At 61.6% G+C, this 56,127-nt stretch carries 52 protein-coding genes, 1 tRNA gene and 5 pseudogenes (2 of these 58 cut by a window edge); 23 read left to right on the plus strand and 35 right to left on the minus strand.

The genetic code is table 11. The features are described from left to right. From AYK65_RS09760 to AYK65_RS09795, 6 genes and pseudogenes are all read right to left on the minus strand, one after another. Nucleotides 1-69, minus strand: partial view of a hypothetical protein gene (locus tag AYK65_RS09760; RefSeq protein WP_046120781.1) — the start only. 183 nt of this gene lie to the left of the window's left edge; 69 of the gene's 252 nt are visible here — the first part of the coding sequence; the start codon lies at nt 67-69; its stop codon lies beyond the left edge, outside the window. 120 nt (nt 70-189) lie between these two features. Beyond that, nucleotides 190-1,140: pseudogene (locus AYK65_RS09770) on the minus strand (SU10 major capsid protein). A gap of 146 nt (nt 1,141-1,286) precedes the next feature. Beyond that, on the minus strand, nt 1,287-2,090 hold the full coding sequence (locus tag AYK65_RS09775; RefSeq protein WP_338031378.1) for a hypothetical protein: 804 nt from the start codon (nt 2,088-2,090) through the stop codon (nt 1,287-1,289). 332 nt (nt 2,091-2,422) lie between these two features. After that, complete coding sequence (locus AYK65_RS09780; protein WP_081158240.1) at nt 2,423-2,659, minus strand: hypothetical protein; 237 nt, start codon at nt 2,657-2,659, stop codon at nt 2,423-2,425. A 574-nt stretch (nt 2,660-3,233) separates the two neighbouring features. Continuing rightward, nucleotides 3,234-3,578, minus strand: a complete 345-nt coding sequence (locus tag AYK65_RS09785) for a hypothetical protein (RefSeq protein WP_081158241.1) — start codon at nt 3,576-3,578, stop codon at nt 3,234-3,236. Between the two features lie 600 nt (nt 3,579-4,178). Beyond that, nucleotides 4,179-5,014: pseudogene (locus tag AYK65_RS09795) on the minus strand (terminase large subunit domain-containing protein); the annotation flags it as partial. Nucleotides 5,015-5,157: 143 nt separating this feature from the next. Between AYK65_RS09795 and AYK65_RS09800 the strand changes: the two are divergent. Both AYK65_RS09800 and AYK65_RS09805 read left to right on the plus strand, forming a co-directional pair. Then, nucleotides 5,158-5,499 carry a GFA family protein gene (locus AYK65_RS09800; RefSeq protein WP_026621303.1) on the plus strand — a complete coding sequence of 114 codons (342 nt, stop codon included), beginning with the start codon at nt 5,158-5,160 and terminating at the stop codon, nt 5,497-5,499. 279 nt (nt 5,500-5,778) lie between these two features. Further along, nucleotides 5,779-6,180: a hypothetical protein gene (locus AYK65_RS09805; RefSeq protein ID WP_026617627.1), complete on the plus strand. Its 402-nt coding sequence runs from the start codon at nt 5,779-5,781 to the stop codon at nt 6,178-6,180. Between the two features lie 38 nt (nt 6,181-6,218). Here AYK65_RS09805 and AYK65_RS09810 read toward each other — a convergent pair. After that, a pseudogene (locus tag AYK65_RS09810) lies at nt 6,219-6,631 on the minus strand (hypothetical protein). A 165-nt stretch (nt 6,632-6,796) separates the two neighbouring features. Here AYK65_RS09810 and AYK65_RS09815 point away from each other — a divergent pair. From AYK65_RS09815 to AYK65_RS09830, 3 genes are all read left to right on the plus strand, one after another. Beyond that, entirely contained in the window at nt 6,797-7,066 is a 270-nt protein-coding gene (locus AYK65_RS09815; RefSeq protein WP_081158242.1) for a hypothetical protein, read from the plus strand. 1,223 nt (nt 7,067-8,289) lie between these two features. Next, complete coding sequence (locus AYK65_RS09825; protein WP_026617629.1) at nt 8,290-8,493, plus strand: hypothetical protein; 204 nt, start codon at nt 8,290-8,292, stop codon at nt 8,491-8,493. A gap of 326 nt (nt 8,494-8,819) precedes the next feature. Next, nucleotides 8,820-8,999: a hypothetical protein gene (locus AYK65_RS09830; RefSeq protein ID WP_026617630.1), complete on the plus strand. Its 180-nt coding sequence runs from the start codon at nt 8,820-8,822 to the stop codon at nt 8,997-8,999. Nucleotides 9,000-9,048: 49 nt separating this feature from the next. Here the strand turns inward: AYK65_RS09830 and AYK65_RS09835 are convergent, their stop codons facing one another. From AYK65_RS09835 to AYK65_RS09845, 3 genes are all read right to left on the minus strand, one after another. After that, nucleotides 9,049-9,444 (minus strand): BA14K family protein, encoded by a 396-nt coding sequence (locus AYK65_RS09835; RefSeq protein WP_026617631.1) that lies wholly within the window; start codon nt 9,442-9,444, stop codon nt 9,049-9,051. Nucleotides 9,445-9,743: 299 nt separating this feature from the next. Next, the gene (locus AYK65_RS09840; RefSeq protein WP_081158243.1) at nt 9,744-10,364 is read right to left on the minus strand and encodes a hypothetical protein; all 621 of its coding nucleotides are present in this window, start codon (nt 10,362-10,364) and stop codon (nt 9,744-9,746) included. Between the two features lie 150 nt (nt 10,365-10,514). Then, nucleotides 10,515-11,030 carry a helix-turn-helix domain-containing protein gene (locus tag AYK65_RS09845; protein ID WP_081158244.1) on the minus strand — a complete coding sequence of 172 codons (516 nt, stop codon included), beginning with the start codon at nt 11,028-11,030 and terminating at the stop codon, nt 10,515-10,517. Between the two features lie 136 nt (nt 11,031-11,166). Between AYK65_RS09845 and AYK65_RS09850 the strand changes: the two genes are divergently transcribed. From AYK65_RS09850 to AYK65_RS09860, 3 genes and pseudogenes are all read left to right on the plus strand, one after another. Then, entirely contained in the window at nt 11,167-11,856 is a 690-nt protein-coding gene (locus AYK65_RS09850) for a S24 family peptidase (RefSeq protein WP_081158278.1), read from the plus strand. A gap of 234 nt (nt 11,857-12,090) precedes the next feature. Continuing rightward, nucleotides 12,091-12,414: pseudogene (locus tag AYK65_RS32920) on the plus strand (hypothetical protein); the annotation flags it as partial. Continuing rightward, nucleotides 12,413-12,703, plus strand: a complete 291-nt coding sequence (locus AYK65_RS09860; protein WP_026617634.1) for a hypothetical protein — start codon at nt 12,413-12,415, stop codon at nt 12,701-12,703. The pseudogene AYK65_RS32920 and the gene AYK65_RS09860, both read left to right, overlap by 2 nt. A gap of 142 nt (nt 12,704-12,845) precedes the next feature. On the opposite strand, the gene AYK65_RS09865 is transcribed toward AYK65_RS09860, so the two are convergent. Beyond that, nucleotides 12,846-12,921 (minus strand) — tRNA-Lys (locus AYK65_RS09865). A 202-nt stretch (nt 12,922-13,123) separates the two neighbouring features. Continuing rightward, nucleotides 13,124-14,041 carry a PhzF family phenazine biosynthesis protein gene (locus tag AYK65_RS09870; protein ID WP_026617635.1) on the minus strand — a complete coding sequence of 306 codons (918 nt, stop codon included), beginning with the start codon at nt 14,039-14,041 and terminating at the stop codon, nt 13,124-13,126. 601 nt (nt 14,042-14,642) lie between these two features. Here AYK65_RS09870 and AYK65_RS09875 point away from each other — a divergent pair. Beyond that, the gene (locus AYK65_RS09875; RefSeq protein ID WP_081158245.1) at nt 14,643-15,848 is read left to right on the plus strand and encodes an MFS transporter; all 1,206 of its coding nucleotides are present in this window, start codon (nt 14,643-14,645) and stop codon (nt 15,846-15,848) included. Between the two features lie 83 nt (nt 15,849-15,931). On the opposite strand, the gene AYK65_RS09880 is transcribed toward AYK65_RS09875, so the two are convergent. From AYK65_RS09880 to AYK65_RS09905, 6 genes are all read right to left on the minus strand, one after another. Continuing rightward, nucleotides 15,932-16,669, minus strand: a complete 738-nt coding sequence (locus tag AYK65_RS09880; RefSeq protein WP_046120772.1) for an NUDIX hydrolase — start codon at nt 16,667-16,669, stop codon at nt 15,932-15,934. Between the two features lie 3 nt (nt 16,670-16,672). Continuing rightward, nucleotides 16,673-17,779: an endonuclease/exonuclease/phosphatase family protein gene (locus AYK65_RS09885; RefSeq protein WP_081158246.1), complete on the minus strand. Its 1,107-nt coding sequence runs from the start codon at nt 17,777-17,779 to the stop codon at nt 16,673-16,675. A gap of 366 nt (nt 17,780-18,145) precedes the next feature. Further along, entirely contained in the window at nt 18,146-18,589 is a 444-nt protein-coding gene (locus AYK65_RS09890; RefSeq protein ID WP_081158279.1) for a TIGR02594 family protein, read from the minus strand. Nucleotides 18,590-19,340: 751 nt separating this feature from the next. Continuing rightward, complete coding sequence (gene gfa, locus AYK65_RS09895; protein ID WP_081158280.1) at nt 19,341-19,916, minus strand: S-(hydroxymethyl)glutathione synthase; 576 nt, start codon at nt 19,914-19,916, stop codon at nt 19,341-19,343. Between the two features lie 253 nt (nt 19,917-20,169). Further along, a complete protein-coding gene (locus tag AYK65_RS09900; protein ID WP_081158247.1) occupies nt 20,170-21,504 on the minus strand; it encodes a TadE/TadG family type IV pilus assembly protein in 1,335 nt (444 codons plus the stop codon). Between the two features lie 254 nt (nt 21,505-21,758). Then, nucleotides 21,759-21,968: a hypothetical protein gene (locus AYK65_RS09905; RefSeq protein WP_026617642.1), complete on the minus strand. Its 210-nt coding sequence runs from the start codon at nt 21,966-21,968 to the stop codon at nt 21,759-21,761. A 64-nt stretch (nt 21,969-22,032) separates the two neighbouring features. On the opposite strand from AYK65_RS09905, the gene AYK65_RS09910 reads away from it, so the two are divergent. Then, the gene (locus tag AYK65_RS09910; RefSeq protein ID WP_046120770.1) at nt 22,033-22,257 is read left to right on the plus strand and encodes a hypothetical protein; all 225 of its coding nucleotides are present in this window, start codon (nt 22,033-22,035) and stop codon (nt 22,255-22,257) included. Nucleotides 22,258-22,516: 259 nt separating this feature from the next. Here AYK65_RS09910 and AYK65_RS09915 read toward each other — a convergent pair whose 3' ends face one another. The 3 genes from AYK65_RS09915 to AYK65_RS09925 form a co-directional block, all read right to left on the minus strand. Next, nucleotides 22,517-24,256 (minus strand): TRAP transporter large permease, encoded by a 1,740-nt coding sequence (locus tag AYK65_RS09915; protein ID WP_046120769.1) that lies wholly within the window; start codon nt 24,254-24,256, stop codon nt 22,517-22,519. Beyond that, complete coding sequence (locus AYK65_RS09920) at nt 24,253-24,921, minus strand: TRAP transporter small permease subunit (protein WP_046120768.1); 669 nt, start codon at nt 24,919-24,921, stop codon at nt 24,253-24,255. The genes AYK65_RS09915 and AYK65_RS09920 overlap by 4 nt, the downstream gene beginning before the upstream one ends. Nucleotides 24,922-25,022: 101 nt before the next feature. Next, entirely contained in the window at nt 25,023-26,165 is a 1,143-nt protein-coding gene (locus tag AYK65_RS09925) for a TRAP transporter substrate-binding protein (RefSeq protein WP_081158248.1), read from the minus strand. 279 nt (nt 26,166-26,444) lie between these two features. On the opposite strand from AYK65_RS09925, the gene AYK65_RS09930 reads away from it, so the two are divergent. After that, nucleotides 26,445-27,788 (plus strand): PQQ-dependent sugar dehydrogenase, encoded by a 1,344-nt coding sequence (locus AYK65_RS09930; protein ID WP_052728671.1) that lies wholly within the window; start codon nt 26,445-26,447, stop codon nt 27,786-27,788. 417 nt (nt 27,789-28,205) lie between these two features. Beyond that, nucleotides 28,206-29,975: an adenylate/guanylate cyclase domain-containing protein gene (locus AYK65_RS09935; protein WP_081158281.1), complete on the plus strand. Its 1,770-nt coding sequence runs from the start codon at nt 28,206-28,208 to the stop codon at nt 29,973-29,975. Nucleotides 29,976-30,355: 380 nt separating this feature from the next. Here the strand turns inward: AYK65_RS09935 and ftsZ are convergent, their stop codons facing one another. Further along, nucleotides 30,356-31,393 (minus strand): cell division protein FtsZ, encoded by a 1,038-nt coding sequence (gene ftsZ, locus AYK65_RS09945; protein WP_081158250.1) that lies wholly within the window; start codon nt 31,391-31,393, stop codon nt 30,356-30,358. Nucleotides 31,394-31,697: 304 nt separating this feature from the next. Between ftsZ and AYK65_RS09950 the strand changes: the two genes are divergently transcribed. Continuing rightward, nucleotides 31,698-31,892, plus strand: coding sequence for a hypothetical protein (locus AYK65_RS09950; protein WP_081158251.1), 195 nt, complete (start codon nt 31,698-31,700; stop codon nt 31,890-31,892). A gap of 68 nt (nt 31,893-31,960) precedes the next feature. On the opposite strand, the gene AYK65_RS09955 is transcribed toward AYK65_RS09950, so the two are convergent. From AYK65_RS09955 to AYK65_RS09975, 5 genes are all read right to left on the minus strand, one after another. After that, complete coding sequence (locus AYK65_RS09955) at nt 31,961-33,673, minus strand: HAD family hydrolase (RefSeq protein WP_081158252.1); 1,713 nt, start codon at nt 33,671-33,673, stop codon at nt 31,961-31,963. Nucleotides 33,674-33,820: 147 nt separating this feature from the next. Continuing rightward, nucleotides 33,821-34,429 carry a glutathione S-transferase family protein gene (locus AYK65_RS09960; RefSeq protein WP_081158253.1) on the minus strand — a complete coding sequence of 203 codons (609 nt, stop codon included), beginning with the start codon at nt 34,427-34,429 and terminating at the stop codon, nt 33,821-33,823. 253 nt (nt 34,430-34,682) lie between these two features. Then, complete coding sequence (locus AYK65_RS09965; RefSeq protein WP_081158254.1) at nt 34,683-35,717, minus strand: ABC transporter ATP-binding protein; 1,035 nt, start codon at nt 35,715-35,717, stop codon at nt 34,683-34,685. Further along, nucleotides 35,705-37,732: an ABC transporter permease gene (locus AYK65_RS09970; protein WP_081158255.1), complete on the minus strand. Its 2,028-nt coding sequence runs from the start codon at nt 37,730-37,732 to the stop codon at nt 35,705-35,707. The genes AYK65_RS09965 and AYK65_RS09970 overlap by 13 nt, the downstream gene beginning before the upstream one ends. 7 nt (nt 37,733-37,739) lie before the next feature. Further along, nucleotides 37,740-38,720, minus strand: coding sequence for an ABC transporter substrate-binding protein (locus AYK65_RS09975; protein ID WP_081158256.1), 981 nt, complete (start codon nt 38,718-38,720; stop codon nt 37,740-37,742). Nucleotides 38,721-38,920: 200 nt separating this feature from the next. Here AYK65_RS09975 and AYK65_RS09980 point away from each other — a divergent pair, with 200 nt between their 5' ends. The 4 genes from AYK65_RS09980 (at nt 38,921) to rpsU (ending at nt 42,661) form a co-directional block, all read left to right on the plus strand. Continuing rightward, nucleotides 38,921-41,266 (plus strand): KAP family P-loop NTPase fold protein, encoded by a 2,346-nt coding sequence (locus AYK65_RS09980; protein ID WP_081158257.1) that lies wholly within the window; start codon nt 38,921-38,923, stop codon nt 41,264-41,266. Between the two features lie 305 nt (nt 41,267-41,571). After that, nucleotides 41,572-41,781 carry a cold-shock protein gene (locus tag AYK65_RS09990; protein ID WP_026617656.1) on the plus strand — a complete coding sequence of 70 codons (210 nt, stop codon included), beginning with the start codon at nt 41,572-41,574 and terminating at the stop codon, nt 41,779-41,781. A gap of 165 nt (nt 41,782-41,946) precedes the next feature. After that, entirely contained in the window at nt 41,947-42,234 is a 288-nt protein-coding gene (locus AYK65_RS09995) for a hypothetical protein (protein ID WP_026617657.1), read from the plus strand. Between the two features lie 190 nt (nt 42,235-42,424). Then, nucleotides 42,425-42,661, plus strand: a complete 237-nt coding sequence (rpsU, locus tag AYK65_RS10000) for a 30S ribosomal protein S21 (protein WP_026617658.1) — start codon at nt 42,425-42,427, stop codon at nt 42,659-42,661. A 55-nt stretch (nt 42,662-42,716) separates the two neighbouring features. On the opposite strand, the gene AYK65_RS10005 is transcribed toward rpsU, so the two are convergent. Beyond that, nucleotides 42,717-43,643 carry a LysR family transcriptional regulator gene (locus tag AYK65_RS10005; protein ID WP_081158258.1) on the minus strand — a complete coding sequence of 309 codons (927 nt, stop codon included), beginning with the start codon at nt 43,641-43,643 and terminating at the stop codon, nt 42,717-42,719. A 106-nt stretch (nt 43,644-43,749) separates the two neighbouring features. Here AYK65_RS10005 and AYK65_RS10010 point away from each other — a divergent pair, with 106 nt between their 5' ends. Together AYK65_RS10010 and AYK65_RS10015 are read left to right on the plus strand one after the other, a co-directional pair. After that, complete coding sequence (locus AYK65_RS10010) at nt 43,750-44,475, plus strand: SDR family oxidoreductase (protein ID WP_081158259.1); 726 nt, start codon at nt 43,750-43,752, stop codon at nt 44,473-44,475. A 170-nt stretch (nt 44,476-44,645) separates the two neighbouring features. After that, nucleotides 44,646-44,918: an Atu4866 domain-containing protein gene (locus AYK65_RS10015; protein WP_244559964.1), complete on the plus strand. Its 273-nt coding sequence runs from the start codon at nt 44,646-44,648 to the stop codon at nt 44,916-44,918. A 42-nt stretch (nt 44,919-44,960) separates the two neighbouring features. On the opposite strand, the gene AYK65_RS10020 is transcribed toward AYK65_RS10015, so the two are convergent. Continuing rightward, nucleotides 44,961-45,626 (minus strand): DUF924 family protein, encoded by a 666-nt coding sequence (locus AYK65_RS10020; RefSeq protein ID WP_081158260.1) that lies wholly within the window; start codon nt 45,624-45,626, stop codon nt 44,961-44,963. A gap of 95 nt (nt 45,627-45,721) precedes the next feature. On the opposite strand from AYK65_RS10020, the gene AYK65_RS10025 reads away from it, so the two are divergent. Beyond that, a complete protein-coding gene (locus AYK65_RS10025) occupies nt 45,722-46,624 on the plus strand; it encodes a LysR family transcriptional regulator (RefSeq protein ID WP_081158261.1) in 903 nt (300 codons plus the stop codon). A gap of 18 nt (nt 46,625-46,642) precedes the next feature. Here AYK65_RS10025 and AYK65_RS10030 read toward each other — a convergent pair. Both AYK65_RS10030 and AYK65_RS10035 read right to left on the minus strand, forming a co-directional pair. Beyond that, nucleotides 46,643-47,456 (minus strand): annotated as a pseudogene (locus AYK65_RS10030) (class I SAM-dependent methyltransferase). A gap of 247 nt (nt 47,457-47,703) precedes the next feature. Then, on the minus strand, nt 47,704-48,612 hold the full coding sequence (locus AYK65_RS10035) for an SDR family oxidoreductase (RefSeq protein WP_046120756.1): 909 nt from the start codon (nt 48,610-48,612) through the stop codon (nt 47,704-47,706). Between the two features lie 82 nt (nt 48,613-48,694). Here AYK65_RS10035 and AYK65_RS10040 point away from each other — a divergent pair, with 82 nt between their 5' ends. Together AYK65_RS10040 and AYK65_RS10045 are read left to right on the plus strand one after the other, a co-directional pair. Next, nucleotides 48,695-49,270, plus strand: coding sequence for a TetR family transcriptional regulator (locus AYK65_RS10040; RefSeq protein WP_081158262.1), 576 nt, complete (start codon nt 48,695-48,697; stop codon nt 49,268-49,270). 188 nt (nt 49,271-49,458) lie between these two features. Then, on the plus strand, nt 49,459-50,508 hold the full coding sequence (locus AYK65_RS10045) for an aldo/keto reductase (RefSeq protein ID WP_081158283.1): 1,050 nt from the start codon (nt 49,459-49,461) through the stop codon (nt 50,506-50,508). 89 nt (nt 50,509-50,597) lie between these two features. Here AYK65_RS10045 and AYK65_RS10050 read toward each other — a convergent pair whose 3' ends face one another. The 3 genes from AYK65_RS10050 to AYK65_RS10060 all read right to left on the minus strand — a co-directional run bounded on the left by AYK65_RS10050 (nt 50,598) and on the right by AYK65_RS10060 (nt 54,889). After that, nucleotides 50,598-52,580: an acyltransferase family protein gene (locus AYK65_RS10050; RefSeq protein ID WP_081158263.1), complete on the minus strand. Its 1,983-nt coding sequence runs from the start codon at nt 52,578-52,580 to the stop codon at nt 50,598-50,600. 269 nt (nt 52,581-52,849) lie between these two features. Next, a complete protein-coding gene (locus AYK65_RS10055) occupies nt 52,850-54,076 on the minus strand; it encodes an aminotransferase-like domain-containing protein (protein ID WP_081158264.1) in 1,227 nt (408 codons plus the stop codon). Between the two features lie 105 nt (nt 54,077-54,181). Then, nucleotides 54,182-54,889 (minus strand): DUF930 domain-containing protein, encoded by a 708-nt coding sequence (locus AYK65_RS10060; protein WP_046120753.1) that lies wholly within the window; start codon nt 54,887-54,889, stop codon nt 54,182-54,184. Between the two features lie 386 nt (nt 54,890-55,275). Between AYK65_RS10060 and AYK65_RS32355 the strand changes: the two genes are divergently transcribed. After that, entirely contained in the window at nt 55,276-55,587 is a 312-nt protein-coding gene (locus tag AYK65_RS32355) for a hypothetical protein (RefSeq protein ID WP_172401987.1), read from the plus strand. A gap of 303 nt (nt 55,588-55,890) precedes the next feature. Here the strand turns inward: AYK65_RS32355 and AYK65_RS10065 are convergent, their stop codons facing one another. Beyond that, on the minus strand, nt 55,891-56,127 hold the 3' portion of the coding sequence (locus tag AYK65_RS10065) for an adenylate/guanylate cyclase domain-containing protein (RefSeq protein ID WP_081158265.1). 696 nt of this gene lie beyond the right edge of the window; 237 of the gene's 933 nt are visible here — the last part of the coding sequence; the start codon falls outside the window, past its right edge; the stop codon is at nt 55,891-55,893.

A 56,127-nucleotide genomic window follows, 5' to 3' on the forward strand; every position in this document is an offset into this window, starting at 1 on the left:
ACAGCCCGCCAGAAGAAGAGCAGGCATCATAGTCAAGGCGCTGTGCGTCAGCGCTTTTTGCCGCTTCATTATTTTGCCTTTCAATTGAACTGCGCACCGCTCGCGCGCCATCTTCGCGGATCTCGTGCACGGCCCAGGAGATGGCAGCAAGCACGAGCACTCCGACGAATAGTTTGCCCCAGGGAAACGTCATCGCCTGAGCCCCAATGCGTCGCGAACCGCCGGCATCGATGAGATGGCGTAAATCGCAAAACCGACGATCGTGGTCAGAATGGCTAGCTGCACCCGCCAATCGAGCGCCACCAGGTTCAGTTCTTTGAGCGCCGTTATGATGGTGCCGCCCGCCGTCAAGAGCCATGTCCAGAAGCGGCCGGATCGGGCAACCGGCTTGCGCGGTCTTGCCGGCCTCCCTACCGCCGCCTCGCCTGCCCGACCTTTTTCCTTTTCCGGTGAGCGGCCGGCAGCCAGCGCCGCGCGAAGCACCGCTTCGAACGTCTCCGGCTTCACCAAAGCCCTGTTGAGCCCGTCTCCGGCATAGTAGGACTGCCCACGCTTCACCCGCCGCCGGTCGCCTTCGGTATCGGCAAGGACGGGCAGCGACGCCCACTCCATGGCCAGGCGCTTGCCGAATTCGGGGAGGCTGATCTCACCCCCCAGGTAGGCGGCAAATCCCCGGCGGTTGAGTAGATGATAGCCGAGCCCGTCCTGAAGCGCCGGATCGAAGACGAGATCTCTGCTCAGTAACGGGATTTCCTTCAAAAGCCCGGCCAACGTCGCACGCATGAATTGCTAGCCGCCCGCCGCACTCGACCCATGCGCCTTCGACCACGTCTTCTGCGCATCGATCACTTCGCCGAGCGTCATCGCGGTAAGCGGCTTCGCTAGGTTATCCTGCCGGTGGGCATAAATGACATCATAGGACGCGCGGTCGCTGCTGCCGACTTCCGCCTTACGGATATTGGCACCGGGTGCTGCAAGCTCATCCGTCTCCCATTCCGGGTGATAGGTGGTGCACTTGCCCTTTTCGATCAGCGAGTAGATCGGGGTGTCTTCCGGAGTGATCCGCGACACCACGTCGGAAAGCTCCTCGCGGTTGCCGACGGCCTGGGTCGTCTGAAAGGTATTGGTGAGAACTGCCATTTGCTGGTCCTTCTGTCGTGATGAAATTCACCGCCCGTGCGCCCGGAAAGGCACGCGGAAAGCGTTGAATGTGGTGAATGAAGGCGCACCCGAACGTCGCTGAACAAGCGCCTCTTGCATGCTTGCCGCTCGGCTACGCCTGTCGATTACTCGAAATCGACCGCCATCGCGTCGCGGATCGATCCCGTTCTCGAAAGCCGCTGCATCGCCTCCCGGCTTTCACGCCTTTGGTGCTGCGCTTGGCTCCTGGCCTTCATGCGCGGCGTGGACACCGGTGCGGCGTTGACCTTCTGCAGTGCCTTTGCCCGCGCGCGTTCCGCAAGAAGCCCGAGCCTGGCATAATGCGCGAGCTTGAAGAGCCGGTGGTCGACGACCTCGCGTACCTCCTCGTCGGAAAAGCCGAGTTCCCTTGCCGCCTCAAAAGCGTCTTCGAAGAAGGCTTGCCGCCCCTCATCGTGCCGCGTCTGGGGGAAAGCCTCGAGGAGCTTGGCGTTCTCTGCCTCCAGCCTCTCTTCGCTCGCCGCGGCCTGAAGCTCCGCCGCAACGGCTGCCGGTCCTTCGCCGAGCGCCATTACCCGCGCAAGCTGCTCCAGCCCCGCCTGGTGCAGCGCCCACTGTCGCTGATAGGCTTCCGGATCGTGGCGCCTCAATTCCACTGGCGGCTCGTCGGGGATCTGGGCCGCGATCAGTTCCGCAACGCCGTTGGCCGTAGCAGCGACCCGGCTACTCATGCTTTCGAGCATCCAGCCGCGGTTGGCGAGATCCTGGGTCTTGTGCCGGTAGTCTCGGTCCCGCATGTAGCCGAGCTTCAGTTCCTCGAGCGGAACCTCTTCGCCGCCCTTGAGCGTGACGATCATGTCCTCGGCTTCGTTGGCCGCCTCCTCCTCGTCAGGAAAGGTCGGCTCGTCGCCTTCGGCATCAGCATCGTCTCGCTCTTGAGCAAAGTTCACGGTCTCCTCGCCGTCCAGCTCTTCCTCGTCCTGTGGGTTTGGCCTCGTTCGGCTCCCAGAAGTCGAGGTCGTCAAAGCTTGCGGGCTCAAGCGAGCCGTCAACGGTTTTGCTCCCGCCAAAAGGCAGGTTGGCACTATCGTTCATCATGGAAAGACCTTTTCAAGAGATTGTTCGGGGCGGAGCAATGGCGCCAAGCGCCCCTTCCGCACCCGGAAAATTGGCGTCGTTTCAAAACGCTGCGGCGGCTTCATGAATCTCATTCACGCGCCGCTTCACAGAAGGCAGGACCAACAAGTCGCTCTGACATCCTGCCTATGAGAGCGCCAGCACTTCACGCCGGCGCGTTGGTTCCCTCGGCCTTGGCTTGCTCCGTCAGGAACTTGAGCTCGCCTCGGAACTTGCGGATCGCCCGCGCCTCTGCCGCAAAGGCCGCGCGCATCTCCTGGTCGGTAATCTTCGCATTGATGCAACCGTTGATTGCCGACGTTTCCAGTTCGTCCATCAGCCGATCGAACAGCGGACTGTCGAGCAGCGCCCGCGCAGCGGCAGTTCTTTCCTCTGGTTTCATGTCACCTTGTCTCCCTTGAGAAGTTACACGGCTGATTGCTGTTTTGTTCTGAACTACCTACTGGAGTACAAGTAGGGTCCACCCTCACGGCAGGGAGTTCGAATCACGTTGCACGGAGGGATTGATTCCCGCTTTGTTCCGGTCTACCACTTGCTTACGGTAGAAGCGTCTTGGCTGAGAACCGCACGATTGGCCGAAGAGATCCCATCCGTGACCAACAGGGCTCAACTATGAAGAAAATTGGCCTCGCATTTGACGCTGTTGCCGGCGTCGTCTTCAATATTCTCGATCTGCTCATCTTTGAACCATCGCACGGCGCGAGTGGTTGTGCCCCTGCTGAGCCTTGGCAAAATTCAAGTTCAGGAAATCTATGCAGAGGATATCGCGTTTAATTGGCTTGGCCTCAAGCGCCTGCCATCTGGCCGGCTCCTGCTGAGCTCTTCGATGAGCAACCTTGCGGGCGCTGTCTTCTGGTTCCTTTGCCTGGCGATATTTTTCCTAAGCACCCGGGGTTCATGAGGGTCGGCGGACTGCGTTCTGGACGTTCAATCGCTCCATTGACGTTGCACTTCTTTTAAGGAAGCCCGGCTGGGGAACAGCTCATCCCAAAGCCCGCCTCTCTTTCCGAAGGCGAGCTACCATCTGTCGCTGGTTGACCCGCCGCTGGCACCCGTGATCTGCGCTCGGCCGGGGCTATTGCCGGTGCGTTGCGATGATCATTTGGATTTCCCTTGTAAGACTCCTCCCAGAACTTCGGACTCTGATGATAAGCGTCATACGCGTCGTGCCATGTGATGCCGAAGTCGCGGGAGATCCGGTCGGCATAAGCCTCATCGGGATTGAGCGTGTCGTTGAACATCGACTTACCCATTTTGTTGCCTATTCTCTTAAGTACCTGATTGAGCAAAAGAGCCTGCATACAGCTCTCTCCATTGGGCAAAAACCGCGCATTCGGCCGCAATGCGACCGGATGCACGACTTCTTTGGTTTTTGTGATTGGGTGGGGCTGCTAGCTCGGTGAGCTATGCGCTCCTTGTCATAACGCCATGGACAGGCGCCGACTTACTTACGCCGGGTTAATGCTCACTTAGCCCTTGTAAAGCTGGCTCGTGTTTGGCGCGGTTGGCCTGCTGGCCGGCGCCTCGATGGTGGTGATCCCGATGTCCGGCGAGCCGTCGGTTGCCCAGCATGAACATGGCTCACCCGCCGGGCCGGTACCATAGGGGCAAACCTGCTCGGGGGTCGTGCACTGCCGGGGGCCCGGCTTAGCCACGGGCTGGGCTCCGGCCGGCTGAAGCTTGACCGAGCCGCGTGCCGGCGCCGTTGGCACAGCTGTTTCGCTGCACGAAGAGAGCACGAGCGGAACAGCAATCAAGAACAAGGAGATGCAGCGAAGGTTCTTCATGGCATTAGCCCTATTCCGGGCCGCGACAGGTTTCAACCCCCACTTGGCACCATCTTCGATCTTGCCCCAGCAATTGCATATCCATCCCGCGATCGCTGCCGCCGCGCGGCCCGGCACCACCAAGCGCCGGCATTCCCTTGGTACGCGCTTCGCGCTCATGCGCCGGGTAGCTGGCGATAATCCTTTGGCGCTCTTCCGGCGTGTAGTGCTCGGCGTCGTCGATCGCCATGGTGATGACCTCGCGATCCGGCGATTTTTCCATCAGATATCTCGCCACCACGGCGCTCAACCCCTTGAGCGGGGTAAAGGTAACTGCAATCGAGCCGCGCGTCGCATTGGTGCGGGTGATGCCCTCGAAGTAAACGTCTTCCGGGGGCTCCTCGTCGAACCAGACGTAATCGACCGTGTTCGCCTGCCATTTGCCGCGCCCCTGCTCATAGGCCTTGAAGAGCGTCGAGGTACCGCCCGAGACATGCCCGCACGGTCACGCTGTCGAGCGCGCCGGAGGCCCCCGAGCGGCGAGTGGTCGCGACGATCGTTGCTTTCGGAATAAAGCCTGTGCCCCAGTCGTCGTCGTTGAGTGGCGGGCCGATCAGCAGACGCTGGACACCGTCGCGCGTCAGCTCGTAGGACTCCGAGCCCGCCAGCATGACGATCGGCTTGTCGAACTGCCTGCCCTGCCACCAATCCGGGTAGCGCCCCGTCAGATGCATCGCCGCTTCCGCCGCTCCGGCGAGCGTCTTGCCGAGCTGGTTGCCGGCCATAAACAGGCGTTCGCGGACGACGGCGCCTGCCGCGTGGAAATCCTTCTGCTTCCGATAAAGCTGATAGCCGGCGAGTAGGTTCGTGCGCCGCCGCCGGTCGAGCTCCGCCAGCAGCGCAATTTGCTCCCTTAGCATCACGGAGAGCTCGGACGCAGCGCTTCCCTGGGATGGGCCGGTTGAGGTCATCCTTGCTCGTTTCCTGGTTCTCTATTGCCGCTCTGCACCGCAAATCGTCCGGCTGGACGGCGATGTCACAACGTCCATAATGGTGACCGCTGGGCGTTGCTCGCCATGGCTCAGTCAGCGCTCGCCGATCGGGAGGCACAATCATGATCGAAGGCCATTGCCATTGCAGATCGGTTCGCGTCACGGTGCCCGTTCGTCCCGAAACGCTTGGCGATTGCAACTGCTCGCTCTGCAGCCGGATCGGTGCGCTCTGGGGCTACTATCCTGTCGAGGAAGTCACCGTCAGCGATCCCGAGAAGAAGCTCGTGGGCTATGTGCAGGGCGACAGGACCTTGACGATGCATCATTGCAGCACGTGCGGCTGTACCACGCACTGGTCGCCGATCGGGCGCAAGTCGTCGCGCATGGGCGTGAACATGCGCATCTTCGATCGCTCGGTCTGGGAGCAGATACCGCACCGCCTGATCGACGGAGCAAGCTGGTAACACCCGCCTCTTACACCCAGCGGATTCGACCGCACATCGACCTGACCGACAACGATCAGCAGATAATCTTCCGAATTGTAACGCCAGGAACAGCCCTACAGCGCCGCGCGTCTTATCAGACGTGTAAAGGTCGCTGTAGCACTTTGAGTTGCTGCATCCCTTAAATCGAGGTCGATTTAAGACGACATGCAGTAGAGCGCGCAACGTCCTTCTATCTGCATGTTCTCAGATGTTTGAGAACATGCTAAATCTCGTGTTTTCAATGAGGGGAACACCACTATGCCACGTATTGCCAATCTTTACTTCAAGACCGCCATAATCTTCCTGATCCTCGGCATCTCCATCGGACTGCACATGTCGATTTCGGGCAATCACGCCGCTACCGGTGCGCATGCGCACGCCAATCTGCTCGGCTGGGTGACGATGGCGATCTTCGGCGTTTATCACGCACTCAATCCGCAGAAGGCAGCGAGGCGCCTAGCGACGATTCAATACGCCGTCTACACCTTCGGCGTAGCGGTGCTTATCCCATCGCTCTATTTGATGCTTTCGGGAAACGCCGCGATGGAACCGGTCGTCGCCGTCTCGTCGCTTATCGCCTTCGCCGGCGTTCTCCTGTTTGCCGTGATCATCTTCTCGAGCGGCGAAGTCGTCGCCACTGCAGCGTCTCCCGCACGCTGATCTTTCTCCGGGACGGAAAGGGCGCCGCGCGCGCCCTTTCACTCGCCCTTCCTCGTCATCCTCTGGCTGGACGCGAGGTCCATCTGCGCCGATCGCCTTGACCGGCGCGCACGTGTTTTCCGTCCAGCAAGCAATGGTCGAATTGCCGCGTCAAGCGCGCGGATGCGCTCGATAAGTTGCTCGCCGAAAGCTCGTCCATGCCGCCCGCAGCGGCGTTCAAATCCTTCGGCTGGAGCGAGGCAACGAGCTTCAGATAGCTCTCCGGCTTCTCCTCGCGAACACGGGCGATCACGTCGACGCCATGCACCGCGAAATCCGCCTGCACCGCATTCAGGAATGCACCGCCCACCTGCCCGCGGCCGCCCGTCACCCGCCTCTCGGGAAGCCCGGCTTCCATTGCCGCATCGTCAGCCACTTCCCCGGCGCGTTCCGGCCTTTCGTCTTCCATCATCGCGCTCTCCATTCTTCTTGCCACCGCTCGGTCTCAAACAGAGCGCGGCGCGTTGTCGGCGCGTGTATGCTGTCGCACAAATCCACCCATAATTGCACCAGAATCGCGACGGAGATTGAATTGCAGGCGGCTGCATAACGCAGCCGTTGAAGCCAGCAGGGGACCATGCGCCATATCTTTGCCGCCGCCATCGTGATCGCCGCCTCGACCGCCTTTGCCTTAGCGGGAAATCAATCCGGCAAACCACGTTATTTCGTGAAAGCGTGGCTTCAAAAAACAGACAAGAGCTTCGAGCACACCACCGGCTGGTGCGACGACAGCTATCGCTGTAATCCGCATACAGAGGTTCTCTACTATCGCCTTGCGGACGAGCTCGCCGATAAGGACCGCGTCGAATTCGGAACCATCTACATCGCACTGGAAGATTTGCGGTAGATCGCCGCTTCCAGCGCCTTAGTTATTTGATCGTGTAGTGCATTGATATGGCTGCTTCACGCAAGCCGTTTGCGGCGTTGAGCACTTGGCCTTGCCGTCGGATACAGAACAGAATGAGCATTGGTCGTTGAACTCCAGGCAGTCCGGATTGCAGGAAATCCTTCATGCTGGCGGCCTGTTCTTGGTCCACCCCTGGTATTTCGATCCGGTCGGCCGAAAAGACTGCTGAAGGCCCTACTATTATCGCCAGGAGCGCAATGTAATATTTTGACGTGTGTATCATTCGAACTCCATCTTTCAGCAGGTTAAGCATCGACCGCAGCAACTTCCAAGCGAAATCGCGTACGGGTCGACCACGCCGGTCGTCGTTCGGAGAAATGTCCGCTAGCGTAGTATTCGCACCAATGCCTCCGCTGCCCTCCGTCAATGAGACAAGTCCATCGCGGCCGGCGATGCTGCCATGCTCGCGCAGCGCCTTGTCGGAGGCGCTGCACTGCGGAGTCTTGGGTCGACGCGTCGGGATGCTTCCGAACCCTCTCAGGATTCGGGTCGACGCGGAGGCGCATCGCCGGCCGCACACGGCGCCGCAGCGTCTTGGAACGCGCGAGGTCGCCGTGAGCCATGAATTGAAAAATCAGGAAGGAGGCCCCAGCGCCTTGCGAGGTGGGAGAAGAAGTCTTCGTCGCTTCAGCATCCTGCCACGGCGACTGGACGACTTAGGACACAATTCCTATCCTTGATTTATGGAATACCGCAACCGCCCTCGCGGTGCAAGCCTCCATGCGCTGAAATGCATTCGGTTTTTGTTTTGCCCACCGGAAACTTTGCAGCGGGCTGCTTCTCCGAGCGTGCCTCCGCAGAGACGAAAGTCTTGCAGGCTGATGGGTCACGCTTCTATGTCGTCCGCCAAAGAAAGCGCTTCGCCAAGGACTGGTCAAATTTTGTTGTACAACCGTATATTATAATTTCCTTGCATAAGACATTGGCCTCTGCTTCAATTCCCACGAGGCTGATGTTCAAGGGCTTGGGCATACTTCAATCGATAATGTCTCGCACGGAAGGAGGCAGTTTCGGCGTCGCGCTGTCACCGATGCCGGGGTCCGACCGTGTCGAATACTTTGAATTCATTTAAGTACTGAAAATATAGGCCCAACTCTCGGCTTTATACCGGGAACTAGACTAGCCCTCCAAGCATTGCCTTCCCGAGAGAAGGAGATTTATCCATGCGTAATCATTGGATGTATGTCGCCATCGGATTTGTTGCCGGCGCCGGATTGTTTCTCACCACCGCCTGGCAGCGCACACCTCCGGTCGAAACCGCTCAGTTCGCCACCATAAAGCTCGAAAAGACTGATCGTCCGCAGGGCCCCGCCGTCCAGGCCTCCTTCGTCATGGAGCGTTTCGGCCCGGCACGTGCAGTCGAATAGACTCTTCAACAGCGGATACCTGGAGCTAAACAGACTGAGCGTCCGCTTGCGCGGATGCTCTGCCGAGCGCCTCTGCATGATTCCTTAAGATCGGAATCGATTTAAGGACAAAATCATGCAGCTACTCACAGTGCTTCAGCGACCTTTGCGCGTTCGATTGGACACGCGGCGCTGTAGCGCGTTCGTGTCGCATGCTCTGTCTTGCCTTTCGCCCCCGAATGCGCAAGTTACTACGGCTCTGAGCGGCTGAAGGGACGACCATTGGCCCCCACGGCGATTGCGGTCGCGGGTTCTGCGGCCGGAGACGATAATCGAGGAAGACAGCTTTGAATTCGGACAACAAACCCGAGGCCACTATCCGGGTCGAGAAGCGGATGAACGGACGTTGGGCATTCGTGCTCAGCTATCGCGGCGTGACGTATCCGGCGCAGGGTCAGTTCAGCACTCAGCTACAGGCGCAAGCTGTCGCCCATGCCGCCATGAAGCTCCTGCAAAAGCGCGGCTGAAGCCAAGCGAAGAAGTGTGAAGCCGCTTTCCGCCGTGAGTGCGTCCGGCTTAATTGTAAGGCGAGTTGCACGCACGGCGCGGGCCGTCGAAAGGCTGGAAGGTGTTGTCACTCGAGCGATACGATCGATAGCGGTCGTGGCACCACCGTGCATGCGCATTTCCGCCGGATAGAACCGTTTGCCGCCGACGTGAGCGCAGTTCGTTGATTGTACCGAGCGGCGGCCCAAGAGTTACGCCTGCGTCTATGTTGATGTCGGTGCCAGGCGCGAAACGCGGACCGGAGTTCAAGTAGCGGTTCCGCAAGAACTGCTGATACTGTCGCTCGACGAAAAGATCGTGCCGGTAGGTACCTCCGCAATCACCGATGCACGTCTGGGGCTGGGCCTGCGACGCGCTCGTAGCCGCAGCCAGAACCGCCAGGACGATGGTGGTCGCAATCTTCATCGACTTCACTTTTCTTCTTTCAACGAAGGAATGACCTGCACTCACTATACACTACCCGACGCGAGCGTTGCGCCAATTTCTTGTGAGCGCAGTTGAACGGCGCACCCGGACACACTGTCTTGGCCGAAGACGAAGGGCGCCGGAGCGCGATGCCATCACCTCCTCAGAGCGCTCCAGCGTTCCTGTGCCCCCCATCACATCCAACGCGGATCCGCTGCCGCCGCGGACCCGTAGTTAGGGAAGCGGCGAGATCGAGGCACCTTCAAAGCCGTAAACGCCCGACATGTAGGATAATATTCCTATCTTAGGTCAAAGCAATGATCCCCCTTCGCATATTCGCGCAAGCCCTTGTCGAAGAGCAGCGCATTCAATCCCCGCTTTAGCCACAGCAATTGCGCCTCCGGCATCATCCTCAAGCCTTCATAGTCCATCACGCAGACGTTGAAGACGGTGGTCTTCACTTGACGCCCCTCCTCGCACCCGAGCAGGAGTCCTTCCGGTCGCATCATTCGTTCGGCAGATTTCGCAGCCATCCGGGCGCGCTCTTCCTTCTGTTCGCCCGGATGTCCCTGCACGCGTCCGATGTCCTGGGCTCTGACGCTCGGAAATGGAATGCCTGTGATATGGTAATAGCGCACCATCGCCGCGGCATAATCGTCGCCGGCTTCGCGCTGCTGCTCGGTGATCCGCCCGTCGAGAAACAACCGCCCGAGCGTGTAGCCCGCAAAGGCGCTTCTGGTTTCAAGCCCGTGCATGCGCTTGCGCGCCGCAAGCGCCACCGCCATGGCCTCCTTCTCGCTTTCCTGTTTCGACCACCCCGGCTTGATCTTGCCGCAGGCAAAGCGCTCGGCATTTGCCTTGCGTGGGCGTCCAAGCTGTGCCTTGCGCTTTGCACGCAATTTCTGGGCCTTGGTCATCATGGGAAATCCTTTCGAGCATGTGTGGAAGAAACGTGGTCACGGTTGTCCGCTCCTGCCCCCTTCGCCGGATGAGCGGATGGAAGACGAATTGACTGTTTGCAGCGGGCGAGCAGACCTCGACGGCTCGGCCTGTTGAATCATCTAGGCGTGTCAGCCGCGCTCGCCCTCGACGTCTGGCTTGCGCACCGCCTCCAGAACCGTCGTATGATCGCGCCGAAAGATGCGGCCGATCCGCGACAATGAGAGATCGCCGCGGTTTTCGTAGACTGCGCGCATGCAGGCATGTCTCGGCTTTACCAGCCGGCGTTCGCGCCGCACGCTGATGACATCCTCCCAACTCACCCCCGGGAAATCCGTGAGCACGGCGGCAACGATCTCCTCGACCGTCGGCCGGTCGCCCTCGCTGTAGTCGTCCGGAACATCTGCGCTCCGGCCGGAAAGCAGTGCCTGCGCCTGCGCCAAGAGCCGCGCCTCGGCATCGGCAAGGTCGACCTCCAACGCGGCGATCCGCCGGGCCTTCGCCGCGTTGTCTGAAGCAAGTTCGGACAGTTGCCTTTCGAGCTGCTCGACCGGGCCGGATCGGCCGACCGCCCTAGCGGCGCGGGTGAGCCGCTCCCGCACGGCACAATAGTGCCGCTTCTGTCTCGCCAGTTCCGAATGCTCCATCGTCGCTTCTCCTTCCAAGGTCAGAGTCGACCCAGCGCTCCGTGGCGCCTCATGAATCTTGCACAACCTGAAATGACACTGTATATGTCGCGATGTCAACATGATTTATGTTACTCGTGTTGCTATGGATCGTGTCATGAGCGAAAGAGCGGAAAGATTGCGCCAGGCGCGCATTAGGGCGGGCTATCAGTTTGCCTCCGACGCGGCGAATGCCCTTGGCATGGTCGCCTCGACCTATCGCGCCCACGAAAACGGGCAGAACGAGTTCGAGCATTCAGAGGCCGAGGTCTACGGCCGCAAGTTCAATGTCGATCCATACTGGCTATTGAGCGGCAAGGAACGGCAGATGGCTGGTGAGGGCGCCGCACCTCCCGGCATCACGGATGCCGGCCCCCCGAACGGCACGATTGTTGACAACCTCATCGGTCAAGGAAAAAAGATCCCGGTCTTCGGCCAGGCCGTCGGTGGAGTTGATGGTGAATTCATAATGAACGGCGATGTGTTGTACGAAGTCATGGCCCCGCCGATTCTTGCTGAAGTTTCCGGCGCCTATGCGGTGTCGGTGTCAGGCGATTCCATGTCTCCGCGCTATGAGGACGGCGAGATCTGCTTTGTCGACCCGACCCGCCCTGTCAGACGGGGCGACTACGTGATCGCCCAGATACGCCTGGAAGAAGACGGCGCTCCCCTCGCCTACGTCAAGAGGTTCGTGCGCCACAACACTTCCGAACTGGTGCTGGAGCAGTTCAATCCGCCGAAGGTACTGCGCTTCGACGCGCACACTGTACACTCCGTCCACTACATCGCGCTGGCTGGCAACGCGTAGCTATACGGGCGTGCCGACGCCCTCCCCTTAGCCACGCTAATCCTGCCCCTCGGCAGGCATCCCTCTAAGACGTTGGAGCTTCGATAACACACCCGATGAATACGGACACAACACGAACCATGTTGACACCGATTGCATCAGATGTGATGTTGTCTCCAACATAGACAACACGGAAAGCGCGCGGTGCATACTGCAGCAAGAGCTTTTCCGTATTCAGAGGAGAAGAAGCGCCGCATGTCCGTTCCCCGCATCAAGTCCGATCTCCATGGCCATGTCGATGAACTCTTTTCGGCCGATCTGCTGCAATCGAGCGATGCGGAAAACCAAGCGGCGCTTAAGAGCTTTCTCTCATCCACCTATTCCAGCCTCGCCTCGCTCTCCTGGCATCTCGGTGCCGATGGAGATGTCCTGCAACGCGAAGCCCGGCCGGCAGCCGAACTCGTGGACGACGTCTTCTTCACCCTCAACCGTGAGCGCGAATTTTCCGGCGCCGATTGCGAATGCGTGCAGGGCCTTCTCGGCACGCACAATTCTCGCCAGCAATTCGGAGGTACGTCTGATGCGGGCAGAAACCTACGCCATCGTAAATCTCGCCGCTTTGAATCTCATCGAAGCCGCCAGTGCCGCCTATTTTGCGACCGAGAAGGAGGCAGCCTCCCGTCACGAGTTTCGCGTCCGTCAAATGCTGCGGAAAATCGCTGCAGCTCTCGGCTACGAGGTTGCCGAAGTGGGCTGGCAGGAGAGCCAGCCCGAGCGCCCATCGGAAGGAACGTCGCCCGAGGTCGCCTCTTCCTCCGGCCTTAGGCTCGTATCCACCCGACCAGTCGAATCAAAGATGTCGCTATGAGCCGCCATTGGTCGCCCAATCGCCTTCGATGGAGATCGAGCCAGCGCCGCGCAACTGTTCAAATGACGCGAGCATTGGGAAGAAACGCCACTTCCGATTTTTAGAAACAGGTTACGGAAAGTCCGTTAAGTGCTTGATTTAATGGTGGGTGATCACGGGCTCGAACCGTGGACCCGCTGATTAAGAGTCAGCTGCTCTACCAACTGAGCTAATCACCCGCCCGGAACCGCGTCGCTGCGGTCTGGTGGGGCGTATAATGGCCTTCGCCCCACTTGTCCAGCACCCTTTGCAAGATTTTTGGGAAAATTTCAGGCCGCCGCAGCGGAGACGTCGGTGGTCGCACGGGAGCGGTGCGCGGCTCGCCGGCGGCGAGCCTGCGGCGCTGTAGCGCGTCGCCTTCACTCGTCGCGCAACGTGCTTCTAAATCGCCAGCTTCCCCTCGGCGACCTTCACAGCGTGCCCGCCGATGCGGGCGGTGGTGATCTCGCCGTCGGCGATGTCGAGATGCAGGTGTATGAAGGAAGGACGGCCCATCTCCACGCCTTGCTCGATCAGAATGGGATGGTGTCCGTCCACAAGTTCATCGAAAAGATTGATCGCACCGGAAAGGGCGGCCGCGGCCGAACCGGTCGCCGGGTCCTCGACGAGGCCCATCTCGGGGGCAAACATACGGGCATGGAAGCGGGCCATGTGGTTGATACCGCCGCGGCAGTAGAGGTAAGCGGCTGCCAGCCGGCCTTCGGCGAGCGGTGTCAGTTGTTCCCAGCGTTGCGGGTCGAATTCCACCGAAGCGGCGGCGTTGACATCGTGCAGAGGCACCATCACGAAAGGAACGCCGGCACTCCAGAAGGAGGTCACGTGGTTTTCGAAACCAATCTGCGTCGTCTTGAGGCTCAGCGCATCGGCTATCGCCTGCCTGTCGAAATGCGCGTGGAGTCTGTTCGGCTTGCGTGGCAGGTCGAATTCGGCAAAGGTCGCCTTGCCCGGCTTCAGCCGCACCGCGGCGCGCACCGGTCCGATCTTTTCCTCCAGAACCTGCATGAGGTCGAGCGCTCTGGCGGACTCGCCATAACGCGCTTCCGCGATCGCGACCGCCGCTCCGACCGTGGGGTGTCCGGCAAAGGGAAGCTCGTGCACCGGCGTGAATATTCTCAGCCGCGCCGAATGGGCAGCACTCCCGGGCCGCAGGATGAAAACCGTCTCGGAGAGGTTGAACTCCCGCGCAACCGCCTGCATCGTTTCGTCGCCGAGGCCGTCTGCCTCGAACACCACAGCAAGAGGATTGCCCCCTAGACGGCTCTCGGTGAAGACGTCGTAGATCGCGTAGTGTAGTGCCATGCATCTCCCCTTACTGGTCCGGATCGTCGTGATTTCCGGTGGTTTCCGGATTCGCGACGGTCAATCCTTGTGCGAGCGGAGACGCCCGCACCCCTCCTCCTGCGCACCTCCCATGCCCCCGAAGTCCTGGATCCATTCTCCGCAATGGAGAGGCGCATTCGACGCAGGCAGCGCCTGCCGAGAAACCTGCGGCCGGCGGACACCTCACCGTAGAACTTGCAACGCGAACGTCCCGGCGGCAAGACCAAAAGCCGCGCACGGATGCCAGCGGTCTACAGAGGCGGAGCCGAGCCGTACCCCACCGTGGGAAAGACTCTCAATTATCCTTCGAGAGAAAGGCAGATACTCGAGCGAGACACTGGTGCCCGCGTGGTTGCCCTCTACAGCGCCGCGCCGTTTTATCAGACGCGCGAAGGTCGCTGTAGGCCTTCAGTTGCTGCACGTCTATCTCCTTGACCGAACGGGCCGACCTCAATGGCCTTCCCCGGCACAGCGAGAAGCGCTATGGCATAGCCGCAAGACGCGGCGCGATTCCAGAGCGAAGGCAAACCCTCACGGCGGGCCGCGCAGGGTGAAGGGCGGAGCCCGAGAGTGCAACAGCATGACGGCTGAGACGAATTCCGGCCTTTCGCGCCGCCGTATCCCCGCTGGAATCTGGGCCTTGGGCTTCGTTTCCATGTTCATGGACATCTCATCCGAGATGATCCACGCGCTGCTGCCCATCTACATGGTCACGGCGCTCGGGACGTCGACGCTCGCCGTCGGCATCATCGAGGGCGTTGCAGAAGCGACGGCCTCGATCACCAAGGTCTTTTCCGGTGCGCTCAGTGACTGGTTGGGCAAGCGCAAGGTCCTGGCAGTCCTTGGATATGGCCTCGCGGCGCTTACCAAGCCGATCTTCCCGCTTGCTGCTTCCCTCGAATGGCTGATCGCGGCCCGTTTCATCGACCGCGTAGGGAAAGGCATTCGCGGCGCGCCGCGAGACGCGCTCGTCGCCGACATCGCCCCGCCGCATCTGCGCGGTGCGAGCTTCGGTCTGCGGCAGTCACTCGACACGGTCGGCGCCTTCCTCGGCCCGTTGCTCGCAATCGCCTTGATGTGGCTGACGGCAGACCATTTTCAGGCGGTGTTCGGGTTCGCGGTCATTCCGGCCTTCCTGTCCGTCGGCGTCCTCCTCGTCGCCGTCAAGGAACCCGAGCGGCCGGCAGAGTTACGCCGGGTGCGCATGCCGCTGCGCCGCGATGAACTCAGGCAACTCGGATCGGCCTATTGGTGGGTGGTTGCCATCGCCGCGGTCTTCACGCTCGCCCGTTTCAGCGAGGCCTTCCTCATCCTGCGCGCCCAGTCGATCGGCCTGCCCTTGGCTGTGGTTCCGGTCGTGCTCGTGATCATGAGCCTCGCCTACTCGCTTTCCGCCTATCCGGCGGGCGCCCTGTCCGATCGCGTTGATCGTTTGACGCTGCTCGTGGTCGGCCTTGTCCTCCTGGTTCTTGCCGATCTCGCCCTCGCCTTCGCAACCGGCGTCCTCGCGCTCGGCCTCGGCGTGGCACTGTGGGGCCTGCATATGGGCTTCACCCAGGGGCTTTTGGCGACGCTCGTGGCCGACACCGCTCCCACGGAACTGCGCGGAACCGCCTTCGGGATGTTCAACCTCGTCTCCGGCTTCGCCCTGCTCCTTGCGAGCGTCCTCGCCGGGGCTCTCTGGGACATTGCCGGGGCAAAGGCGACCTTCCTCGCCGGCGCCTGCTTTACCACACTCACCATCGTCGGACTGATGTTGATCCGTTCCCAGATCAAGAAGTCATGAACAAATCCGATCCGTGTAGTCGGCCCGGACGCAGCAAGGCGACTGGGTGAGCGCGACGCTGTGCCATGGCGACAGAAACCGGTTCAGCCGGAATCCCGTGCAAAAAGCCATTCCAGAATCGGCGGGATGAAAGCAGGATAATTGTGCGCAGCCGGGTCCGGCGAACGGATCGCCACCGCTTCATCGATCTCCGGATGCGGATCCGCGGCAACATGCGCTGCCACCTGCGCAATGATGTCGTCGGCCTTGGCCGCTAATCGGAAGACGCGGAAAACGACTATGGTGCCGTCCATATGGATGGCATGCCAACCCGGTTCTGCGCTCGCCTCGGAAAGCGCAATTCCCGTCTCCTCCTTGACCTCGCGCGCAATGTTGCGGGCGACGTCGCAGCGCCCATCGATGATATCCTCGGGCTCCAGCGAACCACCGGGACTGTAGACACGTCCGGCATTGGCGGTATGAGAACCCATACGAATCGCGATCACGGCGCCGTCCGAAGAAAGCAGCATCGGCATACCGAAGATGTGGCACGCGCCCGGTGCTCGCGTCTTCCGCCACCAGAGGAAAGTCGAATAGGGCACGATATGGGCGCGCGCGACGATGCGCCCGTCAGCGATGCGGATCGACCGTTGCAGTACCATCCTGCCATCGAAGAGGTGCGGGTTCGCCGCAATTTCTCTCTGCCAGCTTGCTCGAGCACGCTCCACCTCCGCCAGATGAAACGGGTGCGGCCCGGGCGCGACCTCTATGTGGATCTCCGACACAGGAAAAATCGTGCCTTCGGCGGGCCATTGCGACCGGTTGCTTTCGAGTTGGGTCATGGGTCAGATATCCAGTGTCATAACAACCGGGCAGTGATCGGAGGCCTTCGGACGATCCCAGCCGGTGCGCGGATAACGCTCGACCTCCTGGCTCGCGGGGAAGATGGTGCGATAGGGCTGGCCGGCGCGGATGATCTCGGGCACCTGGGCCGCATTGCGGCGGGCGAGCGCAGGCGACAGCCAGATATAGTCGAGTTGGCAGAGATGCCGCTCTTCCGGTCCCCGGCTGTGGAAAAGCGTCCAGCGGTCGAGGACCGGACGCCTCAGCATCGGGTTTTCCACGAAGCCGTCATGGCTCAGGATCTCGAGCGCGCTCATCGCCTCCTCGCGCGGAACGAACTCATAGCCGTTGCGTCGGTCCCCGAGAATATCCACCTTTTCCTGGTAATCGTTCATGTCGCCACAGATGGCAAACATCTTGTCCGCCGTATGGCCGCGGCCGAAGCGGCTATCGATGATGTGGCGCACCGCCTTCGCCTCGGCGATGCGCAGGGCCATTGTCGCCTGACGGCCGTCAAGCCCTTCGCGCGCCGGCCCCATCGACTTGAAGTGAACGACATAGAGGGTGAGCGGCCGGCCGCCGATCTTCAGGTCCACTTCCAGGCAGTCGCGCTTGAAGATGCGGTCGCCGGGCCGGTTGGTCGCCGCCAGGTCGTCGTTGAACAGGTCGAGATCGTTATAGGTGAGCGCCGCATGGCTCTTTACTTCCAGGCACTCGATCTTCTGCCCGTCGCGGGTCTCCTCCCGCGTCAGCACGGCGACGTCGATGCCGCGGGTGTCGTTGCCCTCGATCAGGTATTTCTGGCGGTAGCCGTTACCGACCATGCGGAAGAGATAACCGTACTCGAAGGCCTGCAGCGCCGCCATGCTGTCGGCCTCCTGCAGGCAGAGGATATCGGCATCGCAATCGGCGATCGCCAGCGCCGACATCTGCCGCGTGTCGTCCGTATGCGCAATGGTGCGCGCTTCCTCGAGCCGCTGATATTCCGCCTCGCTTCTGACGTCGAAGAGCCTCAGCACCCGATCCTGCTTGAGCTGGTTGCGAAAACCGGAAAAATCGAAACGGCTCAGGAGATTTTCGATGTTGAAGGTGGCAAGGCGAAGCGACATCAGACAATTCCACATTGAAATGCCGCGGAGATTAGAGCGGGACGAGGAAGAGTGTAAAGCGATCTGCCTTATGGCAGTGCTGACGCGCAGAGAAAAATGCCGCGGGGCTTTTCGTCCGTGACCGCCCCGCATCCGGACTCGCGGCTATCTCCTCCCCAAGCCGGGGCGAAGGGAGATCGCAGCGCCATCCCCTTTCTTTTTTTCACCGGCGAGCCCTCTCCCCGCACGGGAAGAGGGCTGAAGTGAGTGGCTATAGAGAGCTACTGCATGTCTCCTTAAATCGACCTCGATTTAAGGACAAAGACATGCAGCAACTCAAAGTGCTACAGCGACCTTGCGCGTCTGAGAAGACCCGCGCTGCGCTGCCTATCTTCTCACCGCGATCACCTGCCCGCGGCTGAAATAGGACAGTTGCACGCGCCCGGACTGATTCCCGCCGATGACGCGCGCGGTCGATTTCGACAGCTCCGAAAGGATGCCGACATGATAGCCTCGGCCGGCCCTGACGACGATGACATCCCCCGGGCGCGCATAGGCGAGCTTGACCGGGGCACCGAACCTCAGCCACGACCGCGCGATTCCGTAGCTTTGCGGTGGCTGGCGCCCGACCTTTCGAGCGACCATGCCCATGAAATGGCCGCACCAGGGTGTGCGCGCCGGATTGATGCCGAGAGCGGCGCGAAGGCGCCTGTTATGCTTTACCTCGTGAAGCCCCGTAAATTGCTTGGCCTGCGCCAGCATGCCTGCCGACGCGGTATTGGGCGAAGTGAACGCGACAAGTGCCGCTGCCAGAAACGCTGCAACCTTCATGAGTTGGGTCTCCTTGATGCGCACGCCGGCCTCATGCCGGCTCTGCGCCCGCCTCTTCGTCTCCGTCCATTGCGCGCAATTCGCCCTTCCGCAGTGCGCGGTTTTTGCGCGCACTGAGCCGCCCGCGCTCAGGAGAATATTCTGAGCGCGGCTGAAAATGCCATGGAATCAAAGGGCTAGAGCGTCCTTGAATCTTGGCGCCCGTGCTCTTGCGGTCCGCTCCTTTCTTAGGTCACAGACTGCTTCGGGCACCCGCCTTCGTTTAAACACACGAAAGACTCTCTAGCACTTTGAGGCTGCACGTCACCGACCGCCGAAGATCGAAATGGATCCTCGGCTCGATGCCGCAGCCGGCATGCGAACGGCGATGGCCGTACCCCCAACCTGATGGCGTTCGCTATGCGAGACCTGGAATTCCCCTGCCAACCGGTGGATAGCGACGAGACTTTGCCGGCGAGGTGGAGCGAAATTGTGGCAAAGCCCGCATTTCGTGCGCAAGGCAGCGCTTGCATGCGTCGATGTGTCGGTATTGATCGCAAAAAAGCGGGCTTTTGACGGTCCACAACGCTATCGAGCGGGCTTTCAACCAACCCAGTGAAATTGCTGATGATGGGAGCGAGCGCCGCTTCTTCGCCCTATCCCGCCTTCCTGAGTGTGCCCCAGATCGTAGCCAATCTAAGGTAAAACATGCAGCAATCGCGCCCTTTGCGCGTCTGATAAGACGCGCGGCGCGGTAAGAGCGGTCACGCCGTCACGACTTCAGCGCGCCGCTCCTCCTCGCCGTCCAGGTGGCGATGATGTCCATCAGCTCGGGCGACAGGCAGTCGTAAGGTTCAAGGCCAAGCTGCCTCAGGTGGTTGCGGACGGAGTTCATCCTTGAGGGATCGACCCCTCCCTCGATGATCGACGAGACGAAGGCGGCAAAGGTGGGTTCGGGCCAACCGCTCTCTTCGAACCTTTCCGGGTGGATGAAATCGAGTCCCTGGAAGGCATGTTCACGCTCGACAGGCCCATACATGTGCACGCCGCATTCCTTGCAGCGGTGGCGCCGGATCAAGGCTGTCGGGTCCACGACCTCGAGCTTGTCCCCGTTTTCGAGCACGCTGACGTTCTCATGCGGTGTGACCGCCACGATCGAAAAGGTAGCACCCTCCGGCTTCCAGCACTTGCTGCAGCCGCAGGCGTGATCGTGAGCGATGCCGCCGGCAATGCGGATCCGGACCGCTCTATCTGCGCAGGCGCAGACCAGCGTCCCTCCCCTGAAGGCAGGACTGCCCCTGGTGACACCGTTGTCGAGTTTCGGATGCAGTGGGACGGGGGTTTCCATTTGCTCCTCCCTCAAGAACCGGCGCCTCTCCACAGCGCCGCTTGCCGATAGATGCGGAAAGGTCCGGTTGGCATCGCTGCGGAAGTGCAAGCGGCGCCTGCCAAGGCGCCGCATCGCGGTCTCCTCCGACCCGGCACCGAGCGCAACCTCCGCGTCCGCACCGAAGAATACCACCGAAAACATCTACTGCCGAATGCCGCACACCGGCTCGGCCATCAGCACCGATATGCAGGTGCGGCCGAGGCGCGTGGATTCAGCGCACCAGTCGAATGGCGCCAGGATAGTTGAATTGCGTGTTCGCCAACTCGGCGCTGCAATCCATCTTGAATGTACTGTTGCCGATGAGGGTGATTTCCTGCGCGATCAATCTTATGCATTCTCCGCTCGTCGCGCCGTTGCCGGAATATTGCAGTTCGGCGACGTCAGGCAGGTAGATGATCCCCGTCAGCGACGATTGGCTGTTGCCGTTGATGATGGCGGACGCGGTGTTGCCATGCTCGGCGACAATCGAGAAACCCGCCCAGGCACCCTCCAGCGATGGCGAGATGTTGAAGGTAGCACCGCCATTGATTTTGAGCTCGGCGCCGTTCATCAGGAAGAAGGTCACCCGTTGTCCATTTACGACTGTCTGGCTGCCGAGCTCGAGACGGCCGCCGTCGATCATGTAGTTGCCCGACTCGAGCTTGATCGCTCCCTTCAAGTCCAGGCCGCCATAGGTACCGGGCTTCAATGTTACCACGTGGCCATCGGCGTTCTTGGGCGTCTTGCCGGTGCCGTTGCAATCGCCATTGCCGCCGCCGCCGGCGACGAAGTTCTGGCCGCAGCCGGAAAGATCCACCCAGGTGGATGTCTTGGGCAGAACCTTGCTCGCAAACGGATCGGGTACGCGTGGCGATCCTTCGACCGCGCGCTCGCAGGCCAAGTCGATGGATTGCGGCGAGCTGTAGATGCCGCCCGCCGCGTAAAGACATTCGGCTTTGAGCTTGCCGCTCCCGCCGACATAGATCGACTGAGCATGATTCGAATTGGAGACGACAGTGCATCCGGTGAGGTCCGCCGCCGCACTTCCGCTGACCTCGAACGCGCGATCGGCCGTGCGGTGGAGCGCCAGGATACAAGCCTGCGCTCCCGCCGCGCGCGCCGCCACTGCCTGGCGCCGGATCGTCAGTGGCATGCGCTCCAGGAAAAGCGACTTGTAGTCGAGCACGAACTCGGCCGCGGCCGTATCCTCGTTGAGGCTCCGCGTGAACTTCACCGCCAACGCCTCAGTGGATGGGTCTGTGGCGACGGCCAAGGCATCGACGACGCTTGCCTGCGGCAAGGCGTAGTTGCCCCAGAAGAACTTTTCGGCCTTCTGATAGGCCTCCTCCTCGGTTGCTCCCTCGCCATAGGCCCGCACGGAGCCCAGTGCCGCGGCGTCGAGCGCGTTCTGGATCTTCTCCGCTTCGAGATAGGCCCCGACGAGATCGATCGCCAGCGCGGCGGCTCCGATGATCGGGATGAAGCCGATCGCGCCGAGCACGGCGAAGTTGCCGTCTCGGTTTTGCGCCAGCTTTCTTAATTGCAAGCGGAACGTCGCGGCCCTCATAGCCTTCCCCCTCGGCAGCCCATCCGCTTAATTAAGCAATAACTAACTTAAAGATCGTTAGGAAATTCCCTCGGGTTTTACGAAACTTTTAGAGTTACAAGGGACTTGGCTGTCACCGCGGGGGCGGATGCCGGGAACCGAGCCCCACATGGCGTTGCCATCCGAGACGGTAGGATGGCCGCCATGAGCGGGTCGATCCTGATCTGCCCGAACGGCTGGGGCGTCGTACCGAACCGCGGGCTTGTCTCGGGCTGCTATCGCCTCCAAGCCGCCTCGCTCTTCCGTTCGTAGTGCGTAAAAGCCTTGACCAGCCCGCCAAGCACCTCTGCCGAGGTTTCGAACAAGGCCTTGAACTGCGGATCGTCGATCTTGGTGACATCTTCCCGCAAATGGTCGATCAGAGTGTTCAATTCGCCTTTCATCTTCTGCGTGTGATGGATCGGATCTGCATTGGTCCGTGCCATTTCTTACTTCCCCCTGAGAAAACGGCCGCGTTGGCACAACGCTGTGCAAAGAGGCTCAGTTCCAATGGTGAAACAGCCTCCCCTCAAGGCGGTGATGCAGATGATGCGCTTTGTCCTCGCCACAACCAGCAGAGTTGCCAGAGCGGCGGACAGGGCAAGAATCGATCGTGCTTCGTTACAATTGGCCCTGAAAAGTTACTGGACCGGCGCGACCGATGTGGCAAACATCATGGGGCAAATCCGAGTTGATTTCAGTAGCAATTTAGATCAGAGCTCGCGCACAGGGTGAGTTCTGATTGTGAGTGCGAACTCGGTCGAGTTAGCGGCGGCTCCCCGGGGAGGATGCTGAATCGGATAGCCCGAACCGTCATCGGACGGGCGCGACATTTCTGCCAGTGACTTTGTCCAAGATTGGCAATGTTTTCGCCGCGATCTTTTCCAGAGCCCGCTTGCTGACGGCGGGCTCTATTTTCGTGCGGATCTTTGCAAGTCTCGCGTCCGGTCAGCGCAGCAAGCATCACGATCTGCCAGAGGAAATCCGCCTCCGCTCATCCGTAGAGATATTCCGGAAGCCAGAGCGCCATGCCGGGCCAGAGATACATGAGCACCATGCAGAGGATGACGATCAGCATGTAGGGCATCATGCCGGCGAAGATCTGGTTGAGGCTCACATGCGGCGGCGAAACGCCCTTAAGGTAATAGGCCGACATCGCCACCGGCGGCGACAGGAACGCGGCCTGGAGATTGACGAAGACCAGCACGCCCCAGAGGATGGGGTCGATGTCGAAGTGCCTAAGCAGCGGCAGGAAGATCGGCACGAAGATGATGATGATCTCGGTCCATTCGAGCGGCCAGCCGAGAAGAAAGATGATCGCCTGCGAGAGAATCATGAACTGCACCGGTGTGAGGTCGAGCGCGAGCACCCATTGCTCGATCAGCGCCTGACCGCCGAGGATAGCAAAGACGGCGGAAAAGAGCGCCGAACCGACGAAGAGCCAGCAGACCATCGCCGTCGTCTTCGCCGTCAGGAACACCGCTTCCTTGGTGCGCTGCCAGCTGAGCGTGCGCGCCTGCAGCGCCAGTAGGAAGGCGCCGGCCGCGCCGACAGCAGCCGACTCCGTCGCGGTCGTGATGCCGAAGAGGATGACCGCGAGCACGACGACGGTGAGGATCGCGAGCGGCATGACCGAGGAGACAAGAAGTTTCACGACCTGAAGCCTTTCGGCATTCATCTTGATGTAGTAGCGGACAAGCGCGAGTGCAGCGATCGCCACCGCGATGCCGAACCAGATGTAGAAGCCCGTGGCAGGTCCATCGGCCGCCACCGGCCCTCCATCAGCCGCCGGCGCGCCGAGCTCCTCGAGGCCTTCCGGCGCTTCCGTCTCGGCCGCCTGCTGGTGGATAACGACGTACCACCAGACGAGTGCCAGCGTGAAGGCGACAAGAAAGAAGGGAACGAGTGCCGCGACGGCATTCTTCACCAGCCTCCAATAGGTGAACCGCCCCTCCTCCATCTCGATGGCCATCGCGCGGGACGGGCGAAACAGGGCCGATAAAAGCCCGACGAGCATGTTGCGCGAATAGAGCGCCTCGAAACGCTTCATCCAGATCGGCACCGGAACCCGCGTCTGCTCCTCGGGGAGCGTCGGGGCGATTTTCGGGTTGAGCGCCGCCCAGCCAAGGACATAGGCGACATAGAGGAGTGCCAGGAAGAAGCCCGGAAACATCGTCGCCGCATAGAGCTTGACCACCGACTGCCCTGCAACCGCCGCATAGACGATGATCATCACCGAGGGCGGGATCAGGATGCCGAGCGTGCCTCCCGCTGTGATGACGCCGGAGGCGAGCTTCACGTCGTAGCCGGCTCTCAGCATCGGGTTCATGGCGATGACGCCCATCAGCACCACCACGGCACCGACGAGGCCGCTGGCAATACCCCAGAAGGTGCAGACGATGAGCGTCGTGATGGCAAGCGACGCCGGCACGCGCCGGAACGAGAGCTGCACGCTGTAGAACATCTTGTCGACGAGCGCGCCGCGCTCCATCACATAGCCCATCAGCACGAAGAGCGGGATCGAGATCAGGACGTCGTTGGTCATCGCGCCATAGGTGCGCTGAACCATGAGATCGAAGACGCGGTTGTCGATCCAGGGCTCCGCGGGATTGTAGAAGGCGTAGAAGCCGAAGAGCATCCCGAGCCCCATCAGCGTGAACGCTGTCGGGAAGCCCATCATGATCACGACCACGATGAGCATCAGCATCGTCAGTCCGAGGAACGGGTCGCTCACGTCTCCTCCTCTCCCTTGAGACCGCGCTGCCGCGCCGCTCTCTCGATGTCCTGCGCCCGCTCGATGGCCGCCTCACGCGCCTCGACATCGACATATTGGCTCTGGGCAAGTTGCTCGGCGACGACGTCGATCTCTTCGACGTCGTGGAGCCGGCGCGGCCACTCCCCGGTCCTCAGACAAACGATGCAGCGCACGATCTCGGCAAGCCCCTGCAGCATCACGAGGGCGCCCGCCACCGGGATGACCGTCTTGAAATAGTAGATCGGCGGTCCTTCCGCCGTTACCGTCGAATGCTCGCCGATCCTCCAGGAAAGCGCGGCATAGTCGTAGCCGGCATAGATAAGCGCGGCGATGCCGGGCAGAAAGAAGAGGATGTAAAGGAGGAGATCGAGCGCGGCCTGTGTGCGCGGCCTTAGCGAACTATAGATGAAGTCGCCGCGCACATGGGCGTTCTGCGCCAAGGCATAGGCGCCCGCCAGCATGAAGAGGCTTCCATAAAGCATGTTGCTTGCATCGAATATCCACGCCGTTGGCATGTTCAGGATGTAGCGCTTAAAGACTTCGGCGCAGACGAGCGTCATCAGCCCGATGATCAGCCACGCCGCGGCCTTGCCAACCCGGACGTTGATGGCGTCGATTGTAAGCAGAAACCGCTGAACCTCCACGCGGCACCCCCGGGATGCGGGAGACACCTGGCTCCCACGTTTATTTCATCGGAACCGATTGCGCTGCTTCGCCAAGGCAAAGCAGCGCTGACCGCTGACTCTCAGAGCTCCTTCGCCACCCCGTCCTTTCCGAAGTAGTGGTCGAATGCCATTCGCCGATTAACGACGGTGTCCTGTTCCCACCGCGTCGCCCGCTCGGCAAAGGCGATCTGGGACTGGAGAACTTCCTTGAACAGCGGGTTCTCCCCCGATTTCTTCTTAACCACCTCGTCGTACACCTCCAACTGCCGCTTGAGGATCGCGTCCGGCGTCTTGTAGAATTTGACCTGGTCGGTCGTCTGCATCGCGATATAGTCCTTCGAGTAACGGTCGATCGCCTTCCACGCCATGTCCTGCGAAGCCGCCTCGACCGCATTGGTGATGATCGCTCTCATCTGCTCTGGCAGACCATCGAACTTTGTCTTGTTGAACAGGATCTCGAAGGTCTCGGCATTCTGGTGATAGCCCTGCAGCATGCAGATCTTGGCGACGTCAGGAAAACCGAGTACCCGGTCGGAGGAGGCGTTGTTGAACTCCGCCGCGTCGATCAGCCCGCGGTCGAGCGCCGCGACGATCTCGCCGCCCGGCAGCGCGTTTACCGCGGCGCCAAGGGCGGTGAAGACATCGATCGAGATGCCGACCGTGCGGAACTTCAGTCCGTTGATGTCCTCAACCTTGGCAACCGGCTTCTTGAACCAGCCGAGCGGTTGTGTCGGCATCGGTCCATAGGGGAAGGAGACGACGTTGGCGCCGATCGATTCATAGAGCTTGGCAAGCAGGTCCTTGCCGCCGCCGTATTTGTGCCAGGCGAGCAGCATGTTGGCATCCATGGCGAAGCCGGGACCCGAGCCCCAGAGTGCCAACGCCGTCTGTTTGCCATAGTGATAGACGAGCACGCCATGGCCGCCGTCGAGCGTCCCTTCGGACACGGCGTCGAGCAGGCCGAAGGCCGGCACGACAGCGCCCGCCGGCAGCACCTCGATTTTGAGCTCGCCACCGGTCATATCATTGACTTTCTTGGCGAAATCCTGAGCGTATTCGTGAAAGATATCCTTCGACGGCCAGGTGCTCTGCCAACGCATATTCATCGGCCCCTGCGCCTTGACGACGTTCGGCGCGGCAACCATGGCTGCACCGGCCATGGCTGCGCCGCTCAAAAACTTGCGACGCGACGTTTTTCCCCCAATCTGGGCTCTGCGTGTCATCTCTTCCTCCCAAGGGCCTGCGACAGTCCCTTGAACCAGCCCGTTCGAGGAACATGTTTCCGCAGGCTATTCGATATAGTTGAAAGGCGCTCGCACCAGTTGCAGGGGTGTCCGCGCCCCGGCTTTTTTTCGGCCGAATGGAAGAATACTCCTCAATGCCGCCCCCGCAAAGATTGCAAGGAACAAGTCACGAACGCCGCCGTTTTGGGTCGTGGCGGGGAATAAGACGAAGCCGTCCTGCGTCTTAGTCCAATGCTGCCACTGTTCGGAGGGCGTCTGATGAACACCGGCTTTCCGCGTACCGCAGTCGTGATCACCCTGGTGGGCGCGCTTGTGGCGAGCTGCGCCGGCGTCTCGGCGCAGCAAACAGCGCGGACGACCGGCAGCATCGGCTATGGTCCGAACCCCACCTTGCCGAAGCCGCGCCCCACGATAATCCCGATCGTTAACATCGCCGATGCGACCGGCTGGCAAAGGGGCGGCATGCCCGCGCCCGCAAGAGGGCTGAAGGTCAACGCGTTTGCGGCAAACCTCGATCACCCGCGGTGGCTGCATGTGCTGCCGAACGGTGACGTGCTGGTTGCCGAAAGCAATGCGCCCGAGAAGCGTGGCCAAGGCTTCAGCCTGCGCAAGGTCTTCATGACAGCGGCCATGAAGCGGGCCGGCGCGGTCACCAAGAGCGCCAACCGCATCACGCTTCTGCGCGACACCGATGGCGACGGCGTTGCCGATCAGCGCCGGACCTTTGCGGAAGGACTGAACTCGCCCTTCGGCATGACACTTTCCAACGGCAGGCTCTACGTCGCCAATACCGACGCCCTCGTAGCCTTTCCCTATTCCGACGGCCAGACCCGGGCGCGCGGGCGGCCGCGAAAGATCGTGGACCTGCCGGCCGGGGACCTCAACCATCACTGGACCAAAGACGTGATCGCAAGCCGCGACGGGCGCAGGCTCTACGTCACCGTCGGCTCCAACAGCAATATCGGGGAAAACGGCATGGCGGCGGAGAAGAACCGCGCCGCCGTCTTAGAGGTGGATCCGGAGAGCCGCCGGACCCGCGTCTTCGCCTCGGGCCTCAGGAACCCGAATGGGCTTTCCTGGAATCCGGAAAGCGGCGAACTCTGGGTCGCCGTCAACGAGCGTGACGAGATCGGCGACGATCTCGTGCCGGACTACATGACCTCCGTCAGGGCCGGCGGTTTCTACGGCTGGCCCTACAGCTATTTCGGCCAAAACGTCGATCCCCGCGTCAAGCCGCCCCGGCCGGATCTCGTTGCAAAGGCGATCAAGCCTGACTACGCGCTCGGCGCGCATACTGCCTCGCTGGGCCTTACCTTCTCCAAGGGGGCGTCCCTCGGCCGGACTTACGCGAACGGCGCCTTCGTCGGGCAGCACGGCTCGTGGAACCGGAGCGTCCACAGCGGTTACAAGGTGATCTTCGTGCCTTTCCGCAACGGCAAACCCAGCGGTCCGCCACGCGACGTCCTCACCGGCTTCCTCGGCCGCGGCGGCACGGCGATGGGCCGTCCCGTTGGGGTCGCAATCGACAAGACCGGCGCGCTGCTCGTCGCAGACGACGTCGGCAATGTTATCTGGCGGGTCAGCCGCGCGAATAGGCGCTAGCGCGGGATAAGGAAAAGTGTGCGCGGTTTTCCGCCCGCATCCGGCGCTAACCTACTTTAGGTCGATCGACGCAAAGTCATCTTGATCTAGTGCATGTCGCCCAAAAAGTGCGCAGCGGTTTTGGGGTCACGACATGCACAAGAACCTGAACGCGTCGCATGAATTCGATTGAATGCAACGCGCGTTAGGCGACATCGCATATCCATGCGCGCCATCTAATGGACACCAGCCGCTGCCGTTGCTACTCTTCCCCCGCGGGATCAGGAAACGCTTGAAGTGTTCTCCGCGAGCATCCCGCACCTCACTTCTTGGATCGGGATCGGAAAGTGCGTGCGGATTTCGCGCGCACCACCGCTCCACGGATCGGAAGCGGCCGCACGTGAACTGGACCAACTTGGTTCGGATGAAGGGGAGCACATGAGGCGGTTGGCAGCGATCATGGATGCCGACGTCGTCGGTTACAGCCTGCTGATGGGACGTGACGAGGCCGGCACGTTCCAAGCGCTGAAGGCATGCCGCAACGCTTTCATTGTGCCTGCGGTCGCGGCTCGCGGCGGGCGGATCGTCAAACAGACAGGCGACGGAACGCTAGCCGAATTTGCGAGCGTCATCGACGCGGTTGCCTGCGCGATCGCGATCCAACGAACGATGCAGGAGCACAATGACAGTGCCGAAGCGCAGCGCCTGGAGCTGCGCATCGGCATCCATCTCGGCGACGTGGTCGTCGAGGACGGCGATATCCATGGCGATGGCATGGCGGTCGCCGCGCGCCTGCAGGAGATGGCACCGCCCGGCGGCATTTGCGTGTCGCAGCAGGTCTACGACCAGATCGGCACGAAGCTCGATTTTCCTGCGGTCGATCTCGGCTCGCGAACGCTCGGCGACGTTGCTCCCGTGCGCGTCTGGCAATGGCAACCGCACGAGGCGGCGGAGAGCTTAACTCAGCCTGCGCCGCCGCATCAGCGGCCGGTGCCAGATCACAAGCGCCCTTCGATCGCCGTGCTTCCCTTCGCCAACCTGTCGAGCGCCGAAGAACAGGAGCACTTCTCCGACGGTTTCACCGAGGAGCTCATCGCGACGCTCGCCCGCTGCCGATGGCTGCGCGTCGTCGCCCGCAATTCCTCCTTCACCTACAAGGGGACGGCCGTCGATGTCAGGAAGGTCGCCGAGGACCTCGGCGTCAAATATGTGATCGAGGGGAGCGTCCGCCGTTCGGGCAACCGCATTCGCATCACCGCGCAATTGTTGAGCGGCGGCACCGGCATGCTGCTCTGGGCGGAGCGCTACGAGCGCACCCTTGACGACATCTTCGTGCTGCAGGACGAGATCGCTGGCCAGATAACCGGCACCATCGGACCGGAACTCGGCATGATCGAGTTTGCGGCGCTGCGCGGCCACACGGCCGCCGATATGGACGCGTGGAATATCTATCTCAAGGGCCTCTGGCACCTCTACAAGTTCAACCTCGACGACCTCAAGGTCGCCAAGGAGCTCTTCGAGCGAGCGACAAGCCTCGAACCCAGTTTCGCCCAGGCCCATGCCCGACTTGCCTATGTCCACATACAGCTCGGCTGGTACGGCCCGCTGGAGGAACGCGCCGAACGGATCGCCGATGCCACCGCGCTTGCCGAGCGGGCGATCGCGCTCGACAGCCGCGAGCCTGCCGCACACCTGGCACTCGGCCGGGCACTGGCGCTCGGCGGCCAGCCGGAGCGCGGCATCGATCATCTGCGCAATGCGCTGAGGCTCGATGCGAGCTTCGCGCAAGGCCATTTCGCCCTCGGTCAGGCGCTCTGCTACGTCGATCGGCCGGAAGAGGGCATTGCCGCGATCAACGAGGCGTTCCGGCTAAGCCCCCGCGATCCGCATCTATGGACGTTCCACAACATGGTGGCTATCGCGCATTATCAGTCTGGCCGGCTTACGGAAGCCATCGAGTCCGCCCGCGCCTCACTGCGTCAGGAAAACGCCACCTTCTGGCCGGCCATGGTGCTGGTAGCGGCCCTCGGGGCCGAGGAGCGGACGGACGAAGCACGCGCAGCCGTCGCCGCGCTCCTTGAGCGGCGGCCGGACATGACCACGAAGACCGCCCGGGCCGAATTCTATTTCGGAAGCCACCCGGCCATGTCGGAAGACTTCATCGATCGCTTCGTCAATGATCTGCGCCGTGCCGGCTTGTCAGAATGAGAGGCTGCTGCTCAGCAAAGATCGACGAGCATCCCGGACAGGATGGCAGTGATCTGCCCATGAAGGTAGGGATTTGCGAGTGCATGAATTGCAGACGCGATCGTATCCTCGTGCCCTAACTCGAAGCGGATGTCCTCGCGTGCTTCGACAAGATTCGCCCAATCCTCGACGGAATGTTCATCGATTTCGCCGCTGCCGAATCGCCTCAAAATTGCGGCGACATCATCACGCTTTAGCGTGATGACCGTTCAGCATCCCAAGGGAGCTCAGCGAACGACGCTCTCAAGTCAGATATGGATCTATCGAATCGTATGAGCGAAGCGAGTACAGCTCGTCTTTTCATCATGTAGGCTGCTCGTGAGTCCGCGAGACGTGTACCCTTATTGCAGTGTGCGCGTTGGCACGGCAGCCGGCTGCCCATTCATCGCCTCGGGCGCTGCCGCCTCGGCGCCGCGAGCACTGTCGAGACCGGTCGCGACGACGGAAACGCGGAAGGTGCCGTCGAGGGTGCGATCGAAGATGGCGCCGACGACGATGTCGGCCTCGTCGTAGACTTCCTCGCGGATGCGGGTCGCTGCTTCGTCCACCTCGAAGAGTGTCATATCCATGCCGCCGGAGATCGAGACGAGCACGCCCTTGGCGCCGCGCATCGAGACTTCGTCGAGCAGCGGATTTGCGATCGCCGCCTCCGCCGCCATCATCGCCCTGCTCTCGCCGGTCGCCTCGCCCGTTCCCATCATTGCGCGGCCCATGCCCTTCATCACCGTCTTCACGTCGGCGAAGTCGAGGTTCATGAGGCCCTCCTTGACGATCAGATCGGTAATGCAGCTCACGCCCGAATAGAGCACGCGGTCGGCGATCATGAAGGCGTCGGCAAAGGTGGTCTTGGCGTCGGCGATACGGAAGAGGTTCTGGTTGGGGATGACGATCACCGTGTCGGCGCTTTCACGCAACCGCTCGATGCCCAGTTCCGCCGTCTGCAAGCGCCGCTTGCCCTCGAAGCTGAAGGGCTTGGTGACGACGGCGACCGTCAGGATGCCGGCCCGCCGTGCGGCCTCCGCGATCACCGGTGCCGCCCCCGTGCCGGTACCGCCGCCCATGCCGGCGGTGACGAAGCACATATGCGTGCCGCCGAGGTGGTCCATGATCTCGTCGATCGATTCCTGTGCCGCCGCGTTGCCGATGTCCGGCACCGAGCCGGCCCCGAGACCCTCGGTGATGGCGGCGCCGAGCTGGATCCGCCGCTCCGCCTTCGACATCGAGAGCGCCTGCGCATCCGTATTGGCGGCGATGAAGTCCACACCCTGCAGGTTTTCCGCGATCATGTTGTTGATCGCGTTGCCGCCGCCCCCACCAACTCCGATGACAGTGATTTTCGGGCGCATCTCGGTGATGATCGGCTTCTTGTACTCTGTCATGGCTCTTCTCCTTGGGCAGTTCCCCGGCCGTCGAAAGCTGCCCGTGCCCCGGGGAAACGGCGATCGAATGCGGTGCGGCGCGAATCAAGCGCCTTCATTTTAGGAATTCAAAAAAGCCAGGGAGAAGGCAAGAGAGGCAAAAACAAGGCCGTCCACAGCTACGTGCACCACGGACGCCTTGCCAGGCGATTTGACCCCTCAAAGAGCAAAGCCGTCGCCTGCGGGAGGGAACAAGGAACGCTCCCTGCACGTTCGATTGGATCACGATGATTTCGGGTCATCTCCATCGTGGAGGAGTGGCGAAATGGGTGTGAAACAAGCTCCGACGGCAAAGGGCAAGCAGGCCGCTCATGGCTTGCACGAAAGCGCCGCGAAAGAAGAAAAAAAGGTAGAAGCGAAAAAAGGGTCCGACCTCGCCAAGGGCGCCGACCGGTTTGACGAGCGCTCCAAGAGCTCGGACGGCAGGAGTGCGGGCTCGAAACAGAAGCCGAAACGCTAGCGCGGAATGAGGAAAAGCGTGCGCGGTTTTCTGCCAGCACCCGCTCTCCCTCTTGGATCGATCAGCGCTCAGTCCTTCTCCGACGCAGGTGCGGTGTAGCGGCGACGCACGGCCTCGGCGAGCCTTTGGCGGCTCTCGGCCGGCGAGAGCGAGCGATCCTCTTCGATGCCGGCGGTCTCCAGCGCCAGTTCCTCGTCGCCGATGCGCTCCTCGAACCATTTCGAGTAATCGCCTCGGCGCAAATGATGCTCCCAGGTCTTGTCGTCGATCCCTTCGGCAATCTGCAGGAAGATCATCAGATTGTGGGCGCGCAGGTTCATTTCGTTTTTCGGACCTCGGAAATAGAAGCTTGCCTCCTCGCCCAGTTGGCCTTCCGCATACTTCCGCGTATGCCGCTTGCGGGCCTGTCGGGGTTGTTCGACACGGATCCGTCGCACCGGCTCTGGCGGCGAGCGTCGCCAGAAAAGAACCTCGTCGTCCTCGAGCGGGTCGTCCAGGCCGTCCGGCGGTGCATCGCCGACGGCGGCGCAAACGTCCGCGATCACTTCGCGCGCTTTGGGGCCTAGCGCTGCGACTGCCGTCACCGCCCTGAGCGCGTCAGGGGAGACGGTATCCGGGTGAACGGTGACCATGATTGTGCCGGAGCGATCGTGCGAAAGGGCAAGCGAGGCGCTGTCGCGCGAAGACGGCATGAGATGGTGCGCCTCGTCGATGATCAACCAGTGCGGCCTGCCCGTTCTGGCGCGGAACGCCGAAAGGTCCGACATCAGCTCGGCAAAGAAGCCGGGCCGCTCCTTCAGCTCGAAACCGAGGGCACTCACCACGACGTTGTCGTCCGGATTGGCGAGCAGGTCCAGCACCTCGTTGCCCGTCGGCGTGGTCGAACCGTCGCCGACCGTCACGGCGCCTTCGAGCCCCTGATAGTCCCCTTCAGGATCGAAGACGCAGAACTGGCAGCGCCGCTCCCGCAATCGCTCCGAAATGGCAGTCGCCAGCGTCGACTTGCCGATTCCCGAACTTCCGGCGATGAGCAGCACGTCGATCGGCCCGATCTCGACCGGCCCGTCATCATCCTCGCCGATCGGCACCTGGTGGCGGGCATTGGCGCAGAGCGCATAGTCGGACTCCATGACCCGCTCGATCAATTCCTCGACACCGGCACCGCGCGCGCCTTCCAGCACGACGTCGGCCGTGTCCTTGAGAGCGGGCAAGGCGTTCGCGACGGCAGCACCGCAACCGCAGGTCCGCAAGAGCGCGTGATCGTTCTCCGCATCGCCGACGGCCACGACGTTCAGAAAGGAAAGCTGGATCTCCTTGAGCGCCGCTTTCAATCCCGTGGCCTTGTTGACGCCGCTCGGCAAAATCATCACCGCGCCCTTGTTGAAGATGATCTCGAGCTCGAGCCCGAGTTCGTTGATGGCCTCGAGGGCCGCCGTCTGGTGCGGCTCCCAGGTTGCGACGATGGAACGGCCGACCGATATCCTGTCGACGCCCTTTTCTCTGAGGCGCTCTATAAAAGCCGGCGGCGGCGCTGGCGCGAGCGGCCGCTCCTCCTCTGTTTCCGGCGTATAGAGCAACGCGCCATTTTCGACGACGACCTTGTCAAACAGGTCCGTGTGCGGAAACACGCGCTTCAAGTCCGGCAGTTCGCGCCCGGTGACGAGCAGCAGCCTGCGGCCGGTCTCCCGCAGCCTTTTCAAGGCTTGCAGAGTTTCCTCTCTGACCTCGCCGAATTCGGCCAGCGTTCCATCATAGTCCGTCGCAAGCGCCATGACATACATGTGCCAACTGCCTCCCTCTGCAGCCTTTGTGTCGTGATGCAAAGGGGAACGTGCAGGCTTAATGCTGGTTCCCGCGACCGCTACGCGTATCTGTTCTTGAAAGCAGACCCGGCCGACCGCGCGTCCCGCGCGTTGCTGCGTTGCGCCTCATGCGCTCCAGCTCGGCCGGCTCCTCACCCGCTCGTGCCAGCGCTGAACTCTTTCGAGTTCACCCGGAATTTCCATCCCGAACACTTCCGAAAGCCAGCCGCAGACCGCCCCGCTGATGTCGGCGACGGAGAAGCTCTCGCCGGCAAGGAACGGCCGGCCGTCGGCAAGCTCGCGGTCGAGCCAGGCCCAATTCCTCGGCACCGCCTGCCGCTCGGTCTCGGCGAAGGCCGGGAACTGCACGAGCCGATCCTTGAACAAGGCATCGGAATGCAGCGCCACATTGCCGACGGTGCCGAAGAGCTCGAATTCGACCCGCCTGTTCCACATCTCGACCCTTGCGCAGCTGACCGCATCGCTCCCGAAAAGCGGCGGCTCCGGATGGGTCTCCTCGAAATAGCGGCAGATCGCGACGCTTTCTGTGATGATCGTACCGTCGTCGAGTTCAAGCACGGGGATCTGCCCGAGAGAGTTGAGCGTCAGGAATTCCGGCGCCTTGTGCTCGCCCTTCATGAAGTCGATCTCCACCATCGGCACTTCGATCGCCTTCTCCTTGAGAAAGATGCGGACGCGATAAGAATTCGGTCCCATGCCCTGATAAAGTCGCATCGTCTCCTCCTGTGTGCACGACGGCTTCCCGGAAACTATGCCATACTGGTTGCATAAATCAACCAGTTTTAAAATAGGCGCAGACGCACGCGGTTAGACGCAGCGCCACGCTACCCCTCCTCCGTCATCCTCGGGCTTGACCCGAGGATGACGGCGAAGAAAGAAGCCGGCGACTGTAGAGCCGTCGCGCCAGCCGAGCGCGGAAACGCAGCAGTGCAACATACCTGCTCTCCCAGATTCCCTCTCCGCGGCCCTACAGGCGCCACCCGCCGCTCACGATGAAGGGCACCGTCGCGCCCTCACCGAGCGCGGCGCTGCTATACGCCTTGAGCTGCTGCCCGTCCGGCAGAGAGAGTGTGACCGCGAAGCGTTCGCCCTCGAAGATGCACGAGACGACCCGCATGGAAATGCCGTCGGTGCCGCGATGCACCTGTTCCGGCCGGACAAGCACGTCCGACAGCGGCCCCTCGCCCGCCTGTCCGCCGGCGCCGAGGGCGGCACCCAGGAGCAGCCAGTCGAGCGCACGCCCCGCCGCATCCGGCAGTTTGAGCCGCAAAATGCTGCCGCGGCCGATCAGGCCGCCGACCACCCGGCCCTCGGGCCGCGCATAGATCTCCGCCGGCGCCGCCACCTGAAGAAGCTTGCCTTCCGACATCACCGCAACATCGGTCGCAAGCGCCATGGCTTCCGCCTGGTCGTGCGTCACATAGATCATCGTCGCGCCGGAGCGCTCGTGAAAGGCCCGGAAGGTCTCCTCCATCGACTTGCGCAGATGCTGGTCGAGATTGGCGAGCGGCTCGTCGAGCAACACCACGTCCGGCTCGGTCACGAGGCAGCGTGCCAGCGCCACCCGCTGTCGCTGTCCGCCGGAGAGTGCTGCCGGCCGCCGATCGGCGAAGTCCTCGAGCTTGACCAGCGACAGCGCCTCGGCGACACGCTTGCGCCAGGCCTCGCCGGAGATGCCGCGCACGTTGAGCGGATACCCGACATTCTCCGCCACCGTCATATGCGGCCAGAGCGCATAGGATTGGAAGACCATCGCCATGTTGCGCTTTTCCGGCGGCAGCGAGCGGGCGGCATCCGAAAGCCGCCGGTCGCCGAACTCGATCGAGCCGTCCGTCGGCTTATCGAAGCCGGCGATCATCCTGAGCACCGTCGTCTTGCCGCAGCCGGAGGGGCCGAGCAGCGCCAGGAATCCCTGCTTGCGCACGGCGAGCGAGACGTCCGCGACCGCCGGCCTGCCGCTCCCGAAATCCTTGCTAAGGTGGTTGAGGATCAGTTGCGCCATGGCAGCACGCCCCCCGGCAGGTATTTCGCGATGAATTCGAGCGCCGCCATCAGCGCAATGACCATGAGCACGACGAGCACGGAAAGCGCCGAGGCGAGATCGGAGGAGCCGCTGTCGTCGAGATTGAAGATCGCGACGCCGAGCGTCTGTGTCCCGGCCGACCAGAGTAGCGCCGAGACGGTCAGCTCGTTTGCCGCAATCAGGAAGACGAGGATGACGGAGGCGCCGGCGGCGGGCGCAATCAGCGGCAGGAGCACGTCGCGCATGCGGCGCAGGAAGCCCGCACCGGCAAGCCGCGCCGCCTCTTCGAGCGAGGGATCCATCTGCAGGAAGGCGCTCATGACCGGCTTGAGGCTGACGGCAAGAAACGAGGAGAAATAGGCGAAAAGAATGATCCAGATCGTGCCGTAGAGCGATCGGCCGATCACCGGCAGCGGTGCCGCGAAGGTGAGGATAAAGGCGACGGCGAGCACGATGCCGGGCAGCGCATAGGGGATCTCGATCAGGATAGCCAGCAGATTGGCAAGCGCACCCCGCCGGCGGACGAGCAGATAGCCGGCCGGCACGGTGACGAGGAGCAGGCCGACCGCCGCGGCGGAAGCCAAAAAGAGCGAGTTCCTGAGCGCCGTCAGCGTCACCGACTGGCGGAAGAGGATCTCGCCATAGGCGTGGAGGGACATGGTCTTGAAATTGAGCGGCACGCCATAGGCCGGCACCAGCGAGCTCGCGACGAGCGCTAGGAGCGGCGCGACAAGAACCACCGCCAGCACCGCCCAGAGCAGCGCCTCCGCAGCAAACCGCAAGCGCCCGAGCGCGAAGGCGGCATTCGCACCGGAAAGGCCGATCAGGCGATAATCCCGTCCGGCAAGCGCTTGGCTCTGTAGCAGAAGCCCGCCAGCGGAGACGACGGCGATCAGGCTCGATAGCGCGGCGATCTCACCGAAAGTGGAGGCGCCGAAGCTCGCAAGCCGGCTGAAGATCAAGGTCGGCAGCGTCTCGATCGAGGCGGGAATGCCGAGGATCGCCGGAATGCCGAAATTGCCGATGCCGGAGACGAAGGCGATCGCCGCACCGGCGATGAGCCCCGGAAAGGAAAGCGGCATGACGATATCGCGGAAGACCCGCCACGGCGAAGCGCCGGAAAGCCGCGCCGCCTCGACACCGTCACGCGGGGCACCGGCAAGCCCCGCCTTGACCGCCAGAAAGACGAGCGGCGCATGCTGCACGCCGAGCAGAAGCGCGATGCCGGAAAGCGAATAGAGCGGCTGCGGGCTGCCGAGCGGCGGCGCGAGCCCCAGCGTCTTCAAAAGCGGGCTCGATGGGCCGGACATCTCCACCCAGGCAAGCGCCGTCACCTGCGGCGGGATCAGCATCGGCAGCATGAAGGCGAAGCTTAAAGCCAGCCTGCCGCGGATATCGGTGAGCGCCATGGCAAAGGCGAAGAACGCTCCAAGCATGAGCGAAATCAGCATTCCGCCTGCCGCCGTGACAAGCGTGTTGCGGAGCGCCGCAAAGGTCGCCGCCTCGAAGAGAACCCTCGCCGCCTCGCCCTCCACGAGGCCGCCGAAGCCCGCCCAGCCGAGGCGGATGAGCGGCAGGGCCGAAAGCAGAAAGACGGCGCAGAATACGAAGAGCATGAGCCAGGCGGGCTCCGCGCCGCCTGGCCCGCCGCGCAGGCAAAATGGAAAACGCCGCCCTGCTCCGCGCCGCCTGGTCTTCCGCTTAGGTAAGTCGCCTGCCGTCGCGTAAGGCATCGCCGGTGGCTCGAAGCCGCGCAAGGTCCGCGTCAGCGCCTTAGGCAACTTGGCCGGAACCGCTTCGCCGTCCCGCTCGGCGCCGTCCGCCGTCTCGCCGGCAAGGAGAAGCCGCAGCCATTTGAAGCGCCGCGCCTTCGAGAGAACGCGCAAAGGACGCGCCAGCATTTTGAAGCCAGAGCGTCCCTCCGCATCCGGGCCTTCAGCCGGCGCGTGCGGTTCTCCGTGCCGGCTGTGGGCGATCTCGTCCGTATTTGGCATCAGCCGATCAGTTGGTGCCGAAGATGCCGGAGAAGGTCTTGAGGTCGGCCTCGGCGTTCTTTACCGCCGCGGCCGCGTCGACCGGCAGCACCTTGATCGTCTCGCGCGCCGGGAAGCCTTCGGGCAGCGCCACGCCGTTGCGGGCCGGGATATAGCCCATCTTCACCGCCACCTTCTGGCCTTCCTCGGAGAGGAGGAAGTCGACGAATTTCTTCGCCGCTTCCGGGTTCTTCGCGGTCTTCAGAATGCCGACCGGCTCGGTGACGGCGGAAACGCCCTCGGACGGGAAGACGAATTCCACCGGCGCGCCCTTGGCCTTCTCGCGGATCGCCATGAAATCGACCACCATGCCATAGGCCTTCTCGCCGGTCGCGACCGCCTTCAAGACGCCGCCATTGCCGCCGGCAGCCGTCGCGCCGTTTTCGGCGAGCGCCTTGTAATAGTCCCAGCCGAGGCCATCGATGCCGGCAAGCGTCTGCGCATGGATCAGCGCCGCACCGGAGGTGAGCGGGCTCGGCATGGTGACGAGACCCTTCGCCTCGGCCTTGGCGAGATCCTGCCAGCCGGCCGGCTTCATCGCGGCGGAGGTGTTGTAGATGATCCCGGTGGTAATCATCTTCGTCGAATAATAGGCGCCGTCGGCATCATAGAGCGACGCATCGTAAGCCGCCGCTTCCTGAGACTTGTAGGGCAACAGATGCCCCGCCTCCTTCAGCCGCTGCATCGTCACCGTATCGGCGATCAGAAGCACATCCGCCACCGGATTGCCCGCCTCGATCTCGGCCATCAGCTTGGCCACGATCTTCGTCGTCCCCTCGCGCACCCACTCGACCTCGACGCCGGGGTTCGCCTCCTTGAACGCATCCACCGTCGCCTGCGCATCCTCGTTCGGTTGGCTGGTATAGAGGATCAGGTTCTCGGCGAAAGCGGCGGTGGACATGAGGCCGGCGACAAGCGCGGCGGCAACGGCGGAGAGAAGCGGTTTCATGGGAATGCCCTCGGTGGGAGAAAGATGGCGCCGAGGGATAGAGCGGGTGTTTTACAGGGGTGTGACAGGGGGGCAGGCGGGGATTGTTTCGCCGCCCTGCAAGGTCGTCGAATTAAAATCGGGGATAGGTGTTTCACGGCGTTGCTGGTCCTTTCACCACGTGTACAGGTTGTGTTTTCAGGTCCTCTGCTGGTGAAGTAATGAACCCTGCCGATCCGCCAATCTTGTTTAGCTGTCACGACCGTCTCGGACGCGTCAGTTTCGCGAAAAGCTTAGCCCGTAAGATCGATCGCCTCACCGATCTGGACAGCGGTTTTGTTATTGGGCTCGACGGCGAATGGGGCTCCGGCAAAACCAGCGTGATAAACATGGTCGTCCAAGCTCTACGCCATCTACAAATGGAAGAAAGCAGCCCTCGGAAACTGCACCATGGTGAGGTGCCGGTGGCTCTATCTCATGACGAACTGGATGCCCTCGCTCCTGTCTATTTTAAAGTTGCACCGGAATTCGATGACTCGAACAGCGATTTTTCTTACGTGTCGCTAGACCAGTTTAACAGGAGCGTAGCCCGACGGCTGGCAACACCGCCAATGAAACCCGAGGCTCTTTACAGATACTTCCGATTGGATCTAGCCAGGAAAAAAGCCCCACGAAATCTCGTTGTCAATTTCTCGCCTTGGTTAATCCCCGGCGCATCCTCGCTCTCGGCAACTTTCATTTGGGATTTGGCGCGAGCGGTCGACGGAATTCTAGGTGAAGATGTTGCAAGCGCTTTCAAAGCATACGCCGCACGGATTTCTGAGTTGGCCCCGATAGCAGGTGCATTCGCCGATCTTGGATCATCTGGGGTCGGAAACATATTCAGGGCTGGCGGCAACTGGCTAAAGAATTATGCCGATGAGTCAAAGTCCCTGGATGACCTCAAGGGTGCACTGGAAAAGCGTCTGAAAACGATAGCGCCAACCAAAATCGTTGTCGTAGTGGACGACCTCGATAGGTTAACGCCCGGTGAAGCCGCTCAAATGGTTTCCTTGGTAAAGGGGTTGGGACGCTTGCCCAACGTCGTTTATCTCTTGGGCTATCATCTAGACGTGCTCGCCCAACACCTTGAAAAAGTCTACCAGGGAAAACCGGGTGACGGGTCACTCTACCTAGAGAAAATAGTTCAGTATCAGCGTCGCTTACCCATGCTTGCGGTGAACAGCCTGGTAAGCTTGCTTGAGCCTGTTATCGAGGACTCATTGAAGAATGCCGACGAGAATACACGCAAGAGATTCGGAGATGCCTGGAGGAATTTTGCGGCACACCATATAAAGACGCCGCGCGACGTAGTGCGCATTGGGAATGCATTCAAGATCGCACATGCTGATGTTGGAGAATTCACCGACCCTGCAGATCTATTTATTCTCGAGGTTTTGTTAGCAAAAGACGCATCTCTCTACAATTGGATCAGACAAAACCTTTCAAGTCTTTGCGGTGAAGATTTTGAATTTGCTGGCGCTGATGGTCGTCGTAAGCTGCGCGAGGTTATCGAAAAGCAAGGGTACGAGAAGGACGATTTGGGTACGCGCGCACTGGCATTGCTATTTCCTCGTGTGGCAGAGGCATTTCAAACATACGGCTCAACCAATGAAGACTCTAGGTCACGTGCTCAAAAGCGTCTTCATCTCCTCGAGTTTTCCCGGGCATATTTCGACATAGCACCACCGCTAGGAGCGTGGGAAAAGAGCTTTATGTCCGAGATTATCGCAGCTGATAATCCCGATGAGGCGATTGCAACCATCCTCAAACGCGCGGAGACCGCCGGACAATTCCAAGCATCCTTGCGCGCTCAATTCCTAGAAGAACTCGTTGCTGAGTTTGGAGATGGCCGCCCTATTCCTCTGTCATGGTTTCAAGCTCTTGTCCGGTACAGCAAAACATTTGCCCAGTTTAAGGATGAGGAGCGTTCCTTCATTAGCCGGCGAGACAACTATCAGCGCCTGACGAATGCCATCTTTCGGGGGCTGGACGCTACCGATGAACAGGCTCGGGCCAACCTTATCCTCAGCACTCTCGAAGAGGCAGAAGACATTAGTGTTCTGTGCCGCATTGTTAGGACAGCCATTGGTGATCAAAATTCCAATCAAGGAATTCGGGAACGCTTGAGCTTCGCTGGAAATGAAGATCTGGTACGCAATCGATTGATCGATGTCATAAAGCGCCTCGCCGACACAGGGGCCATTTGGAAGCAAGTTAATCCTTCGGACGTCATCTGGTTTTGGAAGGGGTCCTCTCAGGCAGACGCTGTAAGTCAGTACCTGAATGACGAAGCCCGAACAGACGATTCCTTTCCGCACATCGTCGATCTTTTGGTGGGCACAGTTATCTCGTCAGCGGAAGGAGAGTATGAACATGTTCCGGAATGGACGGACAAACTAATGGATGTCGCGGCATTCACAAAGGAGGCTGAGAGACACGCTTCGGACGCAAACGACCCGCATTTTGCGCAGGCTAAGCGGTTTCTTGCCGCTTATGACCGCGGCAAAAACGATCGTTACGGCTAATGAGTCTGCCGCGCGTCGAAGCCCCAATCGGCATCCGCCCGCACGAAGCCGGATGGTCTCTCAAAAATATTATTTCCGATTCGAATCAGCAGCTTGATCGCATTTTTCGACCGTGCTGAGGCACTCTCGCAATTAAATTCGCTTTATCCATTGCATATCGCAAAGCAGCGTCTATATATAGCCCATCGAACATTGCTTGCGACCTTTGTCTACGCGCCGAAGCGCTTCGTCAGATTTCCTCTCAAATATCGATCAAACCGGACGAATATTCGTCCGGAAACTCTAGCGATTGAAAGGAAATCGTTATGAATTCAGGCACTGTAAAGTGGTTCAATAGCACCAAGGGCTTCGGCTTCATCCAGCCTGACAACGGCACGACGGACGTGTTCGTGCATGTTTCCGCCGTTGAACGCGCCGGAATGCGCTCGCTCGTCGAGGGCCAGAAGGTAACCTACGACATCGTCCGCGACACGAAATCCGGCAAGAGCTCGGCAGACAACCTGCGAGCCGCGTAATTCGTCATTCGCCTCCACTGACCACGGATGTACTGGCAGGGAGCGCTGAATGACGGGGCGTCCAGCGCGTCTGAAAAGACGCGCGGCGCTCAAGAGGAGGTCGGGGTAACGCCCGGCCTTTTTTGCTTGTGCCGCCTGCGGGCCGCACTGACGAAGGAGATGGCCATGGGCCGGAACACCTACGGCGTTGGCGACACGGTTGTCCTGAGGGCCGACCTCACGCGGACGGCCGCTGCCGACCGGACCTGCCGCATCGTTGCTATCCTCCCCTCAGCCGAACACGGGGAGGCGCAATATCGCGTGCGGTTCGGAACCGAGAACTTCGAGCGGCGTATCCTCGAACACGATATCGATCCTTCGGAGACGGCCTTGCCGGTCAGGGAAGGCGATCCGGCCGCAACGCTCGACGGCAAGCCCTGGCTGAAACCCTTGAGTGTCAGGACCGGTAAATGAAACCCATTCCCGTCGGCGCGCGTTACAGGATTTCGCCGTCGTGTTGCGAATGACCCGATCTACAGCCCCGCACGTCCTGTCAGATGCGCAAAGGTCGCTGTAGCACTTTGAATTTCTGCATGTCTCCTTAAATCGAGCTCGATCTAAGGAGACATGCAGTAGAGAAACATGAACACGGAAAGGATATATTTTGCAGGTACTTGTCAGGGACAACAATGTCGACCAGGCTCTTCGCGTCCTCAAGAAGAAGATGCAACGTGAAGGCGTCTTCCGCGAAATGAAGATGCGCAGCGCCTACGAAAAACCATCCGAAAAGCGCGTCCGTGAAAAGGCCGAAGCGGTCCGCCGCACGCGCAAGCTCGCTCGCAAGAAGCTCCAGCGTGAAGGTCTGCTACCGTCGCCGAAGAAGGTGGCCCGCGCGCGCTGAGGCGCGCTTTCCCGTTTGCGGTGACGCCCTCTCGACGCGCCGCTGGCGCGTCTTTTCATATGTGGGATCGCTGCTTTTGCGGAGGATCGTCGCGGCCGTACCGTTGCACGTGTTCGATGAGGGCGCGAAGTTTCGGCGCAGTGTTCCTGCGGCTGGGATAGTACAGATAGAATCCTGCAAAGTAGGGGCAATAGTCTTCGAGGATCGGCACCAGTTCGCCGCGCTCGATCGCAGGGCGGAAGCTTTCCTCCATCCCAAAGGTGATGCCGGCGCCGGCGACCGCCAGCTTGATCATCAAGGCCATGTCATTCGTCGTAACAGTCGGCGGCACCGCGACGCTGAACTCCTTGCCGCCTTCGGCGAACTCCCAGCGATAGGGGGCAGACTTGGGCGAAGGCCGCCAACCGATGCAGGCATGCGAGGCGAGCTCAGCCGGACGTGACGGTATGCCGAAACGATCACGGTAAGACGGCGCGCAAACAGCCACTTGCCGCTCCCTTCCCGCAACCGGCACGGCAATCATGTCCTGCGCGATAACCTCGCCAAGACGCACTCCCGCATCATAACCTTCGGCGACGATGTCGAACTCCTCGTCCGTCACGGTGACGTCGAGTTCCACCTCCGGATGTTGCCGGATAAAGCCGGCGAGTAGAGGCCCTGCAAGAAAGCGCTCTGCAATGGAGGAGACTGCAAGTCGCAGACGCCCGCGAGGGCGGCCCTTCAGAACGTCCACTCCCTCCATCGCCGCAAGCATCTCGGCAACCGCAGGTGCAATCCTCGCATGGAGCCGTTCGCCGGCCTCCGTCAGGCTGACGCTGCGCGTGGTGCGCAGGACGAGCGCGATGCCCAGGCTCTCCTCCAGCCGTCGGATCGTCTGGCTGACGGCGGATCGGGTTACGCCGAGCCGCACGGCTGCCGCACGAAAGTTCCGTTCTTCCGCCACGAGCGCGAAGACCGCAAGAGCATTCAGGTCAGGCTGCATTGGTTAGTGCCGCTTTCCAATCTGATAAGGATATGTCGGCTTATCGAAACAACGGCTGGCGCTTACAGTCAAGGTGCGATCATCTGCAGACAGAAAGGATAAGATCATGCCGATCGATAAGGTCATTCTGATTACCGGCGCCTCCAGCGGGATCGGGGCCGGGATCGCCCGCGAGCTTGCCGCCGCGGGCGCGAAGGTGGTGTTGGGCGCACGGCGTATCGAGCGTCTGGAGGCGCTGGCGGCCGAACTGACCGGGGCTGGCGGAGCAGTTCTCGTTCATCCGTTGGATGTGACCGATCGGGAGAGCGTCAATGCCTTCGCCAACGCTGCCCGGCAAGCCTGGGGCCGCGTCGACGTCATCGTGAACAACGCCGGCGTGATGCCCCTGTCGCTCATGGCTTCGATGAAGGTCGAGGAATGGGAGCGGATGGTCGACGTGAACATCAAGGGCGTGCTCTACGGCATTGCCGCGGTGCTTCCGGAAATGACCGTTCGCGGTTCCGGCCACATCATCAACATTGCTTCGATCGGCGCGCTCGCCGTTTCACCGACGGCGGCCGTCTATTGCGCCACAAAATATGCCGTACGCGCGATCTCCGAAGGGCTCCGCCAGGAGCACAGCGCGCTGCGCGTGACCTGCATTCATCCGGGCGTCGTCGAAAGCGAGCTGGCCGATACCATCACCGATCCCGTGGCCGCAGAAGCGATGAAGACCTATCGCGCCATCGCGCTGAAACCGGACGCGATCGCCCGCGCCGTGCGCTTTGCGATCGAGCAGCCGAACGATGTTGATGTCAATGAAATCGTCGTCCGCCCCACCGCGACCATGTGAAGGAGAACCCCTTGATCACGCCTGCTGCCTGCGCGGCCATCCTGGGCATCAAAGCAAGGCCGCAGCGCGCGCCGAGGTCATCGAGAGCCCTCGCTATGAATTATTGCCGGACTCTCGCACTCGTTGCCGCCATCACCCCGCTCGTCATCACTTCGAAGGTATTTGCCGACATGAACAACAATTCGAACGCATCTACGCATGCGCAACACGACCATCCCTATGTGGGCATGTGGGTCACGGCCGATGGCCACGTGCGGCATGAGCTGCTGCCGGGCGGTCGCTATGACGAAGCGCGCGGAAAGCGCGAAAGCGCCTATCGGGGACGCTATGAAATCCGCGGCAATCACATCGACTACTGGGACGACACGGGCTTCGCGGCCGACGGGGAATTCATCGACGGCGTCCTGCATCACGGTGGCATGATCCTTTATCGCCGGAAGTGACCTCCATCTGCGACCGCAGGGACGCTCCGGGCAGAGCGTCCCTCACCCGGCAAACCCACCCTCATCCAGAAACCGCTGCTCCGCCTCCGTCATCATCCGCCCGAGGATCCTGTTCCGGTGCGGGAAGCGGCCGAAGCGGTAGATGATGTCGCGGTGACCCCTGGCATGGGAAAGGCTCGGCTCGCCGAGGCGGCCGGCAAGCTCGACCGAGCGCTCCTGATCGGCGAGGTCCTCCGAATGGCCGAAGGGCAGATAGAAGAAGAGCTGCAGGTCGGGCGGCCCTTGAAGATCGTAACCGGCGTCCACCGCGGCGCGCGCGATGCCGAGCGCCAGGACGTCGGTGTCGTACATGCGCGGCGTGCCGCGAAAGGCATTGCGCGGGAATTGGTCGAGGAGAAGGAGCAGCGCCAGCGTCTTCTCCGGCGAAGCCGTCCAGTGCAGAAGCTCGCCGCGCGCCGCCGCCTCATGGGCAGTGAGGAAGCGTTCGCGAAAGGCGCGATCGAACTCGGGCTCCTTGGAAAACCAGCGCGTCGGCCCCGCATCGCGCCAGAAGGAGATGACGGCCGCCGCCTCATCTTCCCCGGCAAGCGCCTCGCGCAGCCGTGTATTGAAGGCCGGATCGGCAGGCGCCGGCGCGCGGACTTGCGCCTCTGCAGGCTGCAAGCTGCGCAGCGCCAGGGTTTCGATGTACCCGATGAAATCGCTCATCTGTTCCTCCGCTTGGTTAGGAGGCCGCACGGCCTCGCCACACAGAAGAACTACGCCTTTGCCCATGCTGAATGAAGTGATATGATTTCAGCATTATGCTGAATGAAATCGATCTATCCCGCGCCGACCTCAACCTGCTGGTGCTCTTCGAAACAGTGCTGGACGAGAGGAATGTCGGCCGTGCTGCGGAAAGGCTGAACCTCTCCGCCTCCGCCGTCAGTCACGGTCTCGGCCGGCTGCGGCGGCTGCTTAACGATCCGCTCTTTCTGAAGACGCCGAAAGGCGTGGTGCCGACCGACCGCGCCAGGGAGCTGGCGGCGCCGATCGGCGATATTCTCGCGCGGGTGAGGAGCGTCATCTCCACCGCCGAACCTTTCGATCCGTCGCGCTCCCGCCGCCGCTTCACGATCGGCACGGCCGATGGCTTCTCGGTTTTTCTGCCGCCGCTGCTTCACGAGATCGCCCGCAAAGCCCCGGGCGTCGATCTCGTCGTGCGGCACATGCAGATGGAAACGGCGCTTTCGGATCTCGACGGGCGGCTGATCGACGTGGCGATCGCGCCTTTCTACGAGCTGCCGGCCCGCTTCGCCGCGCAAATGCTTTACGAGGAGGAGTTCGTGGTCGCGGCGCGGAGCGGCCATTCCTTCCTGAAAGAGCCAACGATCGAGAATTATTGCCGCATGCAGCACCTGCTCGTCGCACCGAGAGGCGATCCCTCGGGCGTCGTCGACGAGCTGCTCGCAAGCCGCGGCCTTTCCCGCCGCGTGGCCTTGGCCGTGCCGCATTTCATGCTGGCGCTCGATCTCCTCACCAAGACTGAGCTCGTCTGCGTCCTGCCGAAGCGGTTCGTCGAGATGCATGCGAAGCGCTACGCGGTCGCCACCGCAAAGCTGCCGCTGGACCTCGGCGTGTCAAGCATCAAGGCGGTCGTGCCGAAGGCGGCGCTCATGGACGCAGGTCTCGTCTGGCTCCTCGATGTGCTCGGGCGAACCGACTAGCAATTGCCGGAACGCCGGTCAGCGCGCCGCCTCTACGACGAGCGCCCTTATCCGCCGCCCCGCTATCGTCTCTCCCCCAAACTGCTGCCTCAGCGCCTCCGCCACGGCCTCCGTCGCCGCCGCCAGCCCCGAGGCATCGCGCTCCTCGATCTCGCTTCGAAGCGGGTTGCCCTGGCAGAAGGCCGTTGCCGCGTCCTGCGCCGTAATAGCGCTCGTTCTTTTCTCCAGCGTCTCAATCTTGATGTCGCGAAAACCCGCGGCTTCGAGGTCGGCACGAATCTTCCGGATCGGCATAGCCGTGCGGCACGCGGGCGAGGAAACGCGGCGGGTTTTCCGGAAATCGCGCCGCCAGCGCCTCGGTCACCGCGTGCGCCATCTCGTTCGCTTCGACCCGATCCCATACATTGAAGAGGAAATGCCCGCCGCGCTTAAGCACGCGGCGGGTCTCGCGGTACGCCGTCACCCGGCCGGGGAAGAACATCACGCCGAACTGGCAGAGAACGACATCGAAGCTCTCGTCGTCGAAGGGCAGTTCCATCGCGTCCGCCTGCTGCCAGACGATCCGATCGTCGTCATGCTGCCTGGCATGGGCGATATCCAGCATCGGCTGGTTGAGGTCGGTTACGACGAGCTGCGCCTCGACACCGAGCTTGGGCGCCAGCGCGCGTGTGACGACGCCGGTGCCGGCGGCGATTTCGAGCACGTCGAGTGGTTTCAGCCGCGCCACCCGCTCGGCAAGGTCGGCCGCATAAGGCTCGAAGATCAGCGGCACCAGCAGCCGCTCGTAGAGCTCGGGTATGCCTCCGGCAAAAAGCTTGTCCTTTTCCGCCATGATCCCCTCCCGCGTCGGTAAGCCGCGCCTCCCGGCGGCTCTCACCGAAGCATCATACGTCTTTGCACGGCCTTTCCGAAGCCGCCGTCAATGCGCGATGAAAAGTGCCACGTCTTCAGGATGTTGGGATCGTTTCTGAACGTTCAGGGCCTGCCTCACCCCGCGTTAGCTGTAACTGCCCTGCCTCTTACCGATTTCGTTCGTGTACCTGTGGCGACGCGCACACCATCGCCAAGCGTGGAGGCGTTTACCTGTATCCCGTCGCGTCCGCCTCCTTGCCCGCCTCCATCACCTCGTCCATGTAGCGCCAGCAGTCCGGCCGCGAGCCGTCGAGATCGGTGAAGCCATAAACCTGCGCCAATCCGCCGCTCGAAAGCGACTGGCCGTTGAAGCGGGCCTTGTCCGGATCGGCGGCGAGTGCCGCGACCGCACGACCGACGAAGCGCGGCGTTTCGGAGATGACGAAATGCGGCTGGTGCTTCGTCGCGTCACGCCAGTTCTCCTCCGTCACGCCGAAGGCCTCCAGCATCATTTCCGAGCGCAGCCAGCCCGGGGTGAGCGAGACGGCGGTGGCGCCGTGCGGTGCAAGATCCTTCGCATGCGCCCAGGCCATGCGGTTGGCCGACACCTTGGCGAGATCGTAGAAGGGCGAGAGTCGGTAGTGATCGGCATTGTATTTCGCCGTGCCGTCGGTCACCTCCACAAGCAGCCCGCCCGGCCGCTCGATCAAAAGCGGCAGTGCGTAATGCGCCGTGATCAGATGCGTGTCGATCGCAAGCCGCAGGATCCTCAGTCCGTTTTCGAGATTGTGCTCCCAGACCGACTTGTTCCACTCGAAGAGCTTCTCGCCGCCCCAGATATCGTTGACCAGGATGTCGAGTCGGCCCTCTTCGCGACGGATGCGCTCGACAAGCGCCTTCACCGCCTCGGGCTCGAGGTGATCCACCTGCACGGCAATGCCTTTGCCGCCGGCAGCAGTCGCAAGCTCCGCCGTCTCCTCGATCGTCTCCGGCCGTTGGTATTCCGATTGCTGCCCGCGCGTCGTCCGGCCCGTGACATAGACCGTGGCGCCCGCAGCGCCGAGTTCGACCGCGATGCCCCGGCCCGCGCCGCGCGTTGCGCCTGCCACCAGCGCCACCTTGCCTTCAAGCGACATGTCGTCCTCCCTGAGATTTCCTCTGGCCTCAAATGTCAGAGCAATATATAAACGCTTATTCGGTTATAAATGAAGGTCCAAAATGCCTCGCCCGAAAACATTGCCCAATGAAGAGGTGCTCGATGCCGCACTCGCCATCATGCGCAAGGAGGGACCGGATGCGTTGACCTTCGCAGCGCTTTCCGCTGCCTGCGGGCTTTCCGCATCGACTTTGGTGCAGCGCTTCGAGACCAAGTCTCGACTGATACAGGCCGCGCTTCTCCAAGCCTGGGACCGCCTCGATAGGCTGACGGCAGAGCTTGCGACAAGCGCTCCGAAGACGCCCGAGGGAGCCGTCGCCCTGCTCGTCGGCCTCTCCGGTGACTATGGCGGCATCGAAAGTTATGCCGACGACCTTCTGATCCTGCGCGAGGACCTGCGCGATCCGGCCTTGCGCGCCCGCGGCGCCGCTTGGCGCGACGAGCTCTCCGCGGCCATCGAGGAGCGCTTCGAAGGCGCGCCGGCCACCCCGGCCGGCATCGGCCTGATGATGGCCGCTCAATGGCAGGGCGCGCTCCTCTGGTGGAGCTTCGACCCGCGCCTACCGGTCACCGACTTTGTGAAGATGAGCCTCGAGCGCTTCGTGGCGGCATTTACCGAGGCGCCAGCCGGCGATTGAGGACCATGCATGCGGGCGATGCGTGATTTTGCCCGTGCTCTACCCCATCATCCTTCGAGGCCGCAGCTTTCCGCTGTTTTCCTACAAGGATGCGATGCTCATTGTCCGCGATGGGCGCGCCGTGGCGGCTTGCTTTCGCGCCGCTGCTCGTTACCTTTCCTGTGACCAACCACGCAGGGAGCGAGACAATGGAATATCGTCAGCTCGGCCGCTCCGGCCTCAAGATCTCGACCGTCACAATGGGTACGATGACGATCGGCGGCGGCGGCAAGTTCGCCCAGGTCGGCGATGTCGGGGTCACGGATGCCCGCCGCTATGTCGACCTCTGCCTCGATGCGGGCGTCAACCTGATCGACACGGCCGACATCTATTCCACCGGCACCTGCGAGGAGATCATCGGCGAAGTGCTCGGCGGCAAGCGCAAGAACGGCGTTCTCATCGCCACCAAGGCTCGCTTCTCCATGGGACCCGGCCCGAACGACGGCGGCCTTTCGCGCCACCACCTGATCAGCGCCTGCGAAGCGAGCCTCAAGCGGCTGAAAACCGACGTGATCGACCTCTACCAGGTGCACGAATGGGACGGTCAGACGCCGCTCGAAGAAACGATGGAGGCGCTCGATACGCTCGTGGGCCAAGGTAAGGTGCGCTATATCGGCTGCTCCAACTATTCCGGCTGGCACATCATGAAGGCGCTCGGCATCAGCGCGCAGGAACACCGCCAGCGCTTCGTCAGCCAGCAGATCCATTACACGCTGGAGGCGCGCGAGGCCGAGTACGAGCTGATCCCGATCTCGATCGACCAGGGCCTCGGCATCCTCGTCTGGAGCCCGCTCGCCGGCGGACTTCTCTCCGGCAAGCACCGGCGTGGTCAAGCGCCGGAAGGCACCCGCCAGCTCGCCGGCTGGAACGAGCCGCCGATCCGCGACGAGGAACGGCTCTGGAAGATCGTCGACATGCTGGTGGCGATCGCCGCCGAGCGCAACGTTTCCGCCGCGCAAGTGGCGCTTGCCTGGCTGATCGGCCGCAAGGCGGTCACCTCCGTCATCATCGGCGGGCGGACGGAAGCCCAGTTCCGCGACAATCTCGCCGCGGCGAACCTCAAGCTCACCGACGAGGAACGCCAACTTCTCGACGCCGTCAGCCTGCCGCCGGTCCTCTACCCCTATTGGCACCAGCTCTGGACCGCCAAGGACCGGCTCGGAGAAGCGGATCTCTCGCTGCTCGGACCGCATGTTTGAGCGGAGCGGCCGCCGAACTCTCTGGGCAGGGCAGAGGGGGGTGAATGACGCCCGCACTGTTCAGAGCCTGTAGCAAGCCACCGGAAGCCTCACCGCCGCACCATACCGACTTCTTCGAAGATCGCTCGCTCCAGACGTGGCGCGAGCGACTCCGCATAGGCGGTCGCGATGTGATGGCGGTCGCGGAACGTCAATTGGCCGCCGATCAGCGCCGGACAGGTGGTCCGGTTGCAGAACAGGTCGAGGAGATCGACATATTCGGCCTTCGGCTCCTGCGAGACGACCTTCCTTTCCGCCGCGGGAATCGTCTCCTCAACCGCCTCATCGCGCGGCGTATCGCAGACATTGGGGTCTCGCTGCTGCCAGCGGGCGCGCGCCACGCATTTATCCAGATAGGATTTGTGAACCGGCCCGTCACGAAGCACCACGACCTCGCTGCCGGTGCTTTCCAGCCTCTCGACCGACCGCCTCATTCCCGCCGCCCAGTCTTTCACCTCGATCTGGTGGTCAGAGACGTGGTTGATGTCGTTTTTGACGTAGCTCGAGGAGTATTGCGAAAGGATAACGACGTCCGGACGTAACGAGGCGATCTCTCGAAAGGCCATATCCCGCCACTTGTCGCACTCGTCATAGTTCCGCATCAGCATTCCGTTCCAAGTCGAGACGCTTACGGCCGGGCAGGACGATTTAAGATAGGTGACGAGGCGCCAGCCGTTGTTCTCGGCAATCTTCTTGAGCGGCGTCGACCAGTGATCCGCATGGGAATCGCCGAAGAGAACGACAGTCTTTTTAGGATTGGCCGCGCCGAATTTACAGGCCTTCGGCCGCACCTCCTCCCTTTCGAGAACGCATGCGGAATCGAATTCGCGCGCCGCCGATTTTCGCTCGGCGCTTTGCAGGATCACGCGCTGCTCGGCATCGATGCCATAACTCGCCACAGCGGCACTGCCATAGGCCAAGGTCGCGCCTGTTCCCGTGAGCAGCGTCGCGAAGGCGAGCGAGCGGCTCGTCTTCGCCGCCAGCCAACCATTATGGCGAATGGGATTCTCGATGAAGCGATAGCTGAAGAGCGAAAGCCCGAACGTCACGGCCAGGCATAGCAGCCGGTCGACGATTGTCAGTTCGGGCTTGAGGATGCCGGCATAGACGATCACCGGCCAATGCCAGAGATAGAGAGAATAGGAGAGCTTGCCGATCCATTGGAGCGGCTGCAGCGCAAGTATCGACTTCGGCCCGGCACCCTCATGCGCGCCGCTCAAAAGCACGAACACCGTTCCGAGAACCGGCAGGAGCGCGACCGAACCAGGAAAGGGAATCTCCTCGGTCACCGTCAGATAAGCCGTTGCAATCGTCAGAAGTCCGAGCCAGCCAAGCACAGGCGAAAAGCGAAAGCGTTTCGCCCATTCCTGCGCCAGTGCCATCCACGCAAGGCCGCCGAAGGCGAATTCCCATGCTCTAAGAGGCGAGAAATAAAAGGCCCAGGGCTGGGATATGGCAGTCATACGCCAGCAAAGCGCGAAGGAAGTGGCCGCGACGAGGGCGAGAAGGACGAAAACGCCGCCCTTCCCCGGCCGAAATTTCGCGAGCAGCAGAAGGAGTGCGGGCCAGACAAGATAGAACTGCTCCTCGACCGACAGCGACCAGAAGTGGATGAACGGGTTGCTGGTCGCATCCGGAGCGAAGTAGTCGACAGTCCACCGGATCAGCCACAGATTGATCATATAGGCAGAAGCAAACAGCGATCCCTTGGAATAGAACTGTTGTTCCGATGGCGCGAGGACGAAATAGCCGAAGACTAGCGTCACCAGGATGACGAAGAACGCGGCCGGAAGCAGACGTCGAGCGCGCCGCGCATAAAAGCGCCAAAGATCGACGGTCCCGCTCTTCACGATTTCCTGCTGCAGGTGCCGCGTTATCAGAAATCCAGAAATGACGAAGAAGATATCGACGCCGACAAACCCGCCCGGCAGGTCCGTCATCCCGAAGTGAAAGGCGATGACGCCGGACACGGCCAAAGCGCGCAGGCCTTCGATGTCCGGACGAAAGCTTGCTGAGGCTGCCTGTAAACTCATACCACCGATGCCCTGTCCCTTGGTCGCCCCCTGCTGATGCCCTCAGTAGGCGGGAGGCAAAGTTCCATGATGCATCGCAGCAGCCTCGCTGCGACGCGGCACAACGGGGCGTGATCCTGTTCGACAATGTGGCGTCAATATGGGCCGGCTACTCCCGCTCGTCGTCGATGCGCAGAGGTCAGCAGAGAAATCCGTGCAAGAGCAACGCTTTAGACCACAGCGCCGCACGGCAAAAAGGTTTTTGGCTGTCTATGGTGAGACTGCGCCGATCAGGCGGCCTGTGCTGCCTCGCCGCGAATCAGGTGCCCAAGCCGGCGGATACCCTCGTCGATCATCTTGTCGTTGGCGCAGGAGAAGCTCAAACGCAGCGTGTTTTCTCCGGAGCCGTCGGCGAAGAAGGCGCGGCCGGGAACGAAAGCGACCTTTGCCGTCTGGATCGACTTCGCCAGAAGCTCGGCACCGTCGGTACCCTTAGATAGCGTCACCCAGATGAACATGCCGCCTTCCGGCTTCGTCCAGGTGACGCCGGCTGGCATATATTTCTCGAGCGCGGCGAGCATCGCGTCGCGGCGGTGCTTGTAGGCCTTGTGGATCTTGGCAACCTGCGCCTCGAAACCGCGTTCGGCAACGGTTGAGATCGCCATCTGGTTAATCGTCGAGGAGTGGAGGTCGGCCGCCTGCTTCATCAGCACGAGTTTGCGGATCACCGGCTCGGCGGCGCAGATCCAGCCGACGCGAAGCCCCGGCGCGAGCGTCTTGGAAAAACTGCCGCAATAGATCGTGCGGGCGCTGTTGATGTCGCCCTTGCGGGCGATTTCGAGCGCCAGGATCGGCGGAATCGCTTCGCCGTCGTAGCGCAGCGACTGGTAGGCCGCGTCCTCGATGACGGCAATGCCGAGTTCCTCGGCAAGGTCGAGCACGCGCTCGCGGCCGGCCCGGTCCACCGTCTCCCCGGTCGGGTTGGCGAAATCGGCCGAGAGATAAGCGAACTTGACGCTTCCGCCTGCCGCCGCGGCGGTCTGGGCGTAGGCCGCGGGGGTGCGATTGCCGGCGGGGTTCAGTTGATCGTAGGTCGGCTCGTAGGCGTTGAAGGCCTGCAGTGCGCCGAGATAGGTCGGCCAGGTCACGAGTGCCGTATCCTTCGGCGAAAGGAACAGCTTGCCGAGATAGTCGAGCCCCTGCTGCGAACCGGAGGTGATGAAGATATTGTCGACGCTTGCCGGAATGCCGAGCGCGGCCATCTGTCTGGCAAGCCACTGCCGCAATGGGCGATAGCCCTCGCTTACCGAATATTGCAGCGCGGCGCTGACGGCCGGACCACCGAAAATCTCGGCATAGGCCTCTCTGAACGCTTCATCGGGGAAAAGCTCCGGATCGGGAATGCCACCGGCAAAGGAGATGATGTCCGGGCGGTCGAGCAGCTTCAGGAGTTCGCGGATTTCCGAAGCCTTCATCCTCGTCGAGCGCGTGGCGAAAATGCTTTCCCAATTCAGCATGGGGTCCTCCCGTTTGCGGAGGTCGGAGATGATCACAACGCGAAATTTAAGTCAATATTGCTGACCTATCTTGGGAGAGCTTTTGCAGCCGGGCGCCGCCCCTTCTCAGGGCTGGTCGGTCGCCCCATCATCCACGCTCAGCGCGTGAACCTCCCACTCGTTCCGAGGAATCTCCTTACCGACGGAGAATTCGAACGCGGCGACAGTCGTTGCATCAGGAGCGACCTCGCACCGGAAGCTGATGTTGTACCAGTTTCGCCTGCTTCGAAAGGCGCCGCCATCGACGCGAAGAACGTGCCCGGAAAGAACCGGGTCGGCCATCGCATAGGCCACCAGGAAGTCGGGTTGAAACGCGCCGTTCCAGCGATGCACCTGCTCCATCGCCTCAATGTTGCAAAGCTGGATAATGCGTTCGCCGGCGGCGAGTTGCCGCAATGCTTCACGGGCACCTTTGCTGCGAGGATCAGCCAATGTCTTCGCTGAAAACAACTCCGTCGCCCGGATCGGGGCCCCGGTTTCGGCGGGTGCCGGCCGTAGTGGCTCTGGCTCCCGCTCGGCTCCTTCCGTGTCCGGCTGCGTCGTCTGAGGGTTTACAGATCCGTCACGCTCCTTGGGTGCAGCGGATGGGTTCATGGCGTTCTGCCGCTCGGGAAAGAGAAGCTCGACGGGTATGGCATCCTCTCGCGGCGTCGCCAACGGGCGCAAAAGCGGTAGGCGCAACAGCGAAATACCCACGATCACATGCAGGGTGAGCGCTGCAAGCAGGCCCCACCGGATTGTCTTGCCATATTGAGGATGCGCCGCTTTCGACATTGGTCAGGAAGTCGCTCGGATGCCCGCCCCATGCATGTCGCCCAATGAAATTCGTCACATCCGGCGCGCTTCGAGGTGTACCTGCATGAGTTGCATAGGCGCGCATCCGCAACAAGCCCGAAGTTCATGACAAGCCGCTGTCCCCGAAACAGGCGGGGTCAAGACAAGCCAAGAGGTCGCATTCCCGGTGGAAATAACAAAGGTGCGGCCGGATCAGATCCGGCCAGAAGAATTAGGGCCGAAAAGCCTCGCCCGTCAGGCTTCACCCTCGAAATAGCTGCATGCCAGCAGGAAACAGATCGCAGCGAGAATTAGAAAATCGAAGAGAGCGAAGTGCTGCAGAATAGTCGTCATAGCGCCTCCTCCTCACAACAGCATATCAGAGCATGAAATCACCTTTGCATAAAGAAAATTCAGAGAATAAGCGCGAAAAACAAAACCTTACTTGCCGTACTTACCGCAATGCGGGAGAAAATACTGCAGCGCACAAAAAAGAGACCATGAATATCCCGGGCCTTGTCGGATGCAAATTGTCGGGAAACAGCAGTGATCAACAGGTCTTGCCGTGCAGCATCCCGGAGCGGTTCTCAGCCCGGCTGAACGGATTTCACGCTGCCGCTGCTATCGACGATGCAAGTGAACTTGCGCCCGCCGGCATCGAGATCGATGCTGTAATTTGTCGCATCGAGCTGCCGTGAACCGGTCGGCAGGACCCTGGCGCCTCCGGCCTGGGCGACCACGGCATTGGCGCACATGAGCTGCAGGTCTGCCGGTACCGTCTGCGGGCTAGTTGGGGCCGCGTTCTGGGGCTCCGGCGCCGATTGGCAGCCGCCGAGAAACAAGGCCAGTGCGCAGGATAGAATTGGACGCCTTCCCAACTTGCTCACCGACAAAACCTCACCCTCCAATGTAGCCGTTTTCGCCCCGCATCTTCGCACATGCACCTGACGGCCCGCCATCCGCCCCTCACGCGCAGGTTTGCGCGCTTGCGGACCCGAAAGTCAACTGCTGGCGCTGCCGCGGGCAATCCATCGTATCGCCGCTGCGATCGCGATACCGAAGAGAGGCCAGATCGCCCAGAACGTCCCCTCCCACGACAGGAGATTGACCGCGATGACGGTCAAGCCGGCGGTCCCCAGCAAGGCAAGCACACGGTCGACAGCCCTCGTCTTGCGGATCCAAAGCAGTGCCGCTGTCAGGGCGAAGGCCAGCAGCGGCCAACGGGCCCAGAACACGCC

It is taken from the genome of Ensifer aridi (assembly GCF_002078505.1).
In the GTDB taxonomy this organism is placed as follows: Bacteria; Pseudomonadota; Alphaproteobacteria; order Rhizobiales; family Rhizobiaceae; genus Sinorhizobium; species Sinorhizobium aridi.

Coding starts and splice junctions, on each gene's coding strand:
- AYK65_RS09930 (WP_052728671.1), top strand. CDS start 26,445: ATGAACACCGGCTTTCCGCGTACCGCAGTCGTGATCACCCTGGTGGGC.
- AYK65_RS09955 (WP_081158252.1), bottom strand. CDS start 33,673: ATGTATGTCATGGCGCTTGCGACGGACTATGATGGAACGCTGGCCGAA.
- AYK65_RS09880 (WP_046120772.1), bottom strand. CDS start 16,669: ATGACCCAACTCGAAAGCAACCGGTCGCAATGGCCCGCCGAAGGCACG.
- AYK65_RS32355 (WP_172401987.1), top strand. CDS start 55,276: ATGAAATCACCTTTGCATAAAGAAAATTCAGAGAATAAGCGCGAAAAA.
- AYK65_RS09905 (WP_026617642.1), bottom strand. CDS start 21,968: ATGGCACGGACCAATGCAGATCCGATCCATCACACGCAGAAGATGAAA.
- AYK65_RS09785 (WP_081158241.1), bottom strand. CDS start 3,578: ATGCAGGCTCTTTTGCTCAATCAGGTACTTAAGAGAATAGGCAACAAA.
- AYK65_RS10010 (WP_081158259.1), top strand. CDS start 43,750: ATGCCGATCGATAAGGTCATTCTGATTACCGGCGCCTCCAGCGGGATC.
- AYK65_RS09990 (WP_026617656.1), top strand. CDS start 41,572: ATGAATTCAGGCACTGTAAAGTGGTTCAATAGCACCAAGGGCTTCGGC.
- AYK65_RS10005 (WP_081158258.1), bottom strand. CDS start 43,643: ATGCAGCCTGACCTGAATGCTCTTGCGGTCTTCGCGCTCGTGGCGGAA.
- AYK65_RS09980 (WP_081158257.1), top strand. CDS start 38,921: ATGAACCCTGCCGATCCGCCAATCTTGTTTAGCTGTCACGACCGTCTC.
- AYK65_RS10015 (WP_244559964.1), top strand. CDS start 44,646: ATGAACAACAATTCGAACGCATCTACGCATGCGCAACACGACCATCCC.
- AYK65_RS09815 (WP_081158242.1), top strand. CDS start 6,797: ATGCGCCATATCTTTGCCGCCGCCATCGTGATCGCCGCCTCGACCGCC.
- AYK65_RS10020 (WP_081158260.1), bottom strand. CDS start 45,626: ATGAGCGATTTCATCGGGTACATCGAAACCCTGGCGCTGCGCAGCTTG.
- AYK65_RS09825 (WP_026617629.1), top strand. CDS start 8,290: ATGCGTAATCATTGGATGTATGTCGCCATCGGATTTGTTGCCGGCGCC.
- AYK65_RS09960 (WP_081158253.1), bottom strand. CDS start 34,429: ATGCGACTTTATCAGGGCATGGGACCGAATTCTTATCGCGTCCGCATC.
- AYK65_RS10055 (WP_081158264.1), bottom strand. CDS start 54,076: ATGCTGAATTGGGAAAGCATTTTCGCCACGCGCTCGACGAGGATGAAG.
- AYK65_RS10045 (WP_081158283.1), top strand. CDS start 49,459: ATGGAATATCGTCAGCTCGGCCGCTCCGGCCTCAAGATCTCGACCGTC.
- AYK65_RS09840 (WP_081158243.1), bottom strand. CDS start 10,364: ATGATGACCAAGGCCCAGAAATTGCGTGCAAAGCGCAAGGCACAGCTT.
- AYK65_RS10060 (WP_046120753.1), bottom strand. CDS start 54,889: ATGTCGAAAGCGGCGCATCCTCAATATGGCAAGACAATCCGGTGGGGC.
- AYK65_RS09805 (WP_026617627.1), top strand. CDS start 5,779: ATGCCACGTATTGCCAATCTTTACTTCAAGACCGCCATAATCTTCCTG.
- AYK65_RS09870 (WP_026617635.1), bottom strand. CDS start 14,041: ATGGCACTACACTACGCGATCTACGACGTCTTCACCGAGAGCCGTCTA.
- AYK65_RS09965 (WP_081158254.1), bottom strand. CDS start 35,717: ATGGCGCAACTGATCCTCAACCACCTTAGCAAGGATTTCGGGAGCGGC.
- AYK65_RS09900 (WP_081158247.1), bottom strand. CDS start 21,504: ATGAGGGCCGCGACGTTCCGCTTGCAATTAAGAAAGCTGGCGCAAAAC.
- AYK65_RS10025 (WP_081158261.1), top strand. CDS start 45,722: ATGCTGAATGAAATCGATCTATCCCGCGCCGACCTCAACCTGCTGGTG.
- AYK65_RS09935 (WP_081158281.1), top strand. CDS start 28,206: ATGAGGCGGTTGGCAGCGATCATGGATGCCGACGTCGTCGGTTACAGC.
- AYK65_RS09925 (WP_081158248.1), bottom strand. CDS start 26,165: ATGACACGCAGAGCCCAGATTGGGGGAAAAACGTCGCGTCGCAAGTTT.
- AYK65_RS10035 (WP_046120756.1), bottom strand. CDS start 48,612: ATGTCGCTTGAAGGCAAGGTGGCGCTGGTGGCAGGCGCAACGCGCGGC.
- AYK65_RS09875 (WP_081158245.1), top strand. CDS start 14,643: ATGACGGCTGAGACGAATTCCGGCCTTTCGCGCCGCCGTATCCCCGCT.
- AYK65_RS09800 (WP_026621303.1), top strand. CDS start 5,158: ATGATCGAAGGCCATTGCCATTGCAGATCGGTTCGCGTCACGGTGCCC.
- gfa (WP_081158280.1), bottom strand. CDS start 19,916: ATGGAAACCCCCGTCCCACTGCATCCGAAACTCGACAACGGTGTCACC.
- AYK65_RS09845 (WP_081158244.1), bottom strand. CDS start 11,030: ATGGAGCATTCGGAACTGGCGAGACAGAAGCGGCACTATTGTGCCGTG.
- AYK65_RS09890 (WP_081158279.1), bottom strand. CDS start 18,589: ATGAAGGTTGCAGCGTTTCTGGCAGCGGCACTTGTCGCGTTCACTTCG.
- AYK65_RS09850 (WP_081158278.1), top strand. CDS start 11,167: ATGAGCGAAAGAGCGGAAAGATTGCGCCAGGCGCGCATTAGGGCGGGC.
- AYK65_RS10040 (WP_081158262.1), top strand. CDS start 48,695: ATGCCTCGCCCGAAAACATTGCCCAATGAAGAGGTGCTCGATGCCGCA.
- AYK65_RS09995 (WP_026617657.1), top strand. CDS start 41,947: ATGGGCCGGAACACCTACGGCGTTGGCGACACGGTTGTCCTGAGGGCC.
- AYK65_RS09885 (WP_081158246.1), bottom strand. CDS start 17,779: ATGTCGCTTCGCCTTGCCACCTTCAACATCGAAAATCTCCTGAGCCGT.
- AYK65_RS09910 (WP_046120770.1), top strand. CDS start 22,033: ATGGTGAAACAGCCTCCCCTCAAGGCGGTGATGCAGATGATGCGCTTT.
- AYK65_RS09950 (WP_081158251.1), top strand. CDS start 31,698: ATGGGTGTGAAACAAGCTCCGACGGCAAAGGGCAAGCAGGCCGCTCAT.
- AYK65_RS09975 (WP_081158256.1), bottom strand. CDS start 38,720: ATGAAACCGCTTCTCTCCGCCGTTGCCGCCGCGCTTGTCGCCGGCCTC.
- AYK65_RS09780 (WP_081158240.1), bottom strand. CDS start 2,659: ATGAAACCAGAGGAAAGAACTGCCGCTGCGCGGGCGCTGCTCGACAGT.
- AYK65_RS09835 (WP_026617631.1), bottom strand. CDS start 9,444: ATGAAGATTGCGACCACCATCGTCCTGGCGGTTCTGGCTGCGGCTACG.
- ftsZ (WP_081158250.1), bottom strand. CDS start 31,393: ATGACAGAGTACAAGAAGCCGATCATCACCGAGATGCGCCCGAAAATC.
- AYK65_RS09970 (WP_081158255.1), bottom strand. CDS start 37,732: ATGCCAAATACGGACGAGATCGCCCACAGCCGGCACGGAGAACCGCAC.
- AYK65_RS10050 (WP_081158263.1), bottom strand. CDS start 52,580: ATGAGTTTACAGGCAGCCTCAGCAAGCTTTCGTCCGGACATCGAAGGC.